Genomic DNA, 41,069 nt, shown 5'->3' with positions numbered 1-41,069 from the left:
CCCCGATAGCTCAGTCGGTAGAGCGCCGGACTGTTAATCCGTAGGTCCCTGGTTCGAGCCCAGGTCGGGGAGCCAAAAAAACGCAGCGCCGAATACATGGCGTGTGAAGGCCCGTTATTAATGACGGGCTTTTTTACGTAAGGTTGAGAGTAGTAGCTGTTCCCCGATAGCTCAGTCGGTAGAGCGCCGGACTGTTAATCCGTAGGTCCCTGGTTCGAGCCCAGGTCGGGGAGCCAAGAGCATCAAATGGCCTGTCAGCACTGACGGGCCTTTTTGCTTTTGTCGACCCGAGTTAGCGCTTTAGCGGTTACTCGGGTCCCATGCAAGGCGGCAGTTTTACTTTTGCAGCGCGCGTAGCGACCATCCGCGCAACAGTCTTCCGCCACGATTTCGGCATGCGCGCTGTGATACTGTGGCGCGTATTTCGGATCGCGCTTCACCGCGCCCCTGTGCCGCATTCGATCCCGCCGTGCCGCGGCGTGGCTGAAGCGCCGGTCATTCACCCCCCCTCTTCCCGCAGCCCCCGACATGAAACACCACTTTGCCTTGTCGTCCGTCAGCGCCGCGCTCGCCTTCACGCTCGCCGTGCCGTTCGCGCACAGCGAGGAAGTCGCGAGCATCAACACGAATTTTCGCATCACCGGGTCCGACCGCGTCGTCGTCGAGGCGTACGACGATCCGCTCGTCACCGGCGTCACCTGCTATGTGTCGCGGGCGCGCACGGGCGGGGTCAAGGGCACGCTCGGCATCGCAGAAGACCCGAACGAAGCGTCGATCGCGTGCCGCCAGGTCGGCCCGGTCAAGATCGTTCAGCCGCTCAAGCAGCAGACCGATGTGTTCACCGCGAGCATGTCGCTGATCTTCAAGACGCTGCACGTGGTGCGGATCGTCGACGCGAAGCGCAATACGCTCGTCTACCTGACTTACAGCGACCGCGTCGTGTCCGGCAGCGCGAAAAACAGCGTCACCGCCGTGCCGATGCCGGCCGGCGTCACGATTCCCGTCAGATAAGGTGCAGCCGCGGCCGTGCCGCAGCACGCGCGTGGCTCGTCGACCACCGGCACCGCACCGAGGCGCCCCCAAGCAACGACGCCCCCCCTGATCTACACTGATCGACCAGGCAAATGGAGGGCGCCCCATGCTCACGCTGCAATATCCGATCACGCTGCCGGCGGACTACGACATGTCGATCATCCGGCGCCGCGTCGCCGAGCGGCACGCGCCGTTCGACACGCTCTTCGGACTCGGTTTCAAGGCCTTTCTGATCCGCGAGCGCGACTCGGGCGCACCCGTCAACGAGTACGCGCCGTTCTACGTGTGGACGCAGCCGTTTGCCGTGCGCGACTTTCTGCTGGGGCCGAAGTTCGACGCGATCGTCCAGTCGTTCGGGCGGCCCGCCGCGTTCGAGGGCATCGTCACCGCGCTGCACTTGAACGGCAACGAAGAGGCATTTCGTGCGGCACGAAGCATGACGGTGGAACGTTTCGCGCTGCGGCCCGGCATCGATCTTGCGAGATGGGCGGCCGACGAAACCGAGCTGCATCTGGCGCGGATCGACGAAGCCGGACTGCTCGCGCGGGTCGTCTCGCTCGAAGCCGGCAGTTGGACCGCGGTGCGCACCGAGCTGTGGGCCGGCGCCGATATTGCGCACTTGGCGACTGCGGCGCGCTACGAAGTGCTTCACGTTTCGACGCCGGATTGGCAGACGCTGCAACCCGTGAACGACGAATAACGCGCCCATGGGCATCCGGCAAGCCACGCGTTAGCAACGCCATGAACGACCGCCCCTTCCGCAACTGCGTCCGCTACTGGCGCACCCCGCTCCTGCCGGGAGCGGACATGGTGACGGCCGAATACCTCGATCACGAGTTCGCGCCGCACTGGCACGACGCGTACACGATTCCCGTGATCGAAGCGGGCGCCGAAATGTACGACTATCAGGGGTCGCAGCACGTCGCCGAGACCGGCACCGTGCCGGTCATCAATCCCGGCGAGGTGCACACGGGCTCGCGCGCAACCGAGGCCGGGTGGCAGTACCGCGTCTGCTACGTGCCGGTCGATTTCGTCCAGCGGCTCGCCGAGGACATCGCCGGGCGGGCGCAGCCGCTGCCGTGGTTCCCGGCGGAGGCCATCCGCGACGCCGATCTCGCGCGCCGGGTGTCGATCGCCCACCGGCTGCTCGAAGCGGGCGGCGATCCCCTCGCCGCCGAAGCCGCGATGGTCGACGCGTTGTCGACGCTGCTCGTCCGGCACGCGCGCAACGAACCCGAGCCGGCCCGGCTCATGGCCGACAATCCGCGTGTCGAAACGATGAAGGCGCGCCTCGTCGCCGATCTCTCCGAGCCCGTGACGCTGACCGATCTCGCGCAGGCGGTCGACTTGTCCGCCTTCCACGCGGCGCGGCTCTTCACGCGCGAGACCGGCCTGCCGCCGCATGCGTGGCGCAACCAGGTCCGTCTGCAGCGCGCGCTCGGTCCGCTGCGCGCGGGCGTCTCGGTGGCGGAGGTCGCGGCGGCGACGGGCTTTACCGACCAGAGCCATTTCACGCGCCATTTCCGCCGCATGTTCGGCGTGCCGCCTGGGCGCTGGCAGTCGCGGTAACAGTGGCGGCATAACGAAAGCGGCAACCGCCGCCCGATGCGCAAGAATGTACAAGACCCGCCTAGGCCGTCCAGCTACCCTCGGAGGCCTAAGGAGGAAATCTTGAACGCACCCCGCCCCTTGAACGAATTCGCCGACGGCGCCCGCGACATCATTCCGATGATGGTCGGCGCGGCGCCGTTCGGCGTCATTTTCGGCACCCTCGTCACGTCCGGCCCGCTCCACGTGTGGCATGGCCAGTTCATGTCGCTGGCGGTATTTGCCGGCTCGGCCCAATTCATCGCGCTCGGGCTGATCGCGAGCCACGCGAGCTTCGCGGTCGTCCTGGCGACGACGTTCATCGTCAACCTGCGGCACGTCCTGTACAGCGCGACGCTCGCGCCCTACATCGCGCATCTGCCCGCGCGCTGGCGCTGGACGCTCGGCGCGCTGCTCGCCGACGAAGTCTTCGCCGTCGCCTACGCGCACTACCGGCACAAGCCGCCCGGCGCGATCGGCCCGCACTACTTTCTCGGCGCGGGCATCGCAATGTACGTGAACTGGCAGCTCTGGACGCTAGCCGGCCTCCTGTTCGGCGCGGCCTTCCCGCGCCTGCAATCGCTCGGGCTCGATTTTGCGATGGTCGCGACCTTCATCGCGATCGTCATCCCGCAGCTCGTCGCGGCGCGCTTCGTCGCGGCGGCTGTGACCGCGGGTGTCCTCGCCTGCGTGTTCCAGGCGTGGCCGTACAAGCTCGGGCTGCTCGCGGCGGTGGCCGCGGGCGTCGCGGTCGGCGTTGCGCTGTCGCGCCCGGGCCTCGTGCGCTCGCGCGCCTCGGGAGTCACGCAATGACCTACGTCCTCTTGATCCTCGGCATGGCCCTGATCACCTACGTGATCCGTTCGGCGGTGTTCGTGCTAGGCGATCGGGTCGCCTTTCCGCCGCTCGTGCGCACCGCGCTCAGCTTCGTTCCGGTCACCGTGCTGACCGCGATCATCGTGCCGATGGCGGTCTCGCCGCACGGCGGCAGCCCTGAGCTCACCTGGCGCAATCCGCAGCTCGTCGGCGCGCTGGCGTCGTGCGCGGTCTGCATCGCGACGCGCCGGCCGCTCGTGACGATCGCCGTCGGCTTGGCGGTGTTCTTCCTTTGGCAAGGTCTCGTGCTGCACTGAATCAAAATCCGGATTGGTCTCAAGTTCCGCCCGACTGCGCCGATAAACAGTCGAGGTGCGCTGCTCGGGGAACGCGGGCTTGGCCGCGGCTCGCCGAAAAACGCAGTCCGCCAAGCAGTATGAGCGCCGCATGCACAGCGCCGTCCGGCTCCGGGGAAGCAGCAAGCCGGCGGCGCAACACCGCTTTCCGGCGCCGCAGATGGGGCGAAGCGGCGGGACTGACGCGCACGACGAGCCATCGGGACAACACATGGGTCAAATCACCCTAACACTGAAGGACGACACCGTCGCGTCGCTGCGCAAGGACTTCGAGGCGTTCGTGCGCGTATCGCTGAAGCTCGATCCGCAATTCGAGACGCCGTCGTTCGAGGACTTCCTGCGCGCAAAGCTGCTCGACAACATGGTGCCGCTGACCGAGCACGCGGTGCAGCGAATGCTGCAAGGCGGCCAATACGCGTGGGCGAAGCGCACGCTCGACAAGGAGTTTCCGGACGTCGTCGCGATCCTGATGCGGCAGGCCGCCGAATTCGGCTTCGGCTTCGCGGTGCGCTCCGAGTGGACGCCCGACGAGCTCGCCAAGGCGTGCCGCGAGTGGGCGACGGCGATCGTCAACGAGTCCGGCGGCGAACCGGCGCTGATCGACCCGCTCTCGGCCCAAATCAAGTCGGCCGCGCAGGACATCCAGTCGCTCGAAGAATCGATGCAAACGCCGGCGTGGCGGCTGGCGGAATCGCTGCGGCAGCGGGTTTACGAAGCGAAGATCGCGTGCGAGATGAGCACCGGCAGCACCGCGCGCGAGAAGCTCGGCGAATTGCGCGGGCTGCTCAAGCTCGGACTCGCGCACGGCTCGTTCCAGAAGCAGGAAGCGCAGCAGATGATGGAGTTCCTGCGGCTGCTCAAGCCGGAGATTTTCGTCGAGGAGCCGGACGACATCTTCGCGCGCATGGCCGTCTGGCTGCGCAATTTCTTCATGGCGCCGCGCCAGCCGCAGCAGGCGGAGCAGCGCCGCACGCGGTAACGGCGAGCGCGCTTAGCTCCCAAGCGGCGCTTGCTTTTTCGGGCAGCGCTTTCAGCAAGCCCTCCGCGCCGCTCAGTCCCACATCCCTTTCAGCTTCGCCGCGATATCGACGCGCGCCTTCGCGGCAGCGGCAAGCCCTGCCGCACTCGGCGCGGCCGGTGCCACGACCGGCGGCCACGCCTGGACCTCGAAATGCGCCAGCAGGTGAGCCGGAATGAAGCGCGTGCGCGACGCCCACACGTGACGGTCGCCGAGATGCGTCTGGTTGTGCACGTAAAAACGCTGCGGCACGACGATCTGCAGGTCCTCTTTCGCACGCGTCATCGCCACGTATAAGAGGCGCCGCTCCTCGTCGATCTCTTCGTCGCTGCCGGTCGCGAGATCGGACGGAATGCAGCCGTCGACGCCGTTCAGAACGAACACGTTGCGCCACTCCTGCCCTTTCGCCGAATGGATCGTCGAGAGGATCAGATAGTCCTCGTCGATGAGCGGCACGCCCGATTCGCCGCTCGTCGCGTCGGGCGGATCGAGCGTCAGCTCGGTCAGGAAGCGCTCGCGCGACGCGTAGGTGCTCGCGATGCTCTCCATCTGCAGCACGTCCGCGAGACGTGTCGACGCATCCTCGTGATTGCGCTCGAGATGCGGCTCGTACCAGCGGCGGACTTGCTCGAACTCGGCGGGCCACGGCGTCTGCCGGCCGTGCAGGCTCGTCATCAGCGCGGCGAACGGCGGCCAGTGTACGGCCGCGCGCGAGGGCGGCGCGAAGGCGTGCACCGCGCCCGCCCCACCCGTCCCATCCGCTTGCCCCACGCAGTCGAGCAAGCGCGCGGCCGCCGCCGGCCCGATGCCCGGCATCAACTGCGCGACGCGAAAGCCCGCGACGCGGTCGCGCGGATTCTGCGCCCAGCGCAGCACGGCGAGCACGTCCTTCACGTGCACCGAATCGAGAAACTTGAGGCCGCCGAACTTCACGAACGGCACGTTGCGCCGGGTCAGCTCGATTTCGAGCGCGGCGCTGTGGTGGGCCGCGCGAAACAGCACCGCCTGCGCCTTCAGCTGCATGCCGCCCTCGCGCGCTTCGAGCACGCGCTCGGCCACGTAGCGCGCCTGCTCGGCCTCGCCCGCCACTGTGACGAGCCGTGGACGCTGCGCGCAGGCCTTGTCGGTCCACAAATTCTTCGTGAAGCGCTCGGCTGCCAGGCCGATCACCGCGTTCGACGCCGCCAGAATCGGCTGCGTTGACCGGTAGTTGCGTTCTAGCGTGACCTGGCGGGCGGGCGGATCGAAGTGCGCCGGGAACTCGAGGATGTTGCGCACGGTCGCGCCGCGAAACGAGTAGATCGATTGCGCGTCGTCGCCGACGACCGTCAGCCCGCGCCCGTCGGGCTTCATCGCGAGCAGGATGGACGCCTGCAGGCGGTTCGTGTCCTGGTACTCGTCGACCAGCACGTGGTCGAAGCGGCTCGACAGATCGGCCGCCACGGCGGGCTCGGCGGCCATGTGCGACCAGTAGAGCAGCAGGTCGTCGTAGTCGAGCACGCTTTGCGACTGCTTCGCCGCGACGTACGCAGCGAAGAGCGCGCGCAGGTCGGCCTCCCACTCGCGGCACCACGGAAACACGGCGTCGAGCACCTGGGTCAGCGATGCGCCCGTGTTCACGACGCGCGAATAGATCGCGAAACACGCCGCCTTGGCCGGAAAACGGCGCGTTTTCGCCGAAAAACCCAACTCGTGGCGCACGAGGTTCATCAGATCGGCGGAATCTTCGCGGTCGTTGATCGTGAAGGCCGGCGACAGCCCGACCACGTCCGCGTACTCGCGCAACAGGCGCGCTCCGACGCTGTGGAACGTGCCCGACCACATGAGCCCGTCGGCCGCGGCCGCCCGTGCGCCGAGCGCTGCGCGGGCGATGCGCGTCGCGCGCCGCGTCATGTCCTGGGCGGCGCGGCGCGAGAACGTCAGGAGCAGGATGCGGTGCGGGTCCGCGCCCTTGACCATCAGGTGGGCGACGCGGTGCGCGAGCGTGTTGGTCTTGCCGGAGCCCGCGCCCGCGATCACCAGCAGCGGGCCGCCCGGGCGGGATGGATCGTCGGCGCCGTATTCGACGGCCGCGCGTTGCGCCTCGTTGAGCTTGGCCAGGTAGGCGGCGGCGTCGAGCGACTGGGAAGCGGCGGCTTGGGACACGGCGCGGGCGTTATCGGTGGTGGATCGATGGAGAACTTGGGCCGGCGAGGCGGCTCGCTGCGAGCCGCCCGCTGCTCGGCTCGGGCGACGCACACTGTATATCCATACAACCCGCGCAGGCAAGCGCCCTATTTTTCGACGCGAATGGCGCGCCGCGTGGTGCCGGACGCCGGGCGCCGGTCACCTTGCGCCGTCCACCGCCCACCGCCCGCTGCCCGGCAGGCGGCGCGCGCTTGCGCCAGACCGCGCGGGCCGTCAGATCGTCCCGAACAGCGCCCGCGGCCGGTCGCGCAGCGTGTGCGCGAGGATCTGCAACGCCCGCGTCAACTGCTCGCGCGATGCCGCGCACGCGAGGTTGATCCGCACGCCGTGCTCGATCGTCGAGCGGTCGACCGCAAACGCCGACGCCGGCATCGTATTGACGCCGCGCGCGAGCGCATTCGCCGCGTAGTCGTCGGAACGCCATGGCGGCGGCACGCGCAGCCAGACGAACATGCACGCGGGATCGCTGTGCAGGTGCTCGACCGGCAGCAATTCGCGCGCGATTTCCTGGCGGGCCTGCAGTTCCGTGCGCTGGGCTTCGAGGATCGTGTGCGCGGTGCCGTCCTCGATCCAGCGCGTAGCGATCAGCGTCGAGAGCGGCGCGGGCATCCACGCCGTCGTGCGCACGGCCTCGGCGGCCAGCGCGGCGCCGTGCGGCGGCGTATGCAGGTAGCCGATGCGCAGCCCGGGCGCGAGAATCTTCGATGTCGACGCGACATGGAACGTCAGCTCGGGGCACAGGCTCGCGATCGTCGGCAGGCGCGTGCGCAATAGCGGACCGTACACGTCGTCCTCGATGATCGCGACGTGATGGCGCCGCGCGATATCGACGAGCGCCACGCGGCGCGCGAGGCTCATCGTCACCACGGTCGGATTTTGCAGATTCGGCACGACGAAGATTGCCTTCACGCGCATGCGCTTGCACGCGTCGTCGAGACGGTCCGGCAGCAGCCCTTCGTCGTCGCTCGGAATGCCGACAATCTCGAACTGGAACACGGGCGCGAGCGCTTTCAGGCCGTAGTAGGTCAACTGATCCGAGAGGATCACGCCCTCGTGGCCCATCAGGCTGCTCAGCACCGCATAGAGGCCGTGCTGCGCGCCGCTCGTGACGACCACGTTGTCGGCCGCCGGCGCGAAACCCGGCGCGGCGATCCATTGCGCGCCGGCCGCGCGCGCCCATTCGGGCCCCTGCGGCGGCTGGTATTCCTGCGTTTCCGGATAGCGCGGATCGCGCGCGATGATTGCCATCGTGCGCGCCAGTTGCGCGAGGAATTCGCCGGTCGCGGGACGATTGACGGTCAGGTCGATCACCGCGTTCGCATCGGCGGCGGCGCTCGGGCTGCTCTCGGCGCGCGCGTGGACCGACGGCATCGCGCCCCCGGTGACGATCGAGCCGCGCCGCTTGCTCGCGACGATCAGCCCGCGCGCCTGCAGCTCCTTGTACGCACGCGACACCGTCGACACATTGAGGCCGAGCTCCAGCGCCAGATCGCGCTGCGGCGGCAGGCGGCTGCCCGGCGGGTAGAGCCCGTTGCGCACTTTCTCTTCGAGATTGCGCGACACCTCGAGGTAGGTGGCCTGGCGTCCCTTTGTCTGGAGATTTTCCTCACCGTTTGTGTGGTTAATTTCGGCCTTCATCCAGGTAGCAACTCCATACAAAAACTCGTTCAACCGCACAAAACCTGCCACGTGATGCACAGCACCCGTGCCCGGATCAGATACTAAACCCTTTATGGGGTCGCACAGCAAGGACTTATTGAAAATCTCCGCCGGCACGGCGCCGGCGCGTCGGGGAAAATACCTAAGCCCACACAAAGACAAATCAATTGCACACAAAAAATCTTTGTGTGAGTATGAGCCCATCGTTTGTACGGCGCCAGCTCAGCGGCGCGATCCCGAACTGTAGTCCAGGAGGAGACGCTTGTGACAGATCAGCAGACCACCCCCTCGTCGCCGGCCCCGCTTGTCCCATCGATCTCGAGCCTTATCGCCCGCGTCGTTTTTAACCACTGCAACTGTCTGCTCAAAAGAGGACGGACATCATGAAACGCCGAAACTTGGTAGTCGCACTAGCACTTGGGGTCCTATGCGCACAGGCGCCGTCATACGGCGCGGAGCCCACGATCGTGAAGATCGGTTTTGCAGCCCCGCTGACGGGGCCGGTCGCGCGCGTCGGCAAAGATCTGGAAAACGGCGCGCAGCTCGCGATCGACGAGGCAAACGCCAAGAACCCGACGATCGGCGGCAAGCCGGTCAAGTTCGTGCTCGACGTGCAGGACGATCAGGCCGACCCGCGCACGGCGATCCAGGTCGCGCAGAAGATGGTCGACGACGGCGTGGTCGGCGTGATCGGCCATTACAACTCGGGGTGCAGCATCCCGGCGTCGGCCGTCTATCACACGGCGGGCGTCGCGATGATCACGCCGGGATCGACCAATCCGGCGCTGACGCACCAGGGTTTTGCGAACGTGTTCCGCACGATGGGTCATGACGGCATCGGCGGCGTGATCGCGGGCCAGTTCGCGGTGCAGCAACTGAAGGCGAAGCGCATCGGCATCATCGACGATCGCACCGCCTTCGGACAGGGTCTCGCCGACGCGTTCGAAAAAGGCGCGAAAGAAGCGAACGGCAACATCGTCGATCGCGAGTTCACCAACGACAAGGCCGTCGACTTCCGCGCGATCTTGACCACGCTGAAGGAAAAGAACGTCGACATGATCTTCTTCGGCGGACTCGACGAACAAGGCGCGATGCTCGTCAAGCAGATGCGCTCGCTCGGCATGCCGACGTTGCTGTTCGGCGCGGGCGCGTTAAAGAGCAATGCGTTCCTGCAGATCGCCGGTCACGCGGGCGAAGGCACGCAAGACCTGGAGCCGGGCCCGGCGCTCGACAAGCTGCCCGCGGCGCAAGAGTTCGCGAAGCGCTACAAGGCGCACTTCAACCAGGACGTCGAGCTGTACGCGCCGTTCGCCTATGATGCCGCGCTCGCGATGCTCAAGGCGATTCACGACGCCGACTCGCTCGACCGCGCGAAGATCGTCGCCGCGTTCCCGAAGGTCACGGTGACGGGCGTGACCGGCAACATCGCGTTCGACCCGAACGGCGATTTGATCAAGCCGCCGTACACCCTCTTCGAAGTCCAGCAGGGGCAATGGAAGAGCTTGAGGACGGTGGGCGGCAATAACGGCGCCTGAGTTTGCCGATGCCAAAGACGCGGCGCAGACAAGCACGTTTGCGCCGCCATGGCCGCCCCGGTCGGCCCGCCCGCGAAATGCCGGCGCTACGCCTTGAGCGTCGCCGGATTCAACTCGATGTGCAGGATCACGAGCCAGCGTTTCGGGCAATCCGTGGCGATTTGGATCGCCTCGCCGGCATTGCCTTCAGCCTTGACGTAGCCCTTCTCGCGCGCGAATCCATATGCGCGCCGCGCATCGGACTGCAGCCACAGCGTGAACAGCCCGCAGGTCATGCAGCTGAACACCCAGATCGTCTGATGCGAAAGCTGCGGATCGATCTGCTGCGCGGCCAGCGTGAATACTGAGGTCAGGACCTGGTTGGCCAGGAAGGCGATCGCTATCACCTTGGCCATGCCTCTCAACAACATCGTGAGTCTGGAACGCTCGATCATCGGTATGACATTCCCCGCGGATAGCGAGGGTTTCCCATTCTGTTCAAAGGCCGCGAATCACGCGGCAAGGGTCCAAGCGCGGCGCGTGACTTCGAGCGTCTTCGACCACGCGGCAAGCGTGCGAGCCGCAATCGCGGGCTTGCACAGGATCGCGCTGTCGTAACGCTTGCCGTCGAAGTGCTGGAAGTCGGCGATACGGAAGCCCTGCCCGCGGTAGAACGCAACCAAGTGCGCGGCCGGCTGCGGCGTATCGAGCGCCAGATCCGCGTAACCGCGCGTTGCGGCCCAGTGCTCGGCGAACGCGAGCAGCGATTTGCCGATGCCGCGGTTCTGGTACGTCGGATCGACGCCCAACTGACGCACGCTCGCCACGTCGTTGTGACGGTAAAGCTCGCAAGCCGATTCGCGATCGGGCGCATAGAGCGTCATGGTGCCGACCACGCGTCCATTGCACACCGCCACGTAGCAGTCGCCGCGCTTCGCGCGCTGCTCGGTCACGAGCACGCTTTGATCGACGCACGTGCAGTTCAGGCCCATCATGCCGAGCCGCGCGAACGAGCGGTGCAGCATGTCGGTCAAGTGCTCGAACGAATCGCGCTTGGGATCGAACCTGCGCACCACGACGCTGCCGATGCCGCGCTGAACATAGGCGACACGCGGAGGATTCGCTGCGGCTTTCCGTTGCTTGCTCATGACAGCCTCCCTGGCAATTCCGCTTGGGCCATTCCGGCCTCGGCTATCGCTCGGTTATCGCTCTGATATCGAACTGCCGGAAGTTTAGGGTTCGGCGTTTAGCGCTCGCAAGGAAAAATGTCGTAAAAAAATTCAGGATATCGGTCGGCAAACGCACTCGCTCCCTTCCGGATTTACAGCTTTTTTATTCGCCCCGGCCTATACCTGTATCGAACCTGATTTCAGGTTGCGCCGCCGCGCTCGATGAGCCGGCGAGGGCGTCGTATTGCCCAAAGAAAACAAGGGGACCGTCATGAACCTGCTGATCTGGCTGCCGGCCATGTTCGCGCTCGGCCTGGGCAGTCTCGTGCTTTGCCTGCTCTTCGTCGATGCTTGCGACAAGATTTGAGGAGACCGTCATGGCCTGGCTCGCTGCCGCGATATCCGCGCTGACCTTCGTCTATCTGTTCGTTGCGCTCGTTCGGCCCGAGTGGTTCTGAAGGCCGCGCGAGCATTACGTCGACGCCGCCTCGTCGATACAACCCTCTCTTAGCGCCGAAGGGGAACTCCATGTGGACCCTGCCGCTTCTCATTCTCGTGACGGCCATTGTCATCTCGATCCCGCTCAGCCGTTACATGGCCTGGATCATGGACGGCCATTACCGCGCCCCCCGCTTTCTCCGCTGGTTCGAGGCGAAGCTCGACAGCGGTCCGCTGAACTGGAAGCAATACACGATCGCGCTGCTCGTGTTCAACGCGGCGCTTTTCGTATTCGGCTTTGCCGTGCTGTCGCTGCAGCCGCTGATGCCGCTCAATCCGCTTAACCGCGGCATGCTCGCGCCGTCGACGATCTTCAACACGGTCATCTCGTTCATGACCAACACGAACCTGCAGCACTACTCGGGCGACCAGCATCTGTCGAATTTCAGCCAGATCTTTTTCATCCTGCCGAATATGTTCCTCTCGGCAGCGGTCGGGTTGTGCGCGCTCACCGCGATTATCCGGGCATTGCGCGGCGAAAGCCTGGTCGGCAATTTCTTCGTCGACATGTGGCGCGTCGTGCTTTATATGTTCGTGCCGGTTGCGTTGATCGTCGGCACGATCTTCATCCACGAAGGCATGCCGATGACCTTGCAAAGCGACGTGCGGGTCACCACGCTCGAACCCACGGCGATGGGCACGGCCGACAACGGGCAGGCGAAGCAGCAGACGCTGATCGTCGGCCCCGTGGCGGCGGTGATTCCGATCAAGATGCTCGGTACCAATGGCGGTGGTTTTTACGGCATGAACAGCGCGCATCCCTACGAGAATCCGTCAGCGTTGTCGAACTTCGTGACGACACTCGCGATGATGATCTTCCCGTTCTCACTCGTGCTGATGTACGGGCGCATGCTGGCGCGCATGCGGCACGCGATCGTGATCTACAGCGTGATGCTGTCGATGATGATCGGCTTGATCGCGTGGGCGGTGTACTGGGACGCCGTGAAACCCAACCCGGCGTTCACCGCGCATGCGGTATCGCGCAGCTACCCGCTGCCGGGCGCGCATCGGATGCTCACGATCCCGCCCGTCGCCGTGCTGCCCGTCGACCAGCATCTCGGCAATCTCGAAGGCAAGGAATTGCGCTTCGGCACGTCGGCAGGCGCGACTTTCGCCGCGATCACGACCGATGTGACGTGCGGCGCGGTCAACGCCGAGCATGACAGCCTGAACCCGCTCGCGGGCCTCTCGCCGCTCATCGGCATGTGGCTCAACTGCGTGTTCGGCGGCAAGGGCGTCGGCATGATCAACCTGCTGCTGTACCTGATCGTCGGCGTGTTCCTCGCCGGGCAGATGGTGGGCCGCACGCCCGAGTATCTCGGCCGCAAGGTCGGTGCGCGAGAGATGAAGCTCGCGATGATCGCGCTGCTCGTGCACCCGATCCTGATTCTCGGCCCGAGCGGGCTCTTTTCCGCGACTGACTGGGGCACCAAGGCCGAAGCGAATCCCGGCGCGCACGGCTTCACCGAGATCACGTACCAGTTCTCGTCATCCTCGGCGAACAACGGCTCCGCGTTCGACGGGCTCGCCACGACCTACGGCTTCAACAGCAACCCGAACCCGGCGCCGACCGCCGTGCAATGGGATACGGCGACCGGTCTCGTGATGCTGTTCTCGCGCTACCTGCCGATCGTCGCGCCGATCGCGATGGCCGCCTACCTCGGCCGCAAGAAGATGGCGCCCGCGACGCTCGGCACGATGCGCGACAACACCGCGACGTTCGGCTTCCTGCTGCTCGGGACGATTCTGATCGTCGGCGCGCTGCTGTTCCTGCCGGTCGCCGCACTCGGACCGCTAGCGGAGCACTTGGGGCCCATTCCGTTCGGCGGATAGCCAATGGTTGAGTAGCGAATGAATCGACCGTCTAACTAGAGATTCAGGGCATACACCATGGAAACAGTAAAACTCGCGCAAGGACAAACAGCCGTTGCGACACCTGCCGGCCCTCGCCCGCCGCAGAAATCGCCGACGCACAAGCTCTTCGCCTCGGATCTGGTTCGCGCGGCGCTGCGCCAGTCGATCGTCGCGCTGCGGCCTGATATCCAATGGAAGAACCCCGTGATGTTCGTCGTCGAGCTAGGCGCGGTGCTCACGCTCGTCTTCATCGTGCAGATCGCGATGGGTGTGGCCCATAGCGAAGCGCCGCTCACCTACTTCATCGCGCTCGACGTCTGGCTCTTCCTGACCGTCGTGTTCGCGAACTTCGCCACCGCGATCGCCGAAGAGCGCGGCAAGGCGCAGGCCGATGCATTGAAGCGCGCGCGGCGCGATACCATCGCGTGCCGCATGCTGTCCGACGGACGGCAAGAGAAGGTGTCGTCGATCGAGCTGCAGCGCGACGACGTCGTCATCGTGCGCGCCGGCGAGGTGATTCCTAGCGATGGGGAGATCATCGAAGGCACGGCCTCGGTCGACGAATCCGCGATTACCGGCGAGTCGGCACCCGTGATCCGCGACGCGGGCGGCGATCGCTCGGGCGTGACGGGCGGCACGACGGTGCTCTCCGACGAGATCATCGTGCGCGTATCGGCGCACGCCGGCGAGACCTTTCTCGACCGCATGATCGCGCTCGTCGAAGGCGCCGTGCGGCAGCGCACGCCGAACGAGATCGCGCTCACGCTCGTGCTGTCCGCGTTCACGCTGATCTTCCTGATCGTGGTGGTACCGCTGTGGCCGATGGCATTCAACGCCGAGCAGTACATGACGAGCTATCTCGGCTTGTCCGAACCGTTGCACAGCCTCGGCACCGACGTGCCGACGCTCGTCGCATTGCTCGTTTGCCTGATCCCGACGACGATCGGCGCGTTGCTCGCCGCGATCGGCATTGCGGGCATGGACCGCGCGCTGCGCGCGAATATCTTCGCGAAGAGCGGCAAGGCCGTGGAAGTCGCGGGCGACATCGACACCGTCGTGCTCGACAAGACCGGCACGATCACGATCGGCAATCGCCGCGCTACCGCCTTCATGCCCGTTGGCGCGTATGACGAGGGCGAACTGAAGCGGCTCGCCGCGATGGCGTCGTTCGGCGATCAGACACCCGAGGGCAAGAGCATCGTCGCGGTGGTGTCGCCGCTTGCGCCGTATCCGGCCGACCACGGCATGCACGCATTGCCGAACGACGCGAAGCTCGTGCCGTTCAGCGCGCAAAGCCGCATGAGCGGCGTCGACCTGCCCGACGGCCGCACGATTCGCAAGGGCGCGCCGGATGCGATCGTCGCGTACGTGAAGCGGCACGGCGGCGAAGTGCCGTTCGGCCTCGACCCGATCCTGCGGCAAGCCGGCAAGCAAGGCGCGACGCCGCTCCTCGTGGCGAACGGCAACGAGATTGCGGGCGTGGTGATTCTGGAGGACGTGCTCAAACCCGGCATCCGCGAACGGATCCAGCACTTGCGCAAGATGGGGCTGTATACGGTGATGATCACCGGCGACAACGCGTTGACGGCCGCGACGCTCGCGGAGCTGGCAGGGGTCGACCATTTCATCGCCGAGGCGACACCCGAGGCGAAGCTCGCCTATTTGCGCAAGGAACAGGCCGAAGGCAAGCTCGTCGCGATGATGGGCGACGGCACCAACGACGCGCCCGCGCTCGCGCAAGCCGACGTCGGCCTCGCGATGAACTCGGGCACGCAGGCCGCGAAGGAAGCGGGCAACATGGTCGACCTCGACAGCGATCCGACCAAGCTCATCGAAGTGATCGAGATCGGCAAGCAGCTCCTGATGACGCGCGGCGCGCTCACGACGTTCTCGATTGCGAACGACGTCGCCAAGTACTTCGCGATCGTGCCCGCGCTCTTTGCCGGCACGCTGCCGTGGCTCGGCGCGATGGACGTCATGCATCTGCATTCGCCGACGTCGGCGATTCTGTCGGCGGTGATCTTCAACGCGCTGATCATCCCGCTGCTGATCCCGATCGCGTTGAAAGGCGTCAAGTACCGCGCGCTCGGCGCCGATGCGCTCTTGCGGCGCAACCTCCTGGTCTGGGGGCTCGGGGGCGTGATCGTGCCGTTCGCGGGGATCAAGCTGATCGACGTCGTGATGGTCGCGACGCATCTGGTCGCGTGAGCATCGCGTGAAATCTGCGCACTGAGGGGACAACCATGCTGCGCTATATATCGAAGAGTGCATTGCTGCTGGGAATGGCGGTCGTGCTCCTGTGCGGCCTCTATCCGGCGATCTTGTGGACCATCGGGCAGACCGCGTTTCCGTTCCAGGCGAACGGCAGCATCGTGAACGGACCCGACGGCAAGCCGGTCGGCTCGCTCCTGATCGCGCAGCCGTTCACCAAGGACGAGTACTTCCAGCCGCGCCCTTCCGCCGTGTCGTATGACGGCTCGTCGTCGGGTTCGTCGGCGCTTGCCGCTTCGAACTATGCGCTGCGCGATCGTGTCGCGCGCACGCTCGGTCCGATCGCGCAGTATGCGAGCGGACCGAAGGCGGGACGGCCCGTCGCACCCGATGTCGAAACCTGGTTCCAGGGGGATCGCGCGAACGGCCAGCCGCATATCGTCGCGCAATGGGCCGACGCGCATAACTCGCTTGCCCAAGGCTGGGTCAACGCGGATCCGTCGCACGCGAAGTACGTCGACGACTGGGCGAAGGCGCACCCGCAAGCAGTCAAGCAATGGATCACGGCGAACCCCGGCACGCCGCAGCCGAAAGCAGCGGATCTCGCCGTGCCGTTCTTCGAATCGTTTTCGGCGGAGCGTCCCGGGCAATTCCCGTCGAGCGTCACGCACACCGGCAGCGACGGCAAGAGCGTCACGTCGATCGAACCGGTGAAAACCGGCGCCGATATTCAATCGATCTTTTTCGACATGTGGCGGCAGGACCATCCGGACGTCGCGCTGCAAAACGTGCCCGGCGACTTCGTGACGACCTCGGGCTCCGGCCTCGACCCGGATATCACGCTCGCGAACGCCGACTATCAACTGGACCGCGTGGCCGCCGCGTGGGCCAAGGACACGAAGCGCGATCCGGCGATGATCAAAAGCGAAATCAGCGCACTGCTGCAGCAGAAGGCGCATGCGCCGTTCGGGGGTCTCGTCGGCGAGCCGCTCGTGAACGTGCTCGAAGTCAACCTCGAATTGCGCAGGCGGTTTGGAGCGCCGTCGTAACGCAATTCGGCCGAGCGCGCAGCGAGCGACTATATTGGTTGATAGGGCTCTGCCGCCTATCGCCTGCGCAAATCCGATGCCGGCCCGGCCAGCAGGGCTACGGGTATTCCCGCAAGGAAAACCCGAAGGGAGGCCCACCATGCGGCGCATCTACTTTCTCTTGCCCGACGTCCCGAGCGCGAAGGGCATCATCGACGAGCTGCTGCTCAAGCGCATCGAGTGGCGGCGTATCCACGTGCTCGCCCGCCCCGGCATCCCGCTCGAAGACCTGCCGCAATGCACGCTCGCGCAGCGCAGCGACCTGCTTCCGGCGCTCGCGCGGGGCACCGCCGCGGGCGGCGTCACAGGCGCGCTGGCGGGTCTCGTCGCGCTGGCGTTTCCGCCAGCGGGGCTCACGATCGCGGGCGGCGTCGTGGTGCTGATGACGCTCGCGAGCGCAGGCTTCGGCGCATGGACTGCGACGATGATCGGCGTCGACGTGCCGAACACGCGTCTGAAACGCTTCGAGGCCGCAATCGAGAAAGGCGAGTTGCTGATGATGGTCGACGTCGCGAAGGATCGCGTCGAGGAAATCGAAGCGCTCGTCAAGAGCCATCATCCGGAAGCGGACATCGAAGGCACGGACCCGACGATACCGGCGTTTCCGTAACCGCTCGCGCAACCCGTCGCAGGCCCGCGAGCGATACGAGCCGGCATTCGCGGGCCGCTGAAACCGGCTTCGAACCGGCCGCGCATCGAGGCGGCCGCCCTCCTCGGTTTGCCAATTGCCTTGCTTTTCCGCTTCGAATCGCGGCACGATACGGTAACGTTCATACCGTTTTCACGCCATTCGTGCGTGCGAAAACTCATTGGAAAGCCGGCATGCGACTTAGCTTATTGAAGGGAATCCGACCTCTCGACCGGGCAGCGGCCCTTCGCGACGCGATGGCGGGCGCAACGCTCGCCTCGATGAACATCCCCCAGGTGCTCGGTTATGCGCGCATCGCCGGCATGCCTGCGGTGACCGGGCTCTACACCGTCCTCTTGCCATTGGTGGCGTTCGCGATCTTCGGCGCATCGCGTCACCTCGTGGTCGCGGCCGACTCGGCCACCGCCACCATCTTCGCGAGCCGGCTCTCGGCGATGGCGCCCGTGGCGAGCGCGAAATACGCGGCGCTCGCGGGCGTCGTCGCGATGCAAACGGCCGTCCTGCTCTTGATTGCGCGCATCTTCAAGCTCGGCTTTCTCGCCGACTTTCTCTCGCGCACGGTGCTGGTCGGCTTTCTCGCCGGCGTCGGCGTGCAAGTGGGGATCGCGATGCTCGGCGACATGCTCGGCATCGCCGTGACGTCGCGGCACAGCATCGAGCAGCTCGGCCAGGTCCTCGATCGCTTGCCGCACGTTCAGCTCCCCACGCTTGCGATTTCGGCGCTCGTGGTGGCTTGCATTCTCGGCTTCAAGCACTTCATGCCGCGGTTGCCTGTCGCGCTCTTCGCGGTCGTAGCATCGATCGCCGCAAGCTACGCGTACAACTTCGCGGGCCACGGGATCGCGGTGATCGGACCGGTCGCGGGCGGCCTGCCGTCGCTGCACTGGCCGCTCGTCGGCTGGCGGGAATCGCTGGAGCTGCTGCCGACGTCCGCGTCATGCTTCGCGATGATCATCGCGCAGAGCGCCGCGGCAAGCCGCGCGTTCGCGGAGCGCTATCGCGAGCCCGTCGACATCGACTCCGACATCCTTGGCCTCGCCACCGCCAATGCGGCCGCCGCGGTGACGGGCGCGTTCGTCGTCAACGGCAGCCCGACGCAGACCGCGATGGCCGAGCGCGCCGGTGCGCGCAGCCAGGTGGCGCAATTGGTGTTCGCGGCCGTGGTGGTCGTGGTGCTGCTGTTCCTGAGCGGCACGCTCCAGTACCTGCCGCACGCCGTGCTGGCCGGCATCGTGTTCACGATCGCAGTCGGCCTCATCAACGTGCCGAGCCTCCTTGCGATCCGGCACGAGAGCCCCGGCGAATTCACGCTCGCGCTCTTCACCGCGGCGTCGGTGGTCGTGATCGGCGTCGAGCAGGGCATCATGCTCGCGGTCGCGCTGTCGCTGCTGCGGCACGTGCGCCACAGCTATCGGCCGCACACGATGATGCTCGAGCCCGGGCCCGGCTCGCGCTGGCTGCCGGCACCGGCCACGCCCGGCGCCGAAACCGCGCCCGGACTGATCGTGTATCGCTTCGGCGCCGACCTCTTCTATGCGAACGACCATTTCTTCGTCGACGAAGTCCGCGAGCTTGTCGAGCGCGCGCCGAACCCCGTGCACTGGTTCGTGGTCGATGCCGGAGCGATTACCGATCTCGACTACTCGGCCGCGCGCACGGTCTCCGAGCTCTGCGAAACGTTGACCCAGCGGGGAGTCCAGGTCGTGTTTGCGCGCGTCAATCAATACCTGCTCTCGGACATGGTCCGGCACGGCATCGCCAGCGTGATCGGCGAGACGCACATCTTCCCGACGATGCACGAGGCGCTGGCCATCGTCGAAGCGGACGAACGCGTGCAGGCAAGGGATGAAGTCTAGGTCCGGCGCGCGCAAATAGCCGGTGTTGGCCCGCAAGTGGCTTATGATGCGGGCCCTTCTCCCTTTTCGATGCGTGAATCGCATTGCTCGTCATGGCCAATCTCAACTTCACGCTCACCGGCGACTTCGTCGAATTGCACAACCTGCTGAAGCTGACCGGCCTCGCGGACAGCGGCGGATCGGCGAAAGCCATCGTCGCATCGGGCGCGGTCACGGTCGACGGCCAGGTCGAGCTGCGCAAGAGGTGCAAGATTCGCGCGGGCCAGGTCGTCATGCACGGCGACACGCGCATCGCCGTGCACGAGGCGGCTTAGCCCGCCTGCGCACGGGGCACGTGAGGCACGTCAAGCGCCTTCAGCCGGCTATGAGCCCCCCGCTGCGGCGCCGGTAGACCGATCGTCTCATCGACAGCCGCACGCACTGGCAATATGCTGTTTGTTTTTGAAATAAGAAAGGTGCGCGCAAGGTGCGCACCGGCAGGTTTTTTGCAGGTCGCTATGTCTCAATCCCGCCTTTCGCACGCGGCCGTCGCGCCGCCCAGCTTCACCCGCCACGCCGCCGACACCGCCCGTCTCGCCGCGCCGCTCGCGATCGCCCAGCTCTCGCAGATGGCGATGGGCGTCACCGACACGATCCTGCTCGGCTCGCTCGGCCCCGACGCGATCGCCGCGGGCGGCCTCGGCGCCACGCTCTTCTTGGTCGTCGTGACGGTCCTGCAAGGCGTGCTGACCTCGGTCTCGGTCAGCGTCGCCCATGCGCGCGGCGCGAAAGCCGAGCATCGCGTGCCGCACATATATTGGACGGGCCTCGCGCTCTCGGCGATTCTCGCGGTGCCCGCGTTCGTGCTGCTGTCGTTCGCGCATCCGATCCTGCTCGCGTTCGGCGAGCCGCCCACGCTCGCGCGCGACGTCGGCGAATACGCGAACATCCTGCGCTGGGCCTCGCTCGGCAGCCTGATCGGGATCGGCATGATGCGCTCGTTTTTGCCCGCCATCGGCGCGGCGAAGCGCTTGCTGTGGGTGTCGATCGCGGGCGTCGCCGTGAACGCGGTGCTCAACTACGGCCTGATTCACGGCGCCTACGGCCTGCCGCGGCTCGGCTTTCTCGGCTCCGCGGCGGCGACGACCTGCACCATCTGGCTCACCGCGATCACGCTCGTGATCCTGCTGCACGGCCGCGAGCGCTACCGGCGCTTCGTCACCGCGGCGCGGCCGAACGTGCCGCTGATGGGCGAGCTGTTCGCTGTCGGCTGGCCCGTCGCGATCACCTACGGCGTCGAATCGACGCTCTTTCTCGCGACCGGCCTGATGGTCGGCGTGCTCGGACAGACGCAGCTCGCGGCGCACCAGATCGCGCTGAACGTCGCGTCGGTGTCGTTCATGGTGCCGCTCGCGATCGGCCAGGCCGCCAACGTGCGCATCGGCTACTGGGCCGGCGCCGGGCAGCCGCTCGCGGCGCGGCACGCGGGCTTCGTCGCGCTCGCGCTCGGCGCCGGGTTCATGTCGCTCTCGGGCCTCGTGCTGATTCTCGCGCCGCACGCAATCGTCGGGCTCTACCTGCGGCTCGACAATCCGTCCGAGGCGCCGACGGTCGCGCTCGCCGCGTCGCTGCTCGGCGTGGCGGCCGTGTTCCAGATCGTCGACGGCATGCAGACGGTCGCCGCGGGATGCCTGCGCGGCCTCAAGGACACGCGCATCCCGATGATCGCGGCGGCGTTCGGCTATTGGGGCGTCGGCTTCCCGACCGGCTATACGCTCGCGTTCCACTTCGGCCTCGGCGCGCGCGGCCTGTGGTGGGGACTCGCGGCCGGGCTCGCGAGCGTCGCCGTGTTGCTCACGCTGCGCTTTCATAAGAAGAGCCGGCATCTGACAGGCAACCCGCAGGCATAAGCAAAGCATCCTTCGTTCGTTGGCGCGCGGCACAACGCCGAGTACGATGGAATCGACTCCTCTGACAGGGTGTTTGGCCCGCGCTGCTGCGGGCTTTTTTTGTCGACCCGAGTTAGCGCTTTAGCGCTTACTCGGGTCCCATGCAAAGCTGTCGATCAGAGTTAGCGCTTTAGCGCTTACTCAGGTCCCATGCAAAGCGGTCGACCCGAGTTAGCGCCCCATGCAACGCTGCGCCGGGCACGCCGTATGCTGAAGGTTCGACAAGCGTTTTCTTCTAAAATATTTTCCTTGCTCTGCGGGCCGCCTGGCAGGCATTCCGTCTGAAGAAGAAACGCATCGACGGGAGAGCGACGCACCGTGATCGAACTTCGGCGACCGGGTAACCCTGCACGCCAGCGCGCGCAGGACGCGACGAGGCGCCTCTCATGCGCGCGTCAAGCGGCATCGCGGGCGATGCGATGCACCGCGCTCCTCCTCTTGGCCACGCTCGCCGCATCATGCGCGACGCGGCCTCCCGCCAATTCGCTCGACCGCCCCATCGCACACGCGCTGCCGGCGTCGGCTGACACGCCGCTCTCCGAAGCGCTCGCGCCGCTCGAAAAAACCCATCCCGGCGAGTCGGGCTTCGTGCTGCTGCCGCGCGGCGCCGAAGCGTTGCAGATGCGCGTGGCGCTCGCGCGCGCCGCGACGAAAACGCTCGACATGCAGTACTACATCGCCGACGAGGACAACACCGGCAAGCTGCTGCTCGCCGCGGCGCTCTATGCCGCCGACCGCGGCGTGCGCGTGCGGCTCCTCGTCGACGACCTGAACTTCAAGGACATCGACAGCACGATGGCCGCGCTCAGCACGCATCCCAACATCCAGGTCCGCGTGTTCAACCCGTTCGGCAGCGCGCAGCAGGGGATGTTCGAGCGCACCGAGAATGTCTTCACGCAAATCGACGACTTCACGCGCCGCATGCACAACAAGGCGATGATCGCGGATAACCAGATCGCGATCGCCGGCGGCCGCAACCTCAGCGACGAGTACTTCGGGATGAGCTCGACGCTCGTGTTCCGCGATCTAGACGTATTCGCCGCCGGGCCCGTCACGCACGATATCTCGGCGAGCTTCGACACGTTCTGGAATAGTTCGGATTCCTACCCGCTCTACGCGCTGAACAAGCAGCACTTCGAGACGGCGGATCTCGACGCGACGCGCGACGCATTGCGCGCGCACTGGCGCGATAGCGCCGACGCCTACGACGCCAAACCCATCGACAAAACGCCGCTCGCCGAGCGGATCGCGCAGCAGCGGTTGGGGCTCACCTGGGCGAAAGCCGAATTTCGCGGCGACTCGCCGAGCAAGATCACGGCACCGAGCGACACCTATCAAAGCCCGCCGATGCACACCCTCGTTGAGGCGCTGCAGGCCGCGCAGCGCGAGGTGCTGATCCTGTCGCCTTACTTCGTGCCGCACAACGGCGGCGTGAAAGTGCTCGGCGAGCTGACGAAGCGCGGCGTGCGCGTGGCGGTGCTGACCAACTCGATGGCGTCCACCGACGCGATCTCCGTGCAGGCGGGCTACAGCCCGTACCGCGTGCCGCTGCTGCAGAACGGCGTCGAGCTGTACGAGTACAAGCCGCTCCACGAGACGCCCGACGCGCCCGAGACGCACGAGAGCATCGCAGGCTCCGAATCCCGCACGAGCTTGCACGCGAAGGTCTACGTGATCGACCGCAGCACGCTCGTGATCGGGTCGATGAATCTCGATCCGCGCTCGGCGCATCTGAACACCGAACTCGCGCTCTTCATCCACAGCCCGACGCTCGCGAACCAGGTCGCGCAACTGTTCGACCAGGCGACCTCGCTGCGCGCAAGCTACCGCCTGCGGCTCGCGACGCCTGCCGAAAGAGCGCAATTGCAAGGGCTTGCCGGATCCACGTCGCGCATCGTCTGGACGAGCGAGGAACTCGGCCCCGCCGGCCCGTATCTGAAGACCTGGACGCTCGATCCCGAAGCCGGTTTCCTCCGCAACGCACTCACGGGTCTATTCTTATTGTTGCCTATCGATTCGGAGCTGTGACGGCTGAGAGTCGGCGCCGAATCCGAACCCTCTGTCAATTGGAGCCGAACATGACCGACGACGTACGCATGGAACGCGATACCTTCGGCGAAATCGCCGTGCCGAGCGCGCACCTATGGGGCGCGCAGACGCAGCGCTCGCTGCAGAACTTCAAGATCTCGACGGAAAAGCAGTCGCCCGAGCTCATCAACGCGCTGGCCGTCATCAAGCGCGCGGCAGCGGAGGTGAATCTCGGCCTCGGCGTGCTCCCCGAAGACAAGGCGCGCGCGATCATGCAGGCCGCCGACGAAATCATCGACGGCAAGCATCCGGGCGAATTTCCGCTCGCGGTCTGGCAAACGGGCTCCGGCACGCAGACCAACATGAACCTGAACGAGGTGATCGCGAACCGCGCAAGCGAACTGCTCGGCGGGGAGCGCGGCGAGGCGCGCAAGGTGCATCCGAACGACGACGTGAACCGCGGCCAGTCGTCGAACGACGTGTTTCCGACGGCAATGCACGTCGCCGCCGCGTGCGGCTTGGTCAAGCATCTGCTGCCTGCGCTGAAGACGCTGCGCGCGACGCTCGACGCCAAGGCGCACGCCTTCGCCGACGTCGTGAAGATCGGCCGCACGCATCTGCAGGACGCGACGCCGCTCACGCTCGGGCAGGAGTTCTCCGGCTACGTCGCGCAGCTCGACCAGGGCATCAAGCACGTCGAATCGGCGCTGCCGCACCTGTATGAATTGGCGCAGGGCGGCACGGCAGTCGGCACGGGGCTCAACGCGCATCCGCAGTTCGCGCACAACGTCGCGCAGACAATCGGCAAGCTGACCGGCCTGCCGTTCGTCACGGCGCCGAACAAGTTCGAGGTGATGGCGGCCGCCGACGCGCTCGTGTTCGCGCACGGCGCGCTCAAGACCGTCGCGGCGAGCCTCATGAAGATCGCCAACGACATCCGCTGGCTCGCGAGCGGCCCGCGCTGCGGCCTGGGCGAACTGTCGATTCCGGAAAACGAGCCGGGCAGCTCGATCATGCCGGGCAAGGTCAACCCGACCCAATCCGAAGCGATGACGATGCTGTGCTGCCAGGTGTTCGGCAACGACGTCGCCGTCAACTTGGGCGGCGCGAGCGGCAACTTCGAGCTGAATGTGTTTCGTCCGATGATTGCGCACAACGTGCTGCAGTCAATTCGCCTTCTGGGCGACGGCGCGCACAGCTTCAACGACAACTGCGCGGCCGGCATCGAGCCGAATCGCGAACGCATCGATACGCTGCTAAACGAATCGCTGATGCTCGTGACGGCGCTCAATCCGCACATCGGCTACGACAAGGCCGCGCAGATCGCAAAGAAGGCGCACAAGGAAGGCACGACGCTGAAAGCGTCGGCGCTCGCGCTCGGCTATGTGACCGAGCAGCAGTTCGAGCAGTGGGTGCGTCCGCAGGAGATGGTCGGGAACGTGCAGAAGTAGCGGCACGTCGCCCAAACGAAGCGCCGTGACTGCGGACCGCCACGGCGCTTTTCACATGGAACGCACGGAGAATCGTCTTCGCGCGCGGTGCAAAAGCGGGAAGGCGCGCGTCAGATCTTCCCTTTCGCGATTTCCTCGGGCTTGAGCTCGATGATCGCGTCGAGCGCCGCCTTCACGTCCATCGCGTACTTGGCGATGCGCTTCTGCTCGTCGGTCTCCGGCACGAACGCCGGCACCGGAATCGGCGTGCCGTTTTCGTCGACGGCGACGAACACGACGAGACAGTCGGTCGTCAGACGCAACTGGCCGCTCTTCGGGTCGCCAGCCAGCACCGTCACGTGGATGTGCATGCTGGTGCGGCCCGTCGCGACGACGCGCGCGCGCAGTTCCACGAGATTGCCGACGAGAATCGGCCGGCGAAAGCGGATATTGCCGACGCTGACCGTCACGCAGTAGCGTCCGGACCAGACGGCGGCGCACGCGTACGCGGTCTCGTCGATCCACTTCATCAACGCGCCGCCGTGCACCTTGCCGCCGAAGTTGACGGACGTCGGCTCCGCGAGAAAGCGGAAGGTGGTTTCGGAACGGTCCAGCGGTGCGGCAGGCGTGCTCATGATGCCTCCCGCCGGGCCGCCCCAAGGGAGGCATCCGCCCCCTCGGGGGGAGCTTTGCATGGGACCGGAGTAAGCGCTAAAGCGCTAACTCCGGTCGACAGCGAACGGTAGCGAGCGTGGGGGCAGTTCATGTTGCCTCCCGCGAACGAATGTGAGCGTGGGGGTAGTTCACTATTGACTCCGGTCGGGCGAGGGATTGAAAGGAGTCGATTATAAAGGGGCAAACTGCCGCGCGCCGCGGGCATCACCCCGCGCGCAGAGACGCGAATCGTTCGCAAGCGCCACCCGTTTCCCGTTACTTCCGGAACGTGATGCCTTCGTCGATGGTGCCGTACATCGTGATGCTGCCCGAGCCGGCGCTCGGTGCCGGGCCGCCGCCCGCGCATGCGCCGCACAGCAAAGCGGCCAGCACCGCCGCCAGAAACACTTTCATGACTGCCCTTGTTGGTCGCGTTGCGCGAAGGAAGAAATCGATTCTAGCGCAGCGGGACGGGCGCACTCAGGATCCGGGCCGGCTCGCGGCCCTCGGGCGGCCCGCCGTCTCCTGAAGCTGCATTCGATATTTCGATTTGGCCTGAAACATCGAATGCAGCGCGGCGGTAGAGTATCGACGTGAGCCATCCTTCACGGTCGCGGCCATCCCGAACGACCCAACCGGCCACGCCACACCGCGCCTCTTACGGAGACCCGCCATGCCCGCCCCGCTTCCCGACCACAACGAAGGCCACTTCCCCGGCCTGAGCCGGATCGGCTCGCTGCTCGCCGATCCCGGCCGCGCCGCGATGCTCTGGGCGCTGATGGACGGCAGCGCGCGCCCCGCCGGCGAACTGCAGTTGATCGCGGGGCTGTCGCCGTCGGCGGCGAGCGGCCATCTCGCACGGCTCACCGAAGGCGGCCTGCTCGCGCTGGACGTGCGCGGACGCCACCGCTACTACCGGATCGCGACGCCCGACATCGCGGCATCGATCGAAGCGCTCGCCAACCTCGCGCAAGCGAGCGCGCCGCAGCGCGCCACGCCGCGTCCCGCGCGCACGGTGCCGCTCGAGATGCGCTACGCCCGCACCTGCTACGACCACATGGCGGGCGAGCTCGCGGTGCGGGTCTTCGAGAAGATGATCGGCGACGGCTGGCTCGTCCAGCACGGCGCCGCGATCGAAGCGACCGACTCCGGCGCCGAGAAGCTCGCGCGCCTCGGCGTCGACGTGGGCCTCGAGCACGGGCGCCGCCGCCGCTTCGCCTGCACCTGCCTCGACTGGAGCGAGCGGCGCGCCCATCTGGGCGGTGCGCTCGGCGCGGCGCTGCTCGAAAGCTGGTCGGAGCAAGGCTGGGTCGAGCGCGCCGAAAGGCCGCGCGTGCTGCGCATCACGCCCACCGGACGCCGCCGGTTCGACGCCATTCTTACGGCTTGAAAGCAGCCGAATTACGGCCGGCTTCGCGGCGAATTACGCATTTGGGGCCTGGACAATCTTTGTTACAGACGACGACGGGAGACTTACAAAACAGAGCGCTTTGATACAGGGGCAAACGCTAGAGTGAATTCATGGAATGCCGTAGCATCCCACCCGTCTCGGACCACGGACCATCATGAAAACGCCAACCCCATCGCCTCGACTGACCCTCCGTCGCCTGACGGGCTACGTCCTGCTTGCCGCCGCGCCGTTTGCGCTCGCCTCGCACGCGGCGTTCGCCCAAACCGAGCCGCCGCAGGGCGTGCCGCCGCAAACCGCGCCGGCCGCGCAACAAGTCGATCCGCCGAGTCGCGTCGCGCGCCTGAACTACATGGCTGGCGCGGTGACGACCGAGCCAGCCGGCGCGACCGACTGGTCGTACGCGACGCTCAACCGTCCGCTCACGACCGGCGATCAACTGTGGAACGACGCGAACGCCCGCTCGGAACTGCATATCGGCTCAACCGCCGTGCGCCTCTCCGCCGCGACGAGCCTCGACGTCCTCAATCTCGACGACGCCAACGCGCAGTTGAAAGTCGCGCAAGGCACGCTGTCGACGCACGTGCGCGAGCTCGCGCCGGGTTCGTCGTATGAGATCGATACGCCGAATGTCGCGGTCGGCGTGACCGGCCCGGGTGACTATCGCGTCGATGTCGCGCCCGACGGCAGCACGACAACAGTGACGGTCCGCGACGGCTCGGTCACGGTCTACGGCGACGGTGGCCAGGTGCCGATGTCGGCCGGCCAGCAAATCACGTTCTCCGGCACGAACCTGCAGCAGGTCGCGAGCAACGGCGCGCCGCCGCCCGACGCGTTCGACCAATGGGCAGAGAACCGCAATGCCGCCGAGAATCGCTCGATTTCCGCGCGCTACGTGTCGCGCGACATCCCCGGCTACGAGGATCTCGATGCGAACGGCACCTGGAGCAACGATCCGCAATACGGCGCCGTGTGGGAGCCGAACTCGGTGCCGCAGGGCTGGGCGCCGTATCACGAAGGTCACTGGGTCTGGCAGGCGCCGTGGGGCTGGACCTGGGTCGACGATGCGCCGTGGGGCTTCGCGCCGTATCACTATGGCCGCTGGGCGTACGTGGACGACCGCTGGGCCTGGGTGCCGGGGCCGCTCGTCGTCAGCGCGCCGCCCGTCTATGCGCCGGCGCTCGTCGCGTTTGTCGGCGGCGGGGGCGGCGGCGTCGACTGGGGCGTCGACCTCACGATCGGCGGCGTGGCCGCGGCGGGCGTCGCGTGGTTCCCGCTCGGCCCGGGCGAAGTGTGGCACCCGAGCTGGGGCGGCTGGAGCCCGCGCTACTACGAGCGCGTGAACCAGACGGCGATCGTCAACAGGAATGTGAACATCACCAATATCAACAACATCCACAACACGTACATCAACTACCGCGCGCCGGGCGCCGTGACGGCGGTACCGGCGACGGCCTTCGTCCACGGCCAGCCGGTCATGCGCTTCGCGCAGAAAGTCGACCCGCAGCAATGGCGCAACGCGCGGATCAGCGCGGGCGCGCCGGGCATCGCGCCGGTTCGTCAGAGCTTCGGGCCGGGGCTGCGCCAGGCGACCTATCGCCCGCCGCAAGCCGCGGCGGCACGGCAAATCGTCGCGACGCGCAGCCCGGTCGTCCCGGCCGCGTTCCACGATCAGCTCGCGCAGCGTTTCGCGCACGGCGGCGGCCAAGTGCGGGGCGCGGGCGAGCCGGTCGTGCGCAGCGCGCCGCCGGCCGGCTTCGCCGCGCAGCAAGCGCACGGCGCGCCGGCGCGCGACGTGCGGCTCGTCAACCTGCATTCGCCTGTGATGGCGCCGATGCATGGTCCGGCTCAGGTCGAGCAGCGTCCGGCGCCGGGTGCGCCGGGCGCGCCGGGTGCCCCGAATGCGCCGCGCCCGGAATTCGGACAAGCCGCGCCGCATACGCCGATGGCCGTCGAGCACGGTCAGCCGGGCAACGGCGTGCCGCGTCCGCCGCAGATGACCGGTAACGCGAACGGCCCGCAGCATGCGCCGGGGCCGATGGCGCAGCAGCGCGGCGAGCCGGGTGCCGTTCCGGGCCGCGAGGCGCAGCCGCAAGTGCCGCATCCGGAAGCCCGTGCGCCGCAAGGCGGCGAGCCGCGTCAAGAGGCGCGCATGCCGCAGGGGCCGCAGGCACCGCAGGGCGGTCAGCCGCGTCAGGAGGCGCGCGTGCCGCAAGCGCCCCAAGCGCCGCAGGGCGGCCAGCCGCATCCGGAGTTCCAGCAGCGCGAGGCGCAACAACCACGCGCCGAGCCGCAGCCGCGTCCTGAACAGCACGTCGGGCAGGCGCCGCAGGCTCGTCCGGAGCCGCGTTCGCAGCCGCAGCCGCAACCGCAGGTGCGTGCCGAGCCGCGTCCGCAGCCTCAGCCTCAGCCGCAGGCCCATGCCGAGCCGCGTCCGCAGCCTCAGCCTCAGCCGCAGGCCCGTGCCGAGCCGCGTCCGCAGCCGCAGCCGCAGGCCCATGCCGAGCCGCGTCCGCAGCCGCAACCGCAGCCGCAGCCGCGCCCGGAACAGCACGTCGAGCAGCACAGCGGCGGCGGCGGTCACGACGAGCACAAGCACGAATGAACGCCACGTCGTGCGAGCGTTGCATGGGACCCGAGTAACCGCTGAAGCGCTAACTCGGGTCGACCGCGTTGCATGGGACCCGAGTAACCGCTGAAGCGCTAACTCGGGTCGACAGAAATGTAAAACCCCGCCGGCATAGCCTGCGGGGTTTTTTTTCGTCCGAAGCAACCCAAGACGACGACAGGGTCGCCGCAAATCACCTACTCGTGTCCGCCACCCCCGCGCGTCGAATCTCGGCAGCGCGGAATCAGACCGCCATCGGCGCCGTCAACGGCGCGTGATGCCGGTAGCCGACCAGCGAAAAATCCGCCGGCTCGACCTTCTCCAGCCACTCGGGTTCGTAGACGCCCGTTTCCGTGTAGCTCGGCACGCGCTCGGAAATCACGAGCGTCGGGCTTTCGTACGGCTCGCGCTCGAGCTGCCGTTTCAGCATGTCGAGCTGGTTCTCGTAGATGTGCGCGTCGCCGATGAAATACGTGAACCAGCGCGGCGTATAGCCCGTCAAGCGCCCGGCGAGCGCCAGGAGCGCCGCGCCTTCGATGAGATTGAACGGCGTGCCGAGGCCGACGTCGTTGCTCCGGATGTACAGGCACAGCGAAATCTCGCGGTGCGCCGCGTTCGGCAGGAACTGATACAGCAGATGGCACGCGGGCAGCGCGATCTGGTCGAGCAGCGCCGGGTTCCAGCCGTGAAATAAAATGCGCCGGTCGCTCGGGTTCTGCATGATCGTATCGAGACATTGGCGCAGTTGGTCGACTGCCTTGTAGAGCAGCACCTTCCCCTGCCCGTCCTCGTCGAACTGCGTGACGATGCGATAACCGCGTGCAGTGGCATCGGCGATCTGCGCTGACGCATCCGCATTCAGCAGCTTGTACGCGGGCCACTTGCGCCACTGCACGCCGTACACGTCGCCGAGGTCGTCGGGCCCTTCGCGATACGGATTGGCAAGCCACTGCGGGTTTTCGTTCGCATTCGCGTCCCACACTTTGCAACCGAGATCGCGGAAATCCGCCGCGCTCCGCGACGCGCGCAGAAAGCCGACCAGCTCGCCGATCGCCGATTTGAACGCGAGCTTCTTCGTCGTCACAGCGGGAAAGCCCTGCTGCAGATCGAAGCGCATCATGGCGCCGGGGATACTGAGCGTGCGAATGCCGGTGCGGTTTTCCTGCCAGGTGCCGGTGTCGAGAATCGTGCGGACGAGGTCCAGGTATTGTTTCATTCGAGGTTTCCTTCGGCGCGGCGGGAAGCCGCGGAGGTGGCGATCTGCGGCAGCGCCGTGCCGCAGCTTTTTAGCGATAACCTCGATTCTAGCAAGCGGCGTTGCACCGCTCACGGCGCGTGCCCGGCAACGCACCGGGCGCGCGCGTCATCCCCCCGTCGCCGTTTCGGCTTCCATGTGCCGCATGCCATGCGCGCACAGCAAGCGATACAGCGTCACGCGCGAAATGCCGAGTTCGTGCGCGGCATCGCCGAGCCGTCCGCGATGACGCAGGAGCGCAAGCTCGATCGCCTGCCGCTCCGCCGCTTCGCGCGCCTGCGCTAACGAGACCGGCACGATCTCGACGTACTCCGCCAGCTCCAGATCGCCCGCCGTGATCGAACGTCCTTCCGACATCACGATCGCGCGCCGCACGCGGTTGATCAGCTCGCGCACGTTGCCGGGCCAGCCGTAGTTGTGGAGCGCCGCGACCGCGTCCGGCGAGAAGCCGCGCAAGCGCCGGCTCGCGTCTTTCTTGAAGCGGTCGAGCATATGCCGCGCGAGCAGCTCGATATCCTTGCCGCGCGCGCGCAGCGGCGGCTCGTCGATCTGCAGCACGCACAGACGGTGATAGAGGTCCGCGCGGAAACGCCCTTCGAGCATCGCCTGATGCATGTCGACGTGGGTCGCGGAAATGATGCGCACGTCGACCGGCACCGCCGCGTGTCCGCCGAGCCGCTCGACGGTGTGTTCCTGCAGGAAACGCAACAGGCTCGCCTGGCTTTCGAGCGGCAAATCGCCGATTTCGTCGAGAAAGAGCGTGCCCCCGTTAGCCGCTTCGACGCGGCCGATCTTGCGCTGATTCGCGCCGGTAAACGCGCCGCGCTCGTAGCCGAAGAGTTCCGATTGCAAGAGGTGCGGCGGGATCGCGCCGCAGTTGATCGCAACGAACGGCGCCTCGCGCCGCGGCGAGCGCTCGTGAATCGCGACCGCCGTCAGCTCCTTGCCCGTGCCCGATTCGCCGGAGATGAACACCGGCGCGTCGGTCATCGCGACTTTGCGGATCGAGCGGAAGAGCGCCATCATCGCGTCGCACGAGCCGACCATCTCGCCTTCGCCGACGTGCGCGCCATCGTTGATTGCCGCATCGGAATCGTCGAGCGACACCATTCCATAGGCGTGGCCGACCGAATCGACGATGCGGGTCTCCGCATAGGGCATCGTCACGTAGTCGAAACAGTAGTCGCGTATCAAGCGGCGCACCGCGGCGTCCTGCAATTGACCCGGCGACGTGGTCGCGACCCAGCCGACGTTGGGCATCGTCAGGCACGACTCGAATGCCACGATCTCGTGTTGCTGAAAATGGCTCGACAGATCGAGAAGACCGCCGGCCGCCATATCGCTTTTCACGGCGCGGCGAACCTCGCGCGCGCACCCGACGACATCGACATGCCAGCCGCGTTGGTGGAACTCCGAATTCAGCCGTGCGCTGGGTTCCCGAGTAACGTAAATCAGTTGCCGCATTGCGGATTCCATTCTTCAGATCCTCTCGTCAACAAACGCCAAGGATGACGACGCGCTCGAATCACCGGTTGCGAGCCCGCTGGATCACCTCGGTATTCGTATATCAAATACGATTACCGAACGGCCATTCCATTCCGTGTAGACAGCGGATCCCCGATATGCGGCGTGTGAAACGCTAATGACCACTGGAATGGTCTTATTTAGAAGGCTGAAGCTGTTTCGAGAGCTTACTATACCGCCGGGTCCACGAACACAAATATGCGAAGAAATTAATCGGAAGCTGCTTGCTATAAGGGCCTCCGCATAAAACCCTTCATTATTCATACAACTAATAAAAGCATTTTTTCCCGACACTCCGGAGTCCGCCGCCGCGATTTTGAAAGCGCGCCCCAATACGCAATTCCGCCGCATTTCGCCCCCCGTTTCAGCACTGAAACACTTTCCCTGGTTTTCGCGCGTCCCGCATTGCGACATTTTGGAGCCTGCCAATTACGGCAACGGTTTGCGGCCGATGGCATAGCTCTCGCTAAATATCCTGCACACCGGAGACAACGTCATGTCACTCGCTTTCTTTCCTCCTCTGCGTAAGCGCCCGCTCCTGGCAACGCTTCTCGCCGCGCTCGTTTCGCTTGCGGCGCCGGTCGCAGCCAGCGCGCAGGAAGCCGTCGATGCGAGCCCGCTGCAGATGGCGAATCTCGTCGCCGCCAATGCGTGGCCGATGCTCGCGCCGCTGCCGCAAAGCCTCGTCGCGACGCCCGCCGTGCTGGAGCTGAACGCGGCGCCGGCGGCCGACAGCGACGCGCTCGATGCCAGCGCGACGAGCGACGACGCCGTGTCCGTCAACGCGCCGCCGCTCGACGACCAGGTGCTGTCGCGGCAGCGCGGCGGACGCGTGGGCATGGTGACGGTCGCCGCGACGCCGCAGATCATGCGAGGCGGCAACGCCGTGACGCTGTGGGACGAAATCGCACCGCCCTCCGCCCCGCTGCCGGTTCCCGTCGACTCGGGACGCGCCGCGCAAGGCAACGTTGTGAGCTACACGCGAAAGTAAGCGCAGAAAGCCGCTGTAAGTCAGAAACGGAAAGTAACCAAACGAATTCGCGGGACCGATTTTTCAACGGCAGCCAAAACGACGCCGGGAAGTTCGGCCTTTCGCGGGGGAGCGCAAATGACCGCCTCAATCTTCGCCAAGCGCGCGCATCGTGCGCTCGCGCTTATCCCGGCATTCGCCGGCGTGCTGATGGCCGGTGCGGCAGCCAGCGCCAATGCCCAGCAAAGCGGCAATCCCGGCGACATCATCGTCGAGCGCACGGTCATGCCGCGCGACGCGTTCACGCCGGTGCCGAAAGACCAGGACCCGGTCGCGGTGCGCGCCACGACTTTCCCGGCCACGACGTTCAATCCGCTGATGGCCTCCGTCGTCTCCGATCTCGACCTGACCAACGCGCACGGCTCGAGCGGCGTATCGACGGCCGGCGTGAACGGCAGCGAAGCCGGCTTGCAGGCCGTCACGAGGATTCTCTCGGGCTCGACAACGGGCAGCAACGTCGCAGTGGGCGCGAACGCGCTGCCGCAGCAAGGGGTGAGCGTGGGCGGCCAGATCTCGATGTCGGTGACGGGCGCGCTCGCGCCGCTCGGCGCCGCCCTGGGAGCGTTGAAATGAACGCGCCGCATACGACACAACGGCCGCTCGGCGCGTGCGCGCTCGCCTGCTTCACGGGCCTGACGATGCTCGCGATCGCCGCGCCCGACAGCGCCTTCGCCCAGGCCGCCGTGGTCACCGGCAACGCGACGATCTCGACAGGCGCACTGAACGGCTCGAACGGCGCGCTCACGGTCAACGAGACCGCGGGCTTGAACAACGCGCAAAGCAATCAACTGGCGATCGTGAGCGGCACGCCTGACGGCGCCGCTTACACCGGCGGCTCGCAAAGCGCGAGCGCGGCGGCGCGCGTGAAGAGCGCGAGCGCGAGCATCGAAGGCAACGCATTTTCGAATACGTCCGGAGCGGTGATGGTGAACCAGTCTGCGGGCGCAGCGAATCTCCAGCGCAACAGCGTCGGCCTAGGCGCTGCGGTGATAGGGGTGGAGACCGTCTCGGATAGTGAACTATCCGCGACGGCCCCCAAGCAAGGAGGTTTGGGGCAGCAAACGCGGGCTCATGACGCACGCGAGGCGATCATCAGTAAAGACGCCTTCAAAAACGTCAACGGGGTCGCGCAAGTTAACCAGACGGCCGGTGCCGGTAATGCCACGGCGAATAGTTTTGTGCTCCGTCCCCCGGCGGGCACTTTTTTTTAACTTAGTCGTATCGGAGCGTAATCATGAAGCGCACTCTTATTGCAGTAGCAGTCCTTGCAGCCGCGTCGAGCAGCGCGTTTGCGCATAACTCTGACAAAGACTCGTTCCTCTTCAACTACACCGCGGTTGGCGAAAAAGTCGGCATCGAAGGCTTTGTCACGCTGTTCGGCTGCGTGTCGGTGTCGAGCACCGCGGGCGCCGTGGTCCAGAACAACCAGAGCGTCTGGGCCAAGGTCGACCTCGATCCGCTGCCGGGCACCTACACGAAGGGCGAGATCACGACCACGATCAACGCCGACAAGTTCTCGATCAGCGGCAGCGGCTCCAAGTCCAGTTCGGAATGGAGCAACAGCTTCGAAGCAGCGGCGTTTGCGCAGGGCTACCAGAAATCGTCGAACTACTCCTATTCGGAAAAGAATCAGGAAGCCTCGGGCAGCGGCTACAACTACAGCAAGCAGAACGCGTCGATCGGCGGCTGGTTCAGCAAGGAAAACAACAGCTCGGGTGCGCATATCTCGGCGGGCGGCAAAGCAGGCGGCTCCGTGTCGTACACCTCCGACAACGACGAGCACCACGGCTACGACAGCTTCCATGCGCAAGGTGGTTTCTCGGCCGGCTACAACGCATCGAGCTACGAGAACTCGTCGGGCGTCCATGGCAAGTTCAACGCCGCGGCAGGCTCGGGCGAGCACAACAACTGGAGCTATGACAGCGCGTCGGGCTCGGGCAGCAAGTCGCACTCCGAAAGCTCGTCCGGCTACGAGGTCGCAGCCATGAAGTCGAGCGAGAGCGAAGGGTCGTCCTGGAGCTTCAGCAAGAACATCAATGAGTCGGATGTCTCCGTCTACGGCAAGGTCACGACCTACATCGACACGCAAGACCCGACCACGCTGACGGCTACCACCGGCGAGAACGCGGGCAACGACGTATCGGGCAACCTCGGCATCAACATCACCGAAGGCGTCGATAACGCGCAAAGCAACGACGTGTCGCTCGCCGCCGTCGATACCGGCAATGTGTTCGGCAACGCGCAGATCTTCAGCAACCAGAGCACCGGTGGCGAAGCGAACGTGAAAAACTACGTGTTCAATGCATCGATCGGCGACAACTCGCTTCGTCAAGTATCGGGCAACGTGGGCGTGAACGTGGCTTCGGGTGTCGGCAATGCGCAGAACAACAGCCTCGCTGCGTCGACTTCGCAAGTGAATCCGGGTAACTCTCAGGCAGTCGCAATGGTCGCCACCGACGACAACGACCAGAAGGCCGGTATGGACTTCTCCGGCTCGATGGGCGGCACGGCCAGGCTCGGCGCCGGCTCGCTGCAAGGCTCGCAAGGCAACATCGGCGTGAACATCGCCGGCGGCGCGGGCAACGTCCAGCATAACGGACTTGCCATCGCTTCGACGAGCATGGGCCACTAAGCAAGTCGATCAGCACCGAAATACGCAGTGAAATAAGCAGTCGGGAGTTCGCGCCGGCCTTCGTTGTGAGGGCCGGCGCACACAAGCCAGGAGACCAGCATGCCCGGGTTTGACCGGTTCTCGGCATGGCGGCTCACCGTGACGTTGGCTTGCTGCACGATGTGTGCGGCAAGCCACGCACAGTCCACCATCGATACGACTAATCTTGCAGGGGTGCCCTTCACCAAATCAGTGCGCTCCATGCGGGAGATCCGTTACAGCCATATCGTCAGCCAGCAATTCGACTATAGCTGCGGTGCGGCTGCGCTTGCGACGCTGCTCAAGTTCGGCTATGGAATCGATATTCCGGAGACCGAACTGATTCGCCGCATGATGGTGTTCTCGAAGCCAGAGGTCGTCGTGAAGAACGGTTTCTCGATGCTCGACATGAAGAAGTTCGTCGAGACGATCGGGTTGCGCGGGCGCGGCTTCCGGGTCAATTCCGATGCGCTGTATCACTTGCAGATTCCCGTCATGGTGCTGATGAGCATCGACGGTTACGAGCACTTCGTCATCGTCAAGCATGCCGAGGAAGGCCGCATCTTCATCGCGGACCCTGCGCTCGGCAACCGCATCGTCATGGAAGAGGACTTCGTGAAGAGCTGGAACGGGCTCGTGTTCGCGGTCCTCGGCAAACCGTTCAGGGAGGATTCCCCGCTGTTGCAGGGCAACGAGTCGCTGGCCTTGAAGCTGCGCGATCGCGCACTTGACGCCAGCACGGCCGCGACTCCCTTTGTCGATTACGGATTGTCCAAGGCAGACTGGTTCTGAATAACCATGAAGCTTCCATTTTCGCCTCTTCGCCTCGCGCTTTGCCTTACGGCGTGCGGCATCGCGAGCGGTGTGCCGGCATCGGAGAACACCGCAGTCGCGACGCCAGGCTTTCTTTCGACGGGCGCAGCCGCATCGCAGGCCATCAAATGGCAGGCGGTCGGCGACGACGTGCTCGCAAACCAGACCGGCAAATACGCCGGCGGCTCCATGATTTCCGGGTTCGTCTTGAACCTGCTTTCTCAATGGCAATTGCCAAATGGCGCGATGGCAGTCGCGCAAGGCTCGCTCGCCGTCACCGCGCACGGCCGTGGCCCGATGTCGGCGCAAGTGAGCACGTCGGCGCAGGTCCTCGACAACACGAACGCCGGATCGAACGGCGCCAACCCGCATGCGATCGCGACCGGCGGCCAGAACATCGCGGTCAACGGCGTTTCGCAGGTGACACAGGTGGCAGGCAACGGCAACGTCGGCTCGAACTCGACGACCATCGATTTCGGCAATGCATCGATTCCGTCGATCCCGGGCAGCACGAACTCGCCGGCCGCAAGCGCGAGCAACGCATCGGGCAGCATCAAGGCCGGTATCGCGTTCGGCAACGGCGGCGTGACGGTTTCGCTGCAGACGCCGGCCGGTCTCGCCGCGCAGAGCATCGCCCCGAACAACACACAACAAGCCGGGGCGATCGCGCAATTGCTGCAGATCGCGGGCAACAACCAGGCCGTCGCCAATCAGTTGCAACTGCATCTGCAGACCCAGCAGTTGTCCGGCAACTTGCTGCGGCAGCTCGGCGTGATGCAGGCGCTGCAGGTCCGCGGCGCGATGCCAGGGAGATGACGAAACGCGGCGGGCCGCAACCCGCTGCTTGCAGCGAAGGACCGGGCAGTACGGCAACAAGAAGTCAAATGCAGCGGCGCGTACGGGAGGAGACAAAACGGCGCGCCGCTGCCGGACCGGGGGAAGCACAATGACCAGAATGTCAGCAAGGGGCGCGCCGTTGAGTGCGCTCGCGGCAATACCTGCCGCGGTGCTGCTGTTTGCACTCTCGCAGGGGGCACAAGCGCAGGAGCTTGGCAATCAATCGCTCGAAGATCGGCTCAACACCCTGATGCGGGTCGTCGACCAGCAGCAGCGGCAGATCCAGTCGCTCGAAAAGCAAGTCACGGAGCTGGAAATGTCGCAGCGCGGACGCGGCCTCTCAGGCGGCGCGGCAGACGAGAACGCCGCCGTCGCCCAGCCGCCGGGCTCGGACAACTTGCCCGTGCCGCTGCCGCCGTTGCCGCAGCTCGCACAGGTGACGCCCGGCGCCCCCGGGCCGAGCGGCGGCACGAGCACGGCCACCGGCGTGCAGGCCAACCCGCCGGTGCCGCAATCGTCGGGCGGGGGCACCTCGCCCGAGGGAACGACCGGCACCTCGGGCGACGGCACGGTCGGCACCACGCAGAAGGCCGCGGAACCGCAGCGCACCGAGGCGGAGAACGCCGTCGTGCAGCGCGAGCACGCGCCGCTCTTCGACCACAAGCTCACGATGGACTGGGGGATCAGCGACACCTACTACGACCGCCGCCAATTGCAGTTGTCGGGTTTCCTCGCGCTCGACGCGATCTTCCTGGGCAACATCAATCTCGGCGAGACGAAGTCGCACCAGGTGATGGCCGACCTCGACACGCGCTACGGCCTGACCGACCGCATGAGCGTCGATGTCGACGTGCCCTACATCTACCGGCACAGCAATTTCATCGTCGGGGGCGCAGGCGGCGCGGCGAGCCAGTTGTCGGATGCGTCCGCGAATTCGAGCGATATCGGAGATGTCAACTTCGGCGTCTATTATCAGTTTCTGAAGGAGACCAACAACCTTCCGGACGTGGTCGGCAGCCTGCGGGTGAAGGCGCCGACAGGCTCGTCGCCGTTCGGCATCAAGCTCGAACAAGTCGACCCGAACAACACGAGCCTCGTCGCGCCAAGCAAGCTGCCGACCGGCACCGGCTTCTGGAACATCACGGCCGGCGTGTCGCTCTTGAAGACCTACGATCCGGTCGTGCTGTTCGGCAGCCTGTCGTACACGTATAACGTCGCGCGCTCGTTCTCCGACATCTCGGCCGTGGAAGGCCAGGTCGAGCCCGCGAAGGTGAAGCTCGGCGACATCATCCAGTGGGGCGGCGGCGCCGCCATCGCCTTCTCGGACAAGGATTCGGCGAGCATCTCCTACACCATGGCGCTCGAGCCCGAGAGCGAGACGCAGGCGCCGGGTCAGGGATGGCAGAAGGTACCGGGCAGCGAGACGGTGGCTGCCGCATTGAATTTCGGTCTGAACCACGTGGTGAACAAGCACCTCACGATCGAAGGATCGGTGTCCGTGGGGCTCACGCCCGACGCGCCGAACTTCGTGGTCGGCGTGCGGTTCCCCTACACTTTTTGACGTCTGACGACAACGGGGTCATCGTGCGTGAATCACCACATTTGACATCGGTAGCGCCACTCGCGGGAGGAGCCTCTCGCCTGTCGATCGCGCACCCCAAGGAAGTCCGGAACGTGAATGGACAAGCCGAGCAGCGAGCGCTGATCTACGTCGCGCGCGTGCCTGACGACGCGTTGCTCGAGCATATGAAAGCGCGCGGCTGGCACGTGTCGGTGGCCCGCGCGGCCGCCGACGCGGTACGTCTCATTCGCCCGGACACGCCGTACGCGGGGATCGTCGACATCACGCGCTTCGCGGCGCGCGAACTGGCCTGCCTCGAAGCGAGCCTGCGTCAGCAGCAGATCGGCTGGATCGCGCTCGCGAGCCCCGAGCAGCTCGAAGACGCCGAGGTGCGCCGCATCATCCGCCACTACTGCTTCGATTACGTGAAGCTGCCCGCGGCCACCCCGACGATCGACTACCTCGTCGGCCACGCGTACGGGATGGTCACGCTGTGCGATCTCGACTTCGTCGCCGGCGTGGCTGCAGCGGGCGACGACGAGATGGTCGGCACCTGCGAGGCGATGCAGCAGCTCTTCCGCACGATCCGCAAAATCGCGAATACCGACGCGACGGTCTTCATCTCCGGCGAATCGGGCACCGGCAAGGAGTTGACCGCCGTCGCGATTCACGAGCGCTCACCCAGGCGCAAAGCGCCGTTCGTCGCGATCAATTGCGGCGCGATTCCGCATCACCTGCTGCAGTCGGAGTTGTTCGGCTACGAGCGCGGCGCGTTCACGGGCGCGAACCAGCGCAAGATCGGCCGCGTCGAATCCGCCGACGGCGGCACGCTCTTTCTCGACGAAATCGGCGACCTGCCGCTCGAAAGCCAGGCGAGCCTCTTGCGTTTCCTGCAGGAAGGCAAGATCGAGCGGCTCGGCGGCCGCGAATCGACTCCCGTGGACGTGCGCGTGATCTCGGCGACGCACGTCGACCTCGACGTCGCGATGCGCGAAGGACGCTTCCGTGCCGACCTGTTTCACCGCCTGTGCGTGCTGCGCGTGGACGAGCCGCCGCTGCGCGCGCGCGGCAAGGACATCGAAATCCTCGCGCATCACATCCTGCACAAGTTCAAGACGGACAGCTCGCGCAAGATCCGCGGCTTCACGCCGTCGGCGATCGAGGCGATGCACAACTACAACTGGCCGGGCAACGTGCGCGAGCTGATCAACCGCGTGCGGCGCGCGATCGTGATGGCGGAGAGCAAGCTGATCTCGGCCGGGGACCTCGACCTCGAGCACTTCACCGCGCAAGAGGCGCTGACGCTCGCGCAAGCACGCGAGGCGGCCGAGAAGCGCGCGATCGAATCGGCTCTCTTGCGGCACCGGCACCGGCTCAACGAGGCGGCGCAGGATCTCGGGATCTCGCGCGTCACGCTGTACCGGCTGATGGGCGCGCACGGACTGCGCGAAGTGACGGTGCCGGACGACAAGCCATTCCCCGCAAGCGACGGCGGCGGCGACGACGGCGGCGGCGGCGGCGGCGCGCCAAAGTGAAGCGGGAGGGGGCCGCTGCCCGTCCTGCCGGAACCTGCGCCAGGCGGGACCGGCCCCCGCCTGGGCTCGGGTAGAATCGGCAGGATTCCGGCTCCCCCTCCTCACGATGACGATACTGACCCTGATCGTCGCTCGCGCCAGCAACGGCGTGATCGGCCGCGACAACCAGTTGCCCTGGCGCTTGCCCGAAGACCTTGCGCACTTCAAGCGCACGACGATGGGTGCGCCCATCATCATGGGACGCAAGACGCACGAGTCGATCGGCAGGGCGCTGCCGGGGCGGCGCAACGTCGTCGTGACGCGCGACGGGTCGC

At 66.1% G+C, this 41,069-nt stretch carries 36 protein-coding genes and 2 tRNA genes (1 of these 38 only partly in view); 30 read left to right on the top strand and 8 right to left on the bottom strand.

Going from position 1 to position 41,069, the window contains the following annotated elements:
* From J3489_RS15980 to J3489_RS15945, 8 genes are all read left to right on the top strand, one after another.
* A tRNA-Asn gene (locus J3489_RS15980) sits at positions 1–75 on the top strand.
* A gap of 85 nt (positions 76–160) precedes the next feature.
* Positions 161–236, top strand: a tRNA-Asn gene (locus tag J3489_RS15975).
* 292 nt (positions 237–528) lie between these two features.
* Positions 529–1,011: a CreA family protein gene (locus J3489_RS15970; RefSeq protein ID WP_206999591.1), complete on the top strand. Its 483-nt coding sequence runs from the start codon at positions 529–531 to the stop codon at positions 1,009–1,011.
* A gap of 127 nt (positions 1,012–1,138) precedes the next feature.
* Positions 1,139–1,732 (top strand): DUF4865 family protein, encoded by a 594-nt coding sequence (locus J3489_RS15965; protein WP_206999589.1) that lies wholly within the window; start codon positions 1,139–1,141, stop codon positions 1,730–1,732.
* Positions 1,733–1,773: 41 nt separating this feature from the next.
* Complete coding sequence (locus J3489_RS15960) at positions 1,774–2,601, top strand: helix-turn-helix transcriptional regulator (protein ID WP_206999586.1); 828 nt, start codon at positions 1,774–1,776, stop codon at positions 2,599–2,601.
* A gap of 159 nt (positions 2,602–2,760) precedes the next feature.
* Positions 2,761–3,432 carry an AzlC family ABC transporter permease gene (locus J3489_RS15955; protein WP_242540069.1) on the top strand — a complete coding sequence of 224 codons (672 nt, stop codon included), beginning with the start codon at positions 2,761–2,763 and terminating at the stop codon, positions 3,430–3,432.
* A complete protein-coding gene (locus J3489_RS15950) occupies positions 3,429–3,752 on the top strand; it encodes an AzlD domain-containing protein (protein WP_206999582.1) in 324 nt (107 codons plus the stop codon). Before J3489_RS15955 ends, J3489_RS15950 begins: the two co-directional genes overlap by 4 nt.
* Before the next feature lie 250 nt (positions 3,753–4,002).
* A complete protein-coding gene (locus tag J3489_RS15945; RefSeq protein ID WP_206999580.1) occupies positions 4,003–4,770 on the top strand; it encodes a DUF4088 domain-containing protein in 768 nt (255 codons plus the stop codon).
* Between the two features lie 72 nt (positions 4,771–4,842).
* Here J3489_RS15945 and J3489_RS15940 read toward each other — a convergent pair whose 3' ends face one another.
* Together J3489_RS15940 and J3489_RS15935 are read right to left on the bottom strand one after the other, a co-directional pair.
* Entirely contained in the window at positions 4,843–6,954 is a 2,112-nt protein-coding gene (locus J3489_RS15940) for an ATP-dependent helicase (protein WP_206999578.1), read from the bottom strand.
* A gap of 255 nt (positions 6,955–7,209) precedes the next feature.
* The gene (locus tag J3489_RS15935) at positions 7,210–8,634 is read right to left on the bottom strand and encodes an aminotransferase-like domain-containing protein (protein ID WP_206999576.1); all 1,425 of its coding nucleotides are present in this window, start codon (positions 8,632–8,634) and stop codon (positions 7,210–7,212) included.
* A 404-nt stretch (positions 8,635–9,038) separates the two neighbouring features.
* On the opposite strand from J3489_RS15935, the gene J3489_RS15930 reads away from it, so the two are divergent.
* Positions 9,039–10,190, top strand: coding sequence for a branched-chain amino acid ABC transporter substrate-binding protein (locus J3489_RS15930; protein ID WP_206999574.1), 1,152 nt, complete (start codon positions 9,039–9,041; stop codon positions 10,188–10,190).
* Positions 10,191–10,276: 86 nt separating this feature from the next.
* On the opposite strand, the gene J3489_RS15925 is transcribed toward J3489_RS15930, so the two are convergent.
* Both J3489_RS15925 and J3489_RS15920 read right to left on the bottom strand, forming a co-directional pair.
* Positions 10,277–10,585 (bottom strand): hypothetical protein, encoded by a 309-nt coding sequence (locus tag J3489_RS15925; protein WP_242540059.1) that lies wholly within the window; start codon positions 10,583–10,585, stop codon positions 10,277–10,279.
* A gap of 96 nt (positions 10,586–10,681) precedes the next feature.
* A complete protein-coding gene (locus tag J3489_RS15920; protein ID WP_206999572.1) occupies positions 10,682–11,317 on the bottom strand; it encodes a GNAT family N-acetyltransferase in 636 nt (211 codons plus the stop codon).
* A 368-nt stretch (positions 11,318–11,685) separates the two neighbouring features.
* Between J3489_RS15920 and J3489_RS38835 the strand changes: the two genes are divergently transcribed.
* From J3489_RS38835 to fumC, 10 genes are all read left to right on the top strand, one after another.
* On the top strand, positions 11,686–11,796 hold the full coding sequence (locus J3489_RS38835) for a potassium-transporting ATPase subunit F (RefSeq protein ID WP_206999570.1): 111 nt from the start codon (positions 11,686–11,688) through the stop codon (positions 11,794–11,796).
* 70 nt (positions 11,797–11,866) lie between these two features.
* A complete protein-coding gene (gene kdpA, locus J3489_RS15910; protein WP_206999568.1) occupies positions 11,867–13,669 on the top strand; it encodes a potassium-transporting ATPase subunit KdpA in 1,803 nt (600 codons plus the stop codon).
* Between the two features lie 57 nt (positions 13,670–13,726).
* Positions 13,727–15,898, top strand: coding sequence for a potassium-transporting ATPase subunit KdpB (kdpB, locus tag J3489_RS15905; protein WP_206999566.1), 2,172 nt, complete (start codon positions 13,727–13,729; stop codon positions 15,896–15,898).
* A gap of 35 nt (positions 15,899–15,933) precedes the next feature.
* Positions 15,934–16,950, top strand: a complete 1,017-nt coding sequence (locus tag J3489_RS15900; protein WP_206999564.1) for a potassium-transporting ATPase subunit C — start codon at positions 15,934–15,936, stop codon at positions 16,948–16,950.
* A 139-nt stretch (positions 16,951–17,089) separates the two neighbouring features.
* Entirely contained in the window at positions 17,090–17,599 is a 510-nt protein-coding gene (locus J3489_RS15895) for a DUF1269 domain-containing protein (RefSeq protein WP_206999561.1), read from the top strand.
* Positions 17,600–17,811: 212 nt separating this feature from the next.
* A complete protein-coding gene (locus J3489_RS15890; RefSeq protein WP_206999559.1) occupies positions 17,812–19,494 on the top strand; it encodes a SulP family inorganic anion transporter in 1,683 nt (560 codons plus the stop codon).
* A gap of 92 nt (positions 19,495–19,586) precedes the next feature.
* Complete coding sequence (locus J3489_RS15885) at positions 19,587–19,808, top strand: RNA-binding S4 domain-containing protein (protein WP_206999557.1); 222 nt, start codon at positions 19,587–19,589, stop codon at positions 19,806–19,808.
* Positions 19,809–19,991: 183 nt separating this feature from the next.
* Positions 19,992–21,383, top strand: coding sequence for an MATE family efflux transporter (locus J3489_RS15880; protein ID WP_206999555.1), 1,392 nt, complete (start codon positions 19,992–19,994; stop codon positions 21,381–21,383).
* 453 nt (positions 21,384–21,836) lie between these two features.
* Positions 21,837–23,450 (top strand): phospholipase D-like domain-containing protein, encoded by a 1,614-nt coding sequence (locus J3489_RS15875; RefSeq protein WP_206999553.1) that lies wholly within the window; start codon positions 21,837–21,839, stop codon positions 23,448–23,450.
* Between the two features lie 50 nt (positions 23,451–23,500).
* Positions 23,501–24,901, top strand: a complete 1,401-nt coding sequence (gene fumC, locus J3489_RS15870; RefSeq protein WP_206999551.1) for a class II fumarate hydratase — start codon at positions 23,501–23,503, stop codon at positions 24,899–24,901.
* Positions 24,902–25,011: 110 nt separating this feature from the next.
* Here the strand turns inward: fumC and J3489_RS15865 are convergent, their stop codons facing one another.
* The gene (locus J3489_RS15865) at positions 25,012–25,518 is read right to left on the bottom strand and encodes an acyl-CoA thioesterase (RefSeq protein WP_206999798.1); all 507 of its coding nucleotides are present in this window, start codon (positions 25,516–25,518) and stop codon (positions 25,012–25,014) included.
* 292 nt (positions 25,519–25,810) lie between these two features.
* Positions 25,811–25,948: a hypothetical protein gene (locus tag J3489_RS15860; RefSeq protein WP_206999549.1), complete on the bottom strand. Its 138-nt coding sequence runs from the start codon at positions 25,946–25,948 to the stop codon at positions 25,811–25,813.
* 259 nt (positions 25,949–26,207) lie between these two features.
* Between J3489_RS15860 and J3489_RS15855 the strand changes: the two genes are divergently transcribed.
* On the top strand, positions 26,208–26,924 hold the full coding sequence (locus J3489_RS15855; RefSeq protein WP_206999547.1) for an ArsR/SmtB family transcription factor: 717 nt from the start codon (positions 26,208–26,210) through the stop codon (positions 26,922–26,924).
* A 175-nt stretch (positions 26,925–27,099) separates the two neighbouring features.
* On the top strand, positions 27,100–29,547 hold the full coding sequence (locus J3489_RS15850) for a FecR family protein (RefSeq protein WP_206999545.1): 2,448 nt from the start codon (positions 27,100–27,102) through the stop codon (positions 29,545–29,547).
* Between the two features lie 247 nt (positions 29,548–29,794).
* On the opposite strand, the gene J3489_RS15845 is transcribed toward J3489_RS15850, so the two are convergent.
* Positions 29,795–30,766 carry a thymidylate synthase gene (locus tag J3489_RS15845; RefSeq protein ID WP_206999543.1) on the bottom strand — a complete coding sequence of 324 codons (972 nt, stop codon included), beginning with the start codon at positions 30,764–30,766 and terminating at the stop codon, positions 29,795–29,797.
* Between the two features lie 147 nt (positions 30,767–30,913).
* Positions 30,914–32,281, bottom strand: a complete 1,368-nt coding sequence (locus J3489_RS15840) for a sigma-54 dependent transcriptional regulator (RefSeq protein ID WP_206999541.1) — start codon at positions 32,279–32,281, stop codon at positions 30,914–30,916.
* A gap of 544 nt (positions 32,282–32,825) precedes the next feature.
* On the opposite strand from J3489_RS15840, the gene J3489_RS37675 reads away from it, so the two are divergent.
* The 9 genes from J3489_RS37675 to J3489_RS15795 form a co-directional block, all read left to right on the top strand.
* The gene (locus J3489_RS37675; RefSeq protein WP_242540057.1) at positions 32,826–33,320 is read left to right on the top strand and encodes a hypothetical protein; all 495 of its coding nucleotides are present in this window, start codon (positions 32,826–32,828) and stop codon (positions 33,318–33,320) included.
* A 117-nt stretch (positions 33,321–33,437) separates the two neighbouring features.
* On the top strand, positions 33,438–33,932 hold the full coding sequence (locus J3489_RS15830; RefSeq protein WP_206999539.1) for a FapA family amyloid fibril periplasmic chaperone: 495 nt from the start codon (positions 33,438–33,440) through the stop codon (positions 33,930–33,932).
* The gene (locus J3489_RS15825; RefSeq protein WP_374193455.1) at positions 33,929–34,570 is read left to right on the top strand and encodes a FapB/FapC family functional amyloid domain-containing protein; all 642 of its coding nucleotides are present in this window, start codon (positions 33,929–33,931) and stop codon (positions 34,568–34,570) included. The genes J3489_RS15830 and J3489_RS15825 overlap by 4 nt, the downstream gene beginning before the upstream one ends.
* A gap of 23 nt (positions 34,571–34,593) precedes the next feature.
* Complete coding sequence (locus J3489_RS15820; RefSeq protein WP_206999537.1) at positions 34,594–35,991, top strand: FapB/FapC family functional amyloid domain-containing protein; 1,398 nt, start codon at positions 34,594–34,596, stop codon at positions 35,989–35,991.
* A 99-nt stretch (positions 35,992–36,090) separates the two neighbouring features.
* A complete protein-coding gene (locus J3489_RS15815) occupies positions 36,091–36,801 on the top strand; it encodes a C39 family peptidase (RefSeq protein WP_206999536.1) in 711 nt (236 codons plus the stop codon).
* A gap of 6 nt (positions 36,802–36,807) precedes the next feature.
* Complete coding sequence (locus J3489_RS15810) at positions 36,808–37,638, top strand: peptidase C39 (protein WP_206999534.1); 831 nt, start codon at positions 36,808–36,810, stop codon at positions 37,636–37,638.
* Positions 37,639–37,777: 139 nt separating this feature from the next.
* The gene (locus J3489_RS15805) at positions 37,778–39,220 is read left to right on the top strand and encodes a hypothetical protein (protein ID WP_374193458.1); all 1,443 of its coding nucleotides are present in this window, start codon (positions 37,778–37,780) and stop codon (positions 39,218–39,220) included.
* Between the two features lie 80 nt (positions 39,221–39,300).
* Positions 39,301–40,755: a sigma-54 dependent transcriptional regulator gene (locus J3489_RS15800; RefSeq protein ID WP_242540067.1), complete on the top strand. Its 1,455-nt coding sequence runs from the start codon at positions 39,301–39,303 to the stop codon at positions 40,753–40,755.
* 106 nt (positions 40,756–40,861) lie between these two features.
* A protein-coding gene (locus J3489_RS15795) for a dihydrofolate reductase (protein ID WP_206999529.1) crosses the window boundary here: on the top strand, positions 40,862–41,069 show its 5' portion. 296 nt of this gene lie beyond the right edge of the window; the window shows 208 of its 504 coding nt (coding positions 1–208); its start codon is at positions 40,862–40,864; its stop codon lies off the right edge, out of view.

Origin of the sequence: Trinickia mobilis, from assembly GCF_017315705.1 — a bacterium.
Lineage (GTDB): Bacteria > Pseudomonadota > Gammaproteobacteria > Burkholderiales > Burkholderiaceae > Trinickia_A > Trinickia_A mobilis.
The sequence above is the reverse complement of the archived record's forward strand: the minus strand, read 5'-3'. Positions and strand labels throughout refer to the sequence as shown.

What these genes read in the sequence shown, in the direction of transcription:
- J3489_RS15970 (WP_206999591.1), top strand. Translation starts at nt 529, where the DNA reads ATGAAACACCACTTTGCCTTGTCGTCCGTCAGCGCCGCGCTCGCCTTC.
- J3489_RS15965 (WP_206999589.1), top strand. Translation starts at nt 1,139, where the DNA reads ATGCTCACGCTGCAATATCCGATCACGCTGCCGGCGGACTACGACATG.
- J3489_RS15960 (WP_206999586.1), top strand. Translation starts at nt 1,774, where the DNA reads ATGAACGACCGCCCCTTCCGCAACTGCGTCCGCTACTGGCGCACCCCG.
- J3489_RS15955 (WP_242540069.1), top strand. Translation starts at nt 2,761, where the DNA reads ATGATGGTCGGCGCGGCGCCGTTCGGCGTCATTTTCGGCACCCTCGTC.
- J3489_RS15950 (WP_206999582.1), top strand. Translation starts at nt 3,429, where the DNA reads ATGACCTACGTCCTCTTGATCCTCGGCATGGCCCTGATCACCTACGTG.
- J3489_RS15945 (WP_206999580.1), top strand. Translation starts at nt 4,003, where the DNA reads ATGGGTCAAATCACCCTAACACTGAAGGACGACACCGTCGCGTCGCTG.
- J3489_RS15935 (WP_206999576.1), bottom strand. Translation starts at nt 8,634, where the DNA reads ATGAAGGCCGAAATTAACCACACAAACGGTGAGGAAAATCTCCAGACA.
- J3489_RS15930 (WP_206999574.1), top strand. Translation starts at nt 9,039, where the DNA reads ATGAAACGCCGAAACTTGGTAGTCGCACTAGCACTTGGGGTCCTATGC.
- J3489_RS15925 (WP_242540059.1), bottom strand. Translation starts at nt 10,585, where the DNA reads ATGGCCAAGGTGATAGCGATCGCCTTCCTGGCCAACCAGGTCCTGACC.
- J3489_RS15920 (WP_206999572.1), bottom strand. Translation starts at nt 11,317, where the DNA reads ATGAGCAAGCAACGGAAAGCCGCAGCGAATCCTCCGCGTGTCGCCTAT.
- J3489_RS38835 (WP_206999570.1), top strand. Translation starts at nt 11,686, where the DNA reads ATGCTTGCGACAAGATTTGAGGAGACCGTCATGGCCTGGCTCGCTGCC.
- kdpA (WP_206999568.1), top strand. Translation starts at nt 11,867, where the DNA reads ATGTGGACCCTGCCGCTTCTCATTCTCGTGACGGCCATTGTCATCTCG.
- kdpB (WP_206999566.1), top strand. Translation starts at nt 13,727, where the DNA reads ATGGAAACAGTAAAACTCGCGCAAGGACAAACAGCCGTTGCGACACCT.
- J3489_RS15900 (WP_206999564.1), top strand. Translation starts at nt 15,934, where the DNA reads ATGCTGCGCTATATATCGAAGAGTGCATTGCTGCTGGGAATGGCGGTC.
- J3489_RS15895 (WP_206999561.1), top strand. Translation starts at nt 17,090, where the DNA reads ATGCGGCGCATCTACTTTCTCTTGCCCGACGTCCCGAGCGCGAAGGGC.
- J3489_RS15890 (WP_206999559.1), top strand. Translation starts at nt 17,812, where the DNA reads ATGCGACTTAGCTTATTGAAGGGAATCCGACCTCTCGACCGGGCAGCG.
- J3489_RS15885 (WP_206999557.1), top strand. Translation starts at nt 19,587, where the DNA reads ATGGCCAATCTCAACTTCACGCTCACCGGCGACTTCGTCGAATTGCAC.
- J3489_RS15880 (WP_206999555.1), top strand. Translation starts at nt 19,992, where the DNA reads ATGTCTCAATCCCGCCTTTCGCACGCGGCCGTCGCGCCGCCCAGCTTC.
- J3489_RS15875 (WP_206999553.1), top strand. Translation starts at nt 21,837, where the DNA reads ATGCGATGCACCGCGCTCCTCCTCTTGGCCACGCTCGCCGCATCATGC.
- fumC (WP_206999551.1), top strand. Translation starts at nt 23,501, where the DNA reads ATGACCGACGACGTACGCATGGAACGCGATACCTTCGGCGAAATCGCC.
- J3489_RS15860 (WP_206999549.1), bottom strand. Translation starts at nt 25,948, where the DNA reads ATGAAAGTGTTTCTGGCGGCGGTGCTGGCCGCTTTGCTGTGCGGCGCA.
- J3489_RS15855 (WP_206999547.1), top strand. Translation starts at nt 26,208, where the DNA reads ATGCCCGCCCCGCTTCCCGACCACAACGAAGGCCACTTCCCCGGCCTG.
- J3489_RS15850 (WP_206999545.1), top strand. Translation starts at nt 27,100, where the DNA reads ATGAAAACGCCAACCCCATCGCCTCGACTGACCCTCCGTCGCCTGACG.
- J3489_RS15845 (WP_206999543.1), bottom strand. Translation starts at nt 30,766, where the DNA reads ATGAAACAATACCTGGACCTCGTCCGCACGATTCTCGACACCGGCACC.
- J3489_RS15840 (WP_206999541.1), bottom strand. Translation starts at nt 32,281, where the DNA reads ATGGAATCCGCAATGCGGCAACTGATTTACGTTACTCGGGAACCCAGC.
- J3489_RS37675 (WP_242540057.1), top strand. Translation starts at nt 32,826, where the DNA reads ATGTCACTCGCTTTCTTTCCTCCTCTGCGTAAGCGCCCGCTCCTGGCA.
- J3489_RS15830 (WP_206999539.1), top strand. Translation starts at nt 33,438, where the DNA reads ATGACCGCCTCAATCTTCGCCAAGCGCGCGCATCGTGCGCTCGCGCTT.
- J3489_RS15825 (WP_374193455.1), top strand. Translation starts at nt 33,929, where the DNA reads ATGAACGCGCCGCATACGACACAACGGCCGCTCGGCGCGTGCGCGCTC.
- J3489_RS15820 (WP_206999537.1), top strand. Translation starts at nt 34,594, where the DNA reads ATGAAGCGCACTCTTATTGCAGTAGCAGTCCTTGCAGCCGCGTCGAGC.
- J3489_RS15815 (WP_206999536.1), top strand. Translation starts at nt 36,091, where the DNA reads ATGCCCGGGTTTGACCGGTTCTCGGCATGGCGGCTCACCGTGACGTTG.
- J3489_RS15810 (WP_206999534.1), top strand. Translation starts at nt 36,808, where the DNA reads ATGAAGCTTCCATTTTCGCCTCTTCGCCTCGCGCTTTGCCTTACGGCG.
- J3489_RS15805 (WP_374193458.1), top strand. Translation starts at nt 37,778, where the DNA reads ATGTCAGCAAGGGGCGCGCCGTTGAGTGCGCTCGCGGCAATACCTGCC.